56 protein-coding genes are annotated in these 57056 nt (G+C 69.7%); 18 read left to right on the top strand and 38 right to left on the bottom strand.

The window, feature by feature from the left end; translation table 11 throughout:
• From VGR06_RS09855 to VGR06_RS09835, 5 genes are all read left to right on the top strand, one after another.
• Window positions 1-423 (top strand): hypothetical protein (locus VGR06_RS09855; RefSeq protein WP_327558687.1); only part of this gene is annotated, 423 nt, incomplete at its 5' end.
• 292 nt (window positions 424-715) lie between these two features.
• Complete coding sequence (locus tag VGR06_RS09850) at window positions 716-1408, top strand: response regulator transcription factor (RefSeq protein ID WP_327558686.1); 693 nt, start codon at window positions 716-718, stop codon at window positions 1406-1408.
• Window positions 1405-4092 carry a hypothetical protein gene (locus VGR06_RS09845; RefSeq protein WP_327558685.1) on the top strand — a complete coding sequence of 896 codons (2688 nt, stop codon included), beginning with the start codon at window positions 1405-1407 and terminating at the stop codon, window positions 4090-4092. The genes VGR06_RS09850 and VGR06_RS09845 overlap by 4 nt, the downstream gene beginning before the upstream one ends.
• 162 nt (window positions 4093-4254) lie before the next feature.
• Window positions 4255-5130: a hypothetical protein gene (locus VGR06_RS09840; protein WP_327558684.1), complete on the top strand. Its 876-nt coding sequence runs from the start codon at window positions 4255-4257 to the stop codon at window positions 5128-5130.
• A 120-nt stretch (window positions 5131-5250) separates the two neighbouring features.
• Window positions 5251-6120, top strand: a complete 870-nt coding sequence (locus tag VGR06_RS09835; RefSeq protein ID WP_327558683.1) for a hypothetical protein — start codon at window positions 5251-5253, stop codon at window positions 6118-6120.
• Between the two features lie 217 nt (window positions 6121-6337).
• Here VGR06_RS09835 and VGR06_RS09830 read toward each other — a convergent pair whose 3' ends face one another.
• The 4 genes from VGR06_RS09830 to VGR06_RS09815 all read right to left on the bottom strand — a co-directional run bounded on the left by VGR06_RS09830 (window position 6338) and on the right by VGR06_RS09815 (window position 9385).
• A complete protein-coding gene (locus tag VGR06_RS09830; RefSeq protein WP_327558682.1) occupies window positions 6338-6787 on the bottom strand; it encodes a hypothetical protein in 450 nt (149 codons plus the stop codon).
• Between the two features lie 624 nt (window positions 6788-7411).
• Complete coding sequence (locus VGR06_RS09825) at window positions 7412-7975, bottom strand: GNAT family N-acetyltransferase (RefSeq protein ID WP_327558681.1); 564 nt, start codon at window positions 7973-7975, stop codon at window positions 7412-7414.
• Entirely contained in the window at window positions 7956-8162 is a 207-nt protein-coding gene (locus tag VGR06_RS09820) for a hypothetical protein (protein ID WP_327558680.1), read from the bottom strand. Before VGR06_RS09820 ends, VGR06_RS09825 begins: the two co-directional genes overlap by 20 nt.
• 23 nt (window positions 8163-8185) lie before the next feature.
• Window positions 8186-9385: a helix-turn-helix transcriptional regulator gene (locus VGR06_RS09815; protein WP_327558679.1), complete on the bottom strand. Its 1200-nt coding sequence runs from the start codon at window positions 9383-9385 to the stop codon at window positions 8186-8188.
• 374 nt (window positions 9386-9759) lie between these two features.
• Between VGR06_RS09815 and VGR06_RS09810 the strand changes: the two genes are divergently transcribed.
• A complete protein-coding gene (locus tag VGR06_RS09810; RefSeq protein ID WP_327558678.1) occupies window positions 9760-10143 on the top strand; it encodes a hypothetical protein in 384 nt (127 codons plus the stop codon).
• Window positions 10144-10259: 116 nt separating this feature from the next.
• Window positions 10260-11111 (top strand): helix-turn-helix transcriptional regulator, encoded by an 852-nt coding sequence (locus tag VGR06_RS09805; RefSeq protein WP_327558677.1) that lies wholly within the window; start codon window positions 10260-10262, stop codon window positions 11109-11111.
• Window positions 11112-11329: 218 nt separating this feature from the next.
• On the opposite strand, the gene VGR06_RS09800 is transcribed toward VGR06_RS09805, so the two are convergent.
• Window positions 11330-12034 carry a zf-HC2 domain-containing protein gene (locus VGR06_RS09800; protein ID WP_327558676.1) on the bottom strand — a complete coding sequence of 235 codons (705 nt, stop codon included), beginning with the start codon at window positions 12032-12034 and terminating at the stop codon, window positions 11330-11332.
• An 18-nt stretch (window positions 12035-12052) separates the two neighbouring features.
• Entirely contained in the window at window positions 12053-13240 is a 1188-nt protein-coding gene (locus VGR06_RS09795) for a DUF1996 domain-containing protein (protein ID WP_327558675.1), read from the bottom strand.
• Between VGR06_RS09795 and VGR06_RS09790 the strand changes: the two genes are divergently transcribed.
• The 4 genes from VGR06_RS09790 (at window position 13239) to VGR06_RS09775 (ending at window position 17616) form a co-directional block, all read left to right on the top strand.
• Window positions 13239-13628 (top strand): hypothetical protein, encoded by a 390-nt coding sequence (locus tag VGR06_RS09790; protein WP_327558674.1) that lies wholly within the window; start codon window positions 13239-13241, stop codon window positions 13626-13628. The two genes, VGR06_RS09795 and VGR06_RS09790, sit on opposite strands and share 2 nt — an antisense overlap.
• Window positions 13629-13766: 138 nt before the next feature.
• The gene (locus VGR06_RS09785) at window positions 13767-14471 is read left to right on the top strand and encodes a response regulator transcription factor (RefSeq protein ID WP_327558673.1); all 705 of its coding nucleotides are present in this window, start codon (window positions 13767-13769) and stop codon (window positions 14469-14471) included.
• A gap of 764 nt (window positions 14472-15235) precedes the next feature.
• Complete coding sequence (locus tag VGR06_RS09780; protein ID WP_327558672.1) at window positions 15236-16579, top strand: cytochrome P450; 1344 nt, start codon at window positions 15236-15238, stop codon at window positions 16577-16579.
• Between the two features lie 11 nt (window positions 16580-16590).
• Entirely contained in the window at window positions 16591-17616 is a 1026-nt protein-coding gene (locus VGR06_RS09775; protein WP_327558671.1) for a terpene synthase family protein, read from the top strand.
• 143 nt (window positions 17617-17759) lie between these two features.
• Here VGR06_RS09775 and VGR06_RS09770 read toward each other — a convergent pair whose 3' ends face one another.
• The 9 genes from VGR06_RS09770 to VGR06_RS09730 form a co-directional block, all read right to left on the bottom strand.
• Entirely contained in the window at window positions 17760-18119 is a 360-nt protein-coding gene (locus VGR06_RS09770) for a hypothetical protein (RefSeq protein ID WP_327558670.1), read from the bottom strand.
• Window positions 18120-18268: 149 nt separating this feature from the next.
• The gene (locus VGR06_RS09765) at window positions 18269-19258 is read right to left on the bottom strand and encodes an ABC transporter substrate-binding protein (RefSeq protein WP_327558669.1); all 990 of its coding nucleotides are present in this window, start codon (window positions 19256-19258) and stop codon (window positions 18269-18271) included.
• Window positions 19255-19737: a 3-isopropylmalate dehydratase gene (locus VGR06_RS09760; RefSeq protein WP_327558668.1), complete on the bottom strand. Its 483-nt coding sequence runs from the start codon at window positions 19735-19737 to the stop codon at window positions 19255-19257. Before VGR06_RS09760 ends, VGR06_RS09765 begins: the two co-directional genes overlap by 4 nt.
• Entirely contained in the window at window positions 19734-20978 is a 1245-nt protein-coding gene (locus VGR06_RS09755) for an aconitase/3-isopropylmalate dehydratase large subunit family protein (protein WP_327558667.1), read from the bottom strand. Before VGR06_RS09755 ends, VGR06_RS09760 begins: the two co-directional genes overlap by 4 nt.
• Window positions 20975-22222 (bottom strand): homocitrate synthase/isopropylmalate synthase family protein, encoded by a 1248-nt coding sequence (locus VGR06_RS09750; protein WP_327558666.1) that lies wholly within the window; start codon window positions 22220-22222, stop codon window positions 20975-20977. Before VGR06_RS09750 ends, VGR06_RS09755 begins: the two co-directional genes overlap by 4 nt.
• Entirely contained in the window at window positions 22137-23663 is a 1527-nt protein-coding gene (locus VGR06_RS09745) for an acyl-CoA reductase (RefSeq protein ID WP_327558665.1), read from the bottom strand. Before VGR06_RS09745 ends, VGR06_RS09750 begins: the two co-directional genes overlap by 86 nt.
• Window positions 23656-24738, bottom strand: a complete 1083-nt coding sequence (locus VGR06_RS09740; RefSeq protein ID WP_327558664.1) for an acyl-CoA reductase — start codon at window positions 24736-24738, stop codon at window positions 23656-23658. The genes VGR06_RS09745 and VGR06_RS09740 overlap by 8 nt, the downstream gene beginning before the upstream one ends.
• A gap of 1 nt (window position 24739) precedes the next feature.
• Window positions 24740-26098, bottom strand: a complete 1359-nt coding sequence (locus VGR06_RS09735; protein ID WP_327558663.1) for a cation:proton antiporter — start codon at window positions 26096-26098, stop codon at window positions 24740-24742.
• Window positions 26095-27879: an NAD(P)/FAD-dependent oxidoreductase gene (locus VGR06_RS09730; RefSeq protein ID WP_327558662.1), complete on the bottom strand. Its 1785-nt coding sequence runs from the start codon at window positions 27877-27879 to the stop codon at window positions 26095-26097. Before VGR06_RS09730 ends, VGR06_RS09735 begins: the two co-directional genes overlap by 4 nt.
• A gap of 247 nt (window positions 27880-28126) precedes the next feature.
• Here VGR06_RS09730 and VGR06_RS09725 point away from each other — a divergent pair, with 247 nt between their 5' ends.
• On the top strand, window positions 28127-28822 hold the full coding sequence (locus VGR06_RS09725; RefSeq protein ID WP_327558661.1) for a response regulator transcription factor: 696 nt from the start codon (window positions 28127-28129) through the stop codon (window positions 28820-28822).
• A gap of 58 nt (window positions 28823-28880) precedes the next feature.
• Here VGR06_RS09725 and VGR06_RS09720 read toward each other — a convergent pair whose 3' ends face one another.
• Window positions 28881-29498, bottom strand: coding sequence for a hypothetical protein (locus VGR06_RS09720; RefSeq protein ID WP_327558660.1), 618 nt, complete (start codon window positions 29496-29498; stop codon window positions 28881-28883).
• Window positions 29499-29649: 151 nt separating this feature from the next.
• A complete protein-coding gene (locus VGR06_RS09715; RefSeq protein WP_327558659.1) occupies window positions 29650-30015 on the bottom strand; it encodes a hypothetical protein in 366 nt (121 codons plus the stop codon).
• A 569-nt stretch (window positions 30016-30584) separates the two neighbouring features.
• Here VGR06_RS09715 and VGR06_RS09710 point away from each other — a divergent pair.
• Entirely contained in the window at window positions 30585-31112 is a 528-nt protein-coding gene (locus tag VGR06_RS09710; protein WP_327558658.1) for a sigma-70 family RNA polymerase sigma factor, read from the top strand.
• Window positions 31113-31127: 15 nt separating this feature from the next.
• Here VGR06_RS09710 and VGR06_RS09705 read toward each other — a convergent pair whose 3' ends face one another.
• Window positions 31128-32024: a hypothetical protein gene (locus tag VGR06_RS09705; RefSeq protein WP_327558657.1), complete on the bottom strand. Its 897-nt coding sequence runs from the start codon at window positions 32022-32024 to the stop codon at window positions 31128-31130.
• A gap of 37 nt (window positions 32025-32061) precedes the next feature.
• Window positions 32062-32337 carry a hypothetical protein gene (locus VGR06_RS09700; protein ID WP_327558656.1) on the bottom strand — a complete coding sequence of 92 codons (276 nt, stop codon included), beginning with the start codon at window positions 32335-32337 and terminating at the stop codon, window positions 32062-32064.
• Window positions 32338-32656: 319 nt separating this feature from the next.
• On the opposite strand from VGR06_RS09700, the gene VGR06_RS09695 reads away from it, so the two are divergent.
• Genes VGR06_RS09695 through VGR06_RS09685 form a run of 3 tightly spaced genes read left to right on the top strand, consistent with a single transcriptional unit; the run spans window position 32657 to window position 35762 of the window.
• Complete coding sequence (locus VGR06_RS09695; RefSeq protein WP_327558655.1) at window positions 32657-34201, top strand: aromatic amino acid ammonia-lyase; 1545 nt, start codon at window positions 32657-32659, stop codon at window positions 34199-34201.
• Window positions 34198-35094: an L-tyrosine 3-hydroxylase gene (locus VGR06_RS09690; RefSeq protein ID WP_327558654.1), complete on the top strand. Its 897-nt coding sequence runs from the start codon at window positions 34198-34200 to the stop codon at window positions 35092-35094. The genes VGR06_RS09695 and VGR06_RS09690 overlap by 4 nt, the downstream gene beginning before the upstream one ends.
• Entirely contained in the window at window positions 35091-35762 is a 672-nt protein-coding gene (locus VGR06_RS09685) for an O-methyltransferase (protein ID WP_327558653.1), read from the top strand. Before VGR06_RS09690 ends, VGR06_RS09685 begins: the two co-directional genes overlap by 4 nt.
• 383 nt (window positions 35763-36145) lie before the next feature.
• Here the strand turns inward: VGR06_RS09685 and VGR06_RS09680 are convergent, their stop codons facing one another.
• The 7 genes from VGR06_RS09680 to VGR06_RS09650 all read right to left on the bottom strand — a co-directional run bounded on the left by VGR06_RS09680 (window position 36146) and on the right by VGR06_RS09650 (window position 42338).
• A complete protein-coding gene (locus VGR06_RS09680) occupies window positions 36146-36583 on the bottom strand; it encodes a hypothetical protein (protein WP_327558652.1) in 438 nt (145 codons plus the stop codon).
• 51 nt (window positions 36584-36634) lie between these two features.
• On the bottom strand, window positions 36635-37441 hold the full coding sequence (locus VGR06_RS09675) for a hypothetical protein (protein WP_327558651.1): 807 nt from the start codon (window positions 37439-37441) through the stop codon (window positions 36635-36637).
• Complete coding sequence (locus VGR06_RS09670; RefSeq protein ID WP_327558650.1) at window positions 37441-37887, bottom strand: hypothetical protein; 447 nt, start codon at window positions 37885-37887, stop codon at window positions 37441-37443. The genes VGR06_RS09675 and VGR06_RS09670 overlap by 1 nt, the downstream gene beginning before the upstream one ends.
• Before the next feature lie 114 nt (window positions 37888-38001).
• Entirely contained in the window at window positions 38002-38913 is a 912-nt protein-coding gene (gene rarD / locus VGR06_RS09665; protein ID WP_327558649.1) for an EamA family transporter RarD, read from the bottom strand.
• A 31-nt stretch (window positions 38914-38944) separates the two neighbouring features.
• The gene (locus VGR06_RS09660; RefSeq protein ID WP_327558648.1) at window positions 38945-39880 is read right to left on the bottom strand and encodes an SDR family NAD(P)-dependent oxidoreductase; all 936 of its coding nucleotides are present in this window, start codon (window positions 39878-39880) and stop codon (window positions 38945-38947) included.
• A gap of 2 nt (window positions 39881-39882) precedes the next feature.
• A complete protein-coding gene (locus VGR06_RS09655; RefSeq protein WP_327558647.1) occupies window positions 39883-41094 on the bottom strand; it encodes a cytochrome P450 in 1212 nt (403 codons plus the stop codon).
• A gap of 23 nt (window positions 41095-41117) precedes the next feature.
• A complete protein-coding gene (locus VGR06_RS09650) occupies window positions 41118-42338 on the bottom strand; it encodes a cytochrome P450 (RefSeq protein ID WP_327558646.1) in 1221 nt (406 codons plus the stop codon).
• Between the two features lie 101 nt (window positions 42339-42439).
• Between VGR06_RS09650 and VGR06_RS09645 the strand changes: the two genes are divergently transcribed.
• A complete protein-coding gene (locus VGR06_RS09645; protein WP_327558645.1) occupies window positions 42440-43411 on the top strand; it encodes an aldo/keto reductase in 972 nt (323 codons plus the stop codon).
• On the opposite strand, the gene VGR06_RS09640 is transcribed toward VGR06_RS09645, so the two are convergent.
• From VGR06_RS09640 to VGR06_RS09630, 3 genes are all read right to left on the bottom strand, one after another.
• Entirely contained in the window at window positions 43337-43762 is a 426-nt protein-coding gene (locus VGR06_RS09640) for a hotdog fold thioesterase (protein WP_414637213.1), read from the bottom strand. The two genes, VGR06_RS09645 and VGR06_RS09640, sit on opposite strands and share 75 nt — an antisense overlap.
• Window positions 43763-43793: 31 nt before the next feature.
• On the bottom strand, window positions 43794-44465 hold the full coding sequence (locus VGR06_RS09635) for a helix-turn-helix domain-containing protein (protein WP_327558643.1): 672 nt from the start codon (window positions 44463-44465) through the stop codon (window positions 43794-43796).
• A gap of 85 nt (window positions 44466-44550) precedes the next feature.
• Entirely contained in the window at window positions 44551-45015 is a 465-nt protein-coding gene (locus VGR06_RS09630) for a hypothetical protein (RefSeq protein WP_327558642.1), read from the bottom strand.
• A 342-nt stretch (window positions 45016-45357) separates the two neighbouring features.
• On the opposite strand from VGR06_RS09630, the gene VGR06_RS09625 reads away from it, so the two are divergent.
• On the top strand, window positions 45358-46815 hold the full coding sequence (locus VGR06_RS09625) for an MFS transporter (protein WP_327558641.1): 1458 nt from the start codon (window positions 45358-45360) through the stop codon (window positions 46813-46815).
• Here the strand turns inward: VGR06_RS09625 and VGR06_RS09620 are convergent.
• From VGR06_RS09620 to VGR06_RS09580, 9 genes are all read right to left on the bottom strand, one after another.
• Window positions 46796-47065: a hypothetical protein gene (locus VGR06_RS09620; protein ID WP_327558640.1), complete on the bottom strand. Its 270-nt coding sequence runs from the start codon at window positions 47063-47065 to the stop codon at window positions 46796-46798. The genes VGR06_RS09625 and VGR06_RS09620 overlap by 20 nt on opposite strands.
• 13 nt (window positions 47066-47078) lie before the next feature.
• Window positions 47079-47765, bottom strand: coding sequence for a terpene synthase family protein (locus tag VGR06_RS09615; RefSeq protein ID WP_327558639.1), 687 nt, complete (start codon window positions 47763-47765; stop codon window positions 47079-47081).
• Window positions 47765-49093: a cytochrome P450 gene (locus tag VGR06_RS09610; RefSeq protein WP_327558638.1), complete on the bottom strand. Its 1329-nt coding sequence runs from the start codon at window positions 49091-49093 to the stop codon at window positions 47765-47767. Before VGR06_RS09610 ends, VGR06_RS09615 begins: the two co-directional genes overlap by 1 nt.
• On the bottom strand, window positions 49090-50427 hold the full coding sequence (locus VGR06_RS09605) for a cytochrome P450 (RefSeq protein ID WP_327558637.1): 1338 nt from the start codon (window positions 50425-50427) through the stop codon (window positions 49090-49092). Before VGR06_RS09605 ends, VGR06_RS09610 begins: the two co-directional genes overlap by 4 nt.
• 63 nt (window positions 50428-50490) lie before the next feature.
• Window positions 50491-51528: a terpene synthase family protein gene (locus VGR06_RS09600; protein WP_327558636.1), complete on the bottom strand. Its 1038-nt coding sequence runs from the start codon at window positions 51526-51528 to the stop codon at window positions 50491-50493.
• 36 nt (window positions 51529-51564) lie between these two features.
• Window positions 51565-52641, bottom strand: a complete 1077-nt coding sequence (locus tag VGR06_RS09595) for a polyprenyl synthetase family protein (protein ID WP_327558635.1) — start codon at window positions 52639-52641, stop codon at window positions 51565-51567.
• A complete protein-coding gene (locus tag VGR06_RS09590; protein WP_327558634.1) occupies window positions 52638-54449 on the bottom strand; it encodes a 1-deoxy-D-xylulose-5-phosphate synthase in 1812 nt (603 codons plus the stop codon). The genes VGR06_RS09595 and VGR06_RS09590 overlap by 4 nt, the downstream gene beginning before the upstream one ends.
• 20 nt (window positions 54450-54469) lie before the next feature.
• Window positions 54470-55633, bottom strand: a complete 1164-nt coding sequence (locus VGR06_RS09585) for a lipase (RefSeq protein WP_327558688.1) — start codon at window positions 55631-55633, stop codon at window positions 54470-54472.
• Between the two features lie 143 nt (window positions 55634-55776).
• Window positions 55777-57056: CHRD domain-containing protein (locus VGR06_RS09580; protein WP_327558633.1), on the bottom strand; the 1280-nt coding region annotated here is incomplete at its 5' end.

Genomic DNA, 57056 nt, shown 5'->3' with positions numbered 1-57056 from the left:
GGTTTCGTGCGATTGGTCGGTCGCGTGCCGCGGTTCGGGCGGGCGGTACTGCTGTCCGCCGCCGTCGCGGGTCTCGGGGTGGCCGCGTGGTCTGGTTCGGCTGCCGCCGAAGACGGCGGGAAGTTCATCGCCCTGAGGACTGAGTCCGGGGCGGCCAGCGCGCCCGTCCAGCAACCGATCAAAATCTGTGGCCTTAACTCGGAATTCGGCTATCAGTGCACGGACTGGTTCACATTCGGAAGCTATGTCTTCAGCCGGTTCGGCCCGGATCTCCGGTGGCAGGGGAGGATCACCATCTGTCGGGGTGAGGAGGCGTTGTTCGTGGATGTGCCTTCTCAGGACCAACTGGCCGGCGACGTGTTCAAGGTCGATATCACCGGCTTCTACTCGTGGCAGGAGGAGCCGTCGCCTGAATGCCTGTGACGATCGCCGGCGTGGACTGCAGTGCCTGCTGACCGGCGCCGGTCCCGTCGCCTGGGAGCCGGGTACGCAGGTTTGCCCCTGAGAACGCCCTAGCTCCGATCGCGTGGTCGGCGTCGCACCGCGACGCCGGCCACGTTTGCTTTCCCGGTGGGGAAGCAACGTCACGTTCACTCCCCGGCGAAGGTAACAACAACCTCAAGTCCGGCGTCTGGTGAGGGGCGGAGTGGGCGGTACCGGCCCTGGTTACGTGTGTACGGCGTCAATGGATAACCGGGTGGTCTGGACGGTGCTTGTGAAGGTACTTCTGGTTGACGACGACGAGCAGTTCGCCGCGGCGCTGGCCAAGGCACTGCGCAGGAGCGGGCATCAGGTGGTCGTCGCGCACACCGCGGCCGCCGCGCTCTCCGCCGGGCCGGCCGACCTGGTGCTGCTCGACCTCGGCCTGCCCGACCGGGACGGCCTCGCCATCTGCGAGACACTCCGCCGGCGCGGCGGTCCGGGCATCATCGTCCTCAGCGGACGAACCGGGGAGGCCGACCGGGTCGCGGGGCTGCGCTGCGGCGCCGACGACTACCTGTGCAAGCCGTTCGTCTTCGGGGAGTTGGCCGCCCGGATCGAGGCCGTCCTGCGCCGGGTCAGGCCACGCCCCGCGGGTGCGCGGTTGGTCGGTGAGCTGCACCTCGACCTGGACCGCCACGAGGTGCGTGCCGGGGGCCGGCTGATCCACCTCAACCGCAAGGAGTTCCAGATCCTCCGGCTGCTGAGCGACCGGCCGGGCGTGGTGCTGTCCCGCCAGCAGCTGGTGGCGGAGGTCTGGCAGACCCACTACCTGTCCAGCTTCCACACGCTGGACGTGCACATCGCGCGGCTGCGCGCCAAGCTCGGCGGCAGCGCGGTCGTGCAGGCCGTGCGCGGCGTCGGCTACCGGCTCACCGCGCCGGAGCGGTCCGGGCCCATGATCGACATGGCCGGGCGGACGCCGTGACCGCGCCGGAGCTCGAACCGGCCGCCCGGCTCGCCGCGGACAGGGTGCTGGTCCTGGGTTCCGGGCCGCCCGGCGACGTGGTCGACGGGCTCGCCGCCGCCCCGCCGTACCCGAACGTGGTGACCGTCATCGGCGACCTGCCGGAAGACTGGCCCGCCGCGCTGACCGCGATCGTGGCCGCCCTGCCCGAGTGCCGGGGCGTGCGGCTGGCGATCTCCACCGCGGCCACCGGCGAACCCTCCCCGGCGGCCGAGCTCGCGAAGATGATCTCCGCACCGGTCCAGGCCTCGCCTGGGCCGGTGCTCGCGCTGCCGGGTGGCCGGCTGTTCGCGCCGACCGGATGGTGCTGGAGCGCGCCCGGCCGCACGGCCATCACCGATCCGTCCGGCCACACCCTTCCGGCCCCGCCGTGGGAGCCGGAGCTCGACCGGTTCGTCGGGCCCGGCAGCCCGCCCGGGCTGCGGGTGCTGCCGACGCCGTCCGGCCTGTGGATCACCTCCGCCGACGCCCCCGCGCCCTACCTGGACGACCCCGTGGTCGCCCGCACGGAGGATGACGACGGCACCGCGCTCGTCGTCGTCGGCGACTCCGAGGGACCGCCGCCCGACCGGGACGCGGTGGCCGGCCTGGCCGCGGACATCGCGGACCTCGACGTGCCGGTGCGGTTCGTCGGCTACGACGGCCGGACGCTGGACCCGGCGGAACCCGAGGAGCACCCGGCCGGGGCCACGGGACCGGGCACGGTTTCCGAGGCGGTACCGGACACCGGACCAGACCTGGAACCCGACGCAGTATCCGACGCGGTGTCAGACACCGGACCAGACCTGGGACCGGACGCGGCACCAGACACCGGACCAGATCTGGAACCGGACCCGGTATCCGACGCGGCACCAGACACCGGACCAGACCTGGGACCGGACCCGGGACCCCCGTGGTGGGTCGGGAACGGGCTGGTGCACGAGATCGAGGTCGGCTACGACCACGGCAGCGGCTGCTTCGTCCTCGGCGGCACCACCCTGACGCCCGGAGCCCTCGGCGAGCGCGCCGCGGCGGACCCGGCCCGGCGGGGCAGGCCGGTCTTCCTGCACTGCGGCGCGGAACCGCCGGGCTGGGTCGTGCAGACCGTCGCGGACCAGATCCACGCCCCGGTGGTGGTTCGGATGACCACCCGACCCGGCTGGCGGGTGCACCGGTACCGGGAGATCGACCGGGGTTCGCCGCTCCCGCTCGAAACCGACGACGTCGCCACGATGGACGACATGATCCGCATGATGGTGGCCACGCCGCCGCGGTGGGTCCCCCGGCCCGCCCCGGAGGTGGAGATCCCGGTGCGGCCCGGCCCCGCGATCACCGTGGGGTGCACCGGCGGTCCGGTTCGCCCGTTCACCGCGGGCGGCGTCACCCTGTCCGCCTGGGAGCTGGCGGCCTGCGTGTGGCCCCGGCTGCGGGGCGCGACCGAGCTCGCCGTGCACACCGAAACCGGTGACCAGGCCACGGCCGGTGCCCTTGACCACGAGCTTCAGCTCCTGGCCACGTTTCTCGGAATGACCGTGACCACCCCCGCCGGCCGGCGCTTCACTCCGCGCGGAGCGCCGGCGGTGACTCCGGCGGTGGCACCAGCCGAGATACCGGCCGATGTCCCACCACTCCCCGATCCCCTCGCCGGGCACGCGCGACCGGCCGGTCAGGACACCGTTGCGGGCGTGGCACCGCCGCCCGCGCCGGCGGAGCCCCACACGGTCGGGCCGGTGGCGCTGACGGCACTTCCGCGCCCGCGCGGTGCCCGGCCGGCGGCGCCCGTTTCGGCGAAGCGCCCGCGGCTCCCCCCGGCACCGCCGGGGGAGATCGTCGCCAGGCCCGCGCCACGGCCCGCGGCCGCGCCGGTGGCCGCCGCGGCGCCCGTGCCGGTGGCCGCCGCGGCGCCCATCCCGGAGCACGTGCCGGTGCCCGGTGCCCCGGCCGCCGCCAGCACGGCCGAGCAGCACCAACTGCTCCGCCAGGCCCTCGACTGGCGCTACGACGTGTACCTGCGGCAGGTGACCCGGGCGCTCGCGCAGCGGCCCGGGCTGCGCGAGGACGCGTTGGCCCCGGACAGCGTCGTGCCCGACCTGGTGGCGGTCACCGCGCTGCTCAACGGCGGGGCGGAGACCTTCTTCCGGGCCCTGCGCGCGGACCCGCGCGACGAGACCGGTGCGGCACTGGTCGCGTGCCTGTGCGGCGGTCTGCGCCGGCTGCCGCGCCAACTGGGCGTGACCTACGCCGCCAGCGCGCCCCCGCCCGGTGGCACCGAGCAGTTCGAGCGGGGGAACGTGCTGGTGGACAACGGCATCCTCGCGGGCTCCACCGCCGCGCCGGAGCTCGCCGCGGACGACGTCGAGCTGGTGATCTGGTCGGCGACGGGCTGCCGGGTGGACGGGTTCGCCGGCGAGGACACCCGGGGCCTGGTGCTGTTCCCGCCCGGAACGCTGCTGGTGGTGCTGGGCAATGACGGCAGCGAGTCACCGGCCAGGTTGTTCCTCGCCGAGCGCCGTGCCGTGGCGGGCGACCCGGACGCCGACGACCGCGTGCTGTCCAAGCTGCGCGCCGCCCGTCCCGCAACCAGATCGAGCGCTTCCGGCCCGGTTCTGGAGGCCACCCGCTCGCTGACGCCGGCGCGGGCCGTGCGGCTGACCGGTCTGGCATGACACCGAGCCACGCCTCACGCGCCCCGGCCCGGCAGGGTGTCCACCCCCTGCCGGGCCGGCCAACCACGACGAGTCCCGCAGCCGACGTGTCGTGGTGACCTTTTCCGTAATCGGGTGAGGAGTCTGTCGATGCGGGTACGGCGAAGAATGACTGTCCTGGCGGTGCTGAGCGGACTTGTCGCCGCCGGCATCGGAGCCGGGTTCGGAGACGCCGCGGCGAAGGGCTCCGAAGCCCCGAGCCTGGCCGAGCTCGCGCTGTCCGCAGACAACCTGTCGCCGGAGGCCATGACCCACGTGCAGCGCACGACCGGCAAGCTGTACCTGACGTTCCCCGACCAGACCTTTGCGTGGGGCACCGCCACGGTGGTGACCAGCCAGAGCCTGGACATGCTGCTCACGGCGGCGCACCTGTTCGTCAGGACCGGCGAGGACGGCAGTGAGCTGCGCCCCGAGGCCGTCACGTTCGTGCCGGGCGAGGAGTACGGCCGCGCGCCTTACCAGAGGTGGTCCGCGCGGGACTGGGGGTTCCCGGACACCTTCACGGCCGGCTCCCCGGACTGGACGCAGGACGACCTGGCCGTGGTCCTGCTGAACAGCCACGGCAGCCTGCACATTCAGCAGGCCGTTGGCAGCCAGGGCATCTGCTTCAACTGTCCCCGTGAGGCCCTCGTCCACGTCTTCGGGTACCCGGGCGGCTGGGAAGAGGGAGCCTCGCTCTACACCGGCTGCCGGGTCGTCGCGGATTTCCGCGGGCTGGGGCTACCGGGCCAGGAGTACCAGCCGGGCGACCTGTTCGGCACCTGCAGGGAAGGAACGCCGGAGTTGACGCCGGGCTCCAGCGGGTCCGGACTGCTCACCGATCTGGATCCGACCACCGGCCTTGGCCGCATCATGGGCATCATGACCTGGGGTCCCGGCGACATCGACCGGAACAAGCGCGCCAACCGCAGCTTCGACCCGAGCACACCGCCCAACAACGGCGGAACGTACCTGAGCGACACCGCGAAAGCGCTGTACGACCGGTACCAGAACGCATAGGCGGCAATCAGAGCTGGCCAGCCTCACATCAATGTATCGCGGTGCCAGTGGTCCGAACCGGCGGAGGTGCCCGACCGTGACTGGAATGAACGGTCGAGCCAATCGTGCGGGAGCCCCGATATGAAAATCACCAGGCGGGCAATTGTGCTGGCGTTGAGCGGCCTGGTCGCCGCCGGCGTCGCCACCGGCCTCGGATTGACGACACAGCAAGTCTTCGCCCAGGACGCCCCGGATGCGCCCACCCTGAACGAGCTCTTCGTGCCTCAGCAGCACCTCTCCGACACAGCACTGGACTTCGTGCAGAGAACGACCGGCAAGCTGACCGCCACGTTCAGTGACGGCAACACCCAGTCGGCCACCGCCGTGGTCGTGGCCAGCGAGAGCCTGGACATGCTGCTCACCTCTGGGAAGGTGCTGTTCGACAACCGCGGCGAGGGCCCGGTCGAGGTCCGGTTCGTGCCAGCTCGACGCCTCTTCGAAAGCCTCATCAACGAGCCCGGGCCGTACGGCACGTGGACCGCCCGGCGCTGGGTGAGCGCGCCCCACTTCGACCAGAACACTCCCGTGACGGCAGAGAGCAACCTGGCCATGGTTCTGCTGAACACCCGCAACGGTCTACATATCCAGCAAGCGGTCGGCGGCGCCCAGGGACTCTGCTTCGCCAACTGTCCCCGCGCCGGACATTTCCACGTCTTCGCCTACCACACCGGCCACGACGACGGACGGACGCTGGACACGACCTGCCAGGTCAACGCGAAATTCACCAGACCCGAACTACCGTACGGCACCTGCATCGAGGGCAATCCCGCGCTCGGCGCAGGATCAAGCGGGGCCCCCGTGATCGCCAATCTCGACCCGAACACCGGCGTCGGCCTGGTCGTCGCGGTCAACACCTGGATAACAACCTTGAGTGATGGAAAGAAATCCAATGGTGGCACCTATCTCGGCCGCCTGGCTTCCGCAATGTACGAGGGATACCGACGCCAGTAGGCACCCCGGCTGCCTCAAGATCACCTCTCCGCGCCGTAATATGCAGCACCATCAGTGACCCCTTCAGTTGCGACGCGTTCAATTCCTGACACAGGCCGGCGCGCAAAGGCACCTGACCCACAAGAGCCAGAATGGCGGCGAGCCCCGGACGGTCCTTTGCCCGGGGCTCGCCTGCCGTGCGGGTGCGATCAGCTATCCCGCCGACCGATGACAAGCTTCACCACAGCACAACCCTGCCGGTGTAATCATCCCGGCAACCCTCTTCGGGGTCCACCGCCATCTGCGACCAGTGCTTGTCGAGCCACTCCCCGGAAGGATGCGGAACCCAGACCCAGCGAACTTCGTCGTGGGCCCCCCGACCGTCGGTCATGATCACAGTGACACGCAGGCAACTTCTATAGGACCAGCGCCAGCTCGCCCGCTCCCACGTATTGTTTCCGCGATAGTCGAGTGAGGTGAGCTCCGGCAGCCTATTCTCGTTCAGACCTTCGACCAGCACCGTGTGCACCGTGGCGTCGGTGTCCATGACAATGCGAATCTGTGGAGTGAGTGAGCCAGAACCCTCCGCTGAGGCAAACTGCGTCACCACCACCGCGCCGATGAGCGGCAACGCGGACGCCGCAAGCCCAAGACAGCGCCGCGCGAAGCCATGGCGGACAGAATTCACGACCGGAGGGTCACAACCATGAGACATAGTCAATCCTCTTCTTCAGGGCAACCCCTGAGAGTCGGTTTCGGTCCGCCCAGCATGAGTGCCCCGAGTTCCTGACCGGAACTATCCGGAACGCGGTTTGACGAAAATGTCAGAGCCGGTCTCCATGCGTGCCCTGAAGGTGGCCTTCAGGACGTTGAACGTCCCGAAGGTCACCTTCAGGACACTGCTTCCACAGGTATCGGCCGCGCTGGCGCGGTATCCGATCGCGGACGGTGCTGACCAGCCGGTTGATGTGCCGGGGCTATCTGGTCGGGTGAGGCAGACCTGGGAGTTGTGGCCCGGAGCACGGCGACATCGGACCGCTGTCGCCAGTCTCCTGCCTGGCTTGATCACCGAGACTCGGACCACGGTGCGCCGGGTCGATGGCGAGGACCGGCGCTCGGTTCTGCGCGCGTCGGCACAGACCTACCTTTTTGGCCCAGCTACTCGGCGGAGTGCTCCGCTACCAGACGCTGCCGCGGCAGATCGTCGCCGATCTCATTGAGCGCGAGCGTCGGGTAAGTCCGCGGCTACGTGACCTCGCGTTGCGCATCGGCGCCATGACTTGTCCTATCCGCATGTCCGTTGATCTTTAGCTCACAGATGGCCTTTCTCAACGATTTTCACCATCACCTCAAACACCGGCGACCCCGGCAAGGGGTTGCGCTTCTCGGCCACCTTCTGCCAGCCCCATTTGCGGTAGACCGCCCGCGCAGCCTCGGCTGCCGGCAGCACGGTTAACGTGGCGCGCTCCTCAATGCGGTCTTTAAGGAGAAGGTTATGGATAGTTTCGGCAACATGCTGCCGACGCCACGGTCGCCGGACCAGCAGCTCAACGAGGGCGAAGGTGCGGTTGGGGTACTCCTTGGTTAACGCCTCGTCGACCGGCGTGGTGAGATTTTGCCACCATGGCGCATTGGGCAGCAGTGTGATACCAAACCCAAACGCCACGAGCTGGCCTTGCTCGCGGGCCTCGATCAGGGTAAAGCCGTCTCGTTGGCGCTGGGCGGCAAACCGTTTCTTGAACAAGGCAAGGTGCTCGTCACCCCACTCGTAGGGCGGCTCGGCGTAGACCTCCGTGTAGAGGGCGGCTAGCTCGTCAAGGTGCTGTCCGGCTGTTTCGCCATCAACGAAGGTGAACTCAACGCTCGATAGCGGCACGAATCTCATCCTCTCTGGCTGGAGCAACGCGGCGAAGATAGTCACGCAGGTGGCCGGTAAATTCACTGACCGCCGACGAAAGGCCGTACCTGGCGGTCAGGTCGGCGTGAAAACGAATCAGCCGATCAAGGATCCGCGACGAACGCATTGCATTGGCCAGGTAAAGGGCACCGGTGGCGAGGGTCACGGCCTCAACTGGCTCACGCTGACTTAGTCGCACCTTGGCCAAGCGCATTTCGTCGAGGATTCTGCTGCGATCGTAGCCTTGGGTCTGGCCTGTCGAGCCTGTAGAGCGTGGCGTTCGGCTCGATCGGCATAGGCACGCCAGCGCTTCGGGTCGGTGTCCTCCAGTGCGAGCTGGGTGTATGTGCTGGCAACCAGGCTGTCTACTTCGGCTTGGTTCATATAGTGGTGCCAGTCGGGGGCCGGCTCATCGTCAGGAGCGTCGTGCCAGATCTCGACGCAGGCTTCGGCGGAGCGGGCGGCATCCCGCGCTTCCCGGTTGCCGAGTTGGGCGTAGGCCCGTGACTCCAGGCCAAGGAGTTCGGCGCGCACTAGGTCGCTGCTCGACCGCGGCAAGGCGTAGAGGCCGGTGCGGGCCAGGTGCAGGCTATCGTCGTAGTTGCCAAGAGCCGTGGAGAGCTGGGTCATGTCGCCGATGACCTTGACGCCGAGCGGCAAGGCGCTGGAGCCGGCTTCCCGGCAGGCGTGCAGGGCCAGCACGTAGTAGCGCTGGGCAGCACCGGGCAAGCCGTGGTCGTAAGCTATCCAGCCCGCCAGCTGCGCCAGTTCAGCCATGATCTGAAACAAGGTCCGGAGGGTTGCGGCATCGGTGGTCCCGTGCAGGCTTTCAGCCACGGCGTTGAGTTGGCCGACGACAGCCTTGCGCTTGAGGCCGCCCACACCCGAAGCATCCCAGCGCCGGAAGAGTTTGACCGCGGCGCGGAGTTCGTCCAGCTCGTCCGGCCCCAGCGTGTTGTCACTCACCGGCGGCACCGGCAACGAGGCCGCCCATTGCCGGATGGGCTTGAGCAGCGCGGCGCTGCTCAGAACGGACAGGCGTTCAAGCACCTGTCGCCGACTGGCCAGGTCATGGGCCGAGAAACCCTCCATGACCTGCACGGTGTGGCCGGAAACGAGGGAGAAGTCCAGCGGGACCGAGGACAGCAGCGTGTAGCCGTCGCTTCGGCCGGGAACCTCGGCAATCGCCTCCAGCAGCTCGCTCAGCTCGTCGGGCGTGACCCGGAGGTGGCTGGCCAACTTGCGCCGGAGCCAGGGCTGCGGCTCGGTCTCGGCACGCTCCCAGCGGATAACCGTGGAACGATCGACACCCACAAGCGCGGCCAGGTCGTCTTGACTGTGACCGAGTGCCTTCCGACGCTGGGCCAGACGCAGCCGCCTGAGCGCCACGGGTTGTTCTCCTTCCGTCACTCACAAGATAGCTGGCAAGCGCTCTACCTGCGCTGTTGGGCCGAACCGCTGCAACATTTCTGCCACGTTGGAGCGGCTTGCGCGCCCTGGTTCGGTCACTCTGCTGTCCCGTTGGCTGGGGGACATGAGCAACGGCGGGACTCCGAGCAGGCAACCTGGCAATGGCGACGAAGTTCGTCAGCTGGATGACGAGCACGGCCAGGTAGAAGGAATAGCACCAGTCGCGACTGTGAACAGTCATCTCCTGTCCAGTGATACCGACTGGCCCGAAGAAACCGGCTGATGTCCGATCCATCCGAGGCCCGTATGGTGCGGGCGTGCGGGCCCCCGCGGAAAGGTTGGGTATCCGCAGCGTGACCACCACCGAACTTGACGAACTCCTCGACCGTATGGGCCGTCAGCGTTTCCTGTCGTATGCTTTCCGGCCCGACCGCGATGGACCGGAGGTCGCCGCGTTCGTCCACTATTGGGCGGGTGGTACAGCGGATGTGGCGATCGTTTTTGACGAGGCGAGAGCGTCTGCTTTCCGCACGGCTGGTTCCGGTGCCGATGTGTTCGCGCCGGAATTGGTGTCGTGGTGGTACGCCTCGAAACCGGTGTGGACACTGCGTGCGCTGCTCGCGTTGCCGGAGCCCGGGCATCCTGATGAGCCGGTAGAACTCATGCACCCACCGCCTGAGTGCGTTCTTCCCGCAGGTCGTCGAATGCCGGTACTGGTGCGCGCGCGGCTGGTTTGAATGTCGAAGCCTCTTGTCCCCACTGGCATGCGATGTGCTGCCGAGGTTGGGAAGGTGAACGTGAAAGGGCACATTGGGTTCGGCACGGTGGACGGGATCACAGTGGGGGTGACCTGGTGAAGGACAGGACGACCATTGGCGTGCGGAACCGTCGGTTGTGCCTGGTGCTGCACCGGTTGCGGGCCCTGTCGGGGTTGAGCGGGCTGGAGATCGCGGCGAAGCTCGGGGTGTCGTCGAGCCTGATCTCACGGGCCGAGTCGGGCAAGCGCGGCATCAGCCGTGATGACCTGTCGGCGCTGCTCACCCTCTACGGGGTGGACCGCCCGGCTCGCAATGCGTTGCTGCATCTGCACGCCGACGCCACGAGCCCGGAGATGCTCGACCGCGGCGATCTCGACTTCCGCGACGATCTTGCCACCTGGTCTGGTCTTGACCAGGACGCGACGGTGATGCACCTCTACGAGGCGCTGATCGTTCCGGGTCTGTTGCAGACCTTTCCCTACGCCAGAGCGGCCATCATCGCTGCTGACCTGGGCTTGAGCGAAGAGGAGGTGGAGGAGCGGGTCAACGCGGATATCGCCCGGCAGTCGCTGCTGCGCGGCCCGAGCGCTCCGCACCTCGACATCATCCTGCATGAGGCTGCGCTTCATCAGCGGGTGGGCGGTGCCCCGGTCATGCGTGATCAGCTTGGCTACCTGCTGGAAGCGTCGTTTCGAGCCCGGATCGAGATCCGGATTGTTCCCGCCGAGGCCGGTGAACACGCCGGCATGGGTGGCCCGTTCGTGATCCTGGACTACGCCGAGTTGCCCAGCCTGGTCCGCCTGAGGAACAAGGTCGGCACCCTCTATCTGGAGGATCAAACCGACGTCGCGGCCTACCAGCGAGCCTTTGACAGCGTGCGCGCCATCGCGCTCGCGCCGGACCGGTCAGCGGACCTGATCAGCAAGATCGCGAGCAACATGACCTGACCGGCACAGCAGAGGTGTCCCGCCGACCCGACCTCGACAAGACCTTGGTCGGTTCGGCGGGCGGTGTCACCGCCACCCTCCATCGGCGCTAAGGGAGCCGATGGCCGGGCGCGGGGACACCAGGGGTCGGCGGGATCTGGAAACCCGCCGACCCCGCCGTCCACTGTGGATATCGGGGAAGCAACGTCACGTTGCTTCCCCCTCCACGGGCGGCGGGTTCAGACTTTTGCGGAGACGAACTCCTTGCCGTCCAGCGATTCGGCCACGATGCTGTCGACCTGCTCGGCCGGGATCAGCACGCCGCCGTCGAGGTTGGTGCCCGTCGCCTCGCCCTTGGGGGAGACCAGCCAGGTTACGGCGACCCGCCGCTCGCCGGTGCGCGACACCACGACGAGCTGGCAGCGTACCCCCGAGGGAATGCCGGACACCGCGGCGTTGATCCGCACCCAGCCCGGGGCCGGTTCCAACCGGACGGTCAGCCGGGCGCCTCCGGCGGTGGAGATCGACGCGTACCGCACACCCGACACCGACGGCGTTCCGACCGTCGTGGTCGGCACGGTCGTGGGCGCGGCGAGACCGGCACCGGTGCTGCGCTGTCCGATGAGGACTCCCCCGGCGACCGCGAGACCGAGAACGGCCGCGGCGGCGGCGACCAGGGCGGCGATCCTCGCTCCGGATCTGCGCGGGGCACGCATCGTCAGAATGGGCGCGGGCAGATCGGGCTCGGCCGGGGCGGCGTCGGCGAAGGCGGCGGGCGGTGCGAACGCCAGCATCTGGTGCACTCCGACAAGCTCGTCGAGCACCGTGCGGCACTCGGCGCAGGTGACGAGATGCTCGTCGATCGCCTGTGCCTCCTGGTCGTCGAGCAGACCGAGGGCGTAGACGCCGAGAACCTCGACATCGTGGTCCTCATCGGTAGCCATGGAGCCCCCTTTCCGCGCTCAGCATGACAATCCCTGGTTCACGCAACGCACGACCCTGGACATCAGCTCATCGGTCATGACATTGGTGAAGTCTCCGTGGTCGGTCGCCGAGCTGTTCCGTTGGTCGGGAAAGCTGTCGATCTGATATGAGGGTCCCGCCGGCACGTCGTACCCGACCCGGAGGACGAGATGGGGAACCGGGAACGTCGCGCGCGGGCACTCGCCGTTCGAGTTCGGAAAGACCACGTGGGAGCGGTGGTTCTCGCTGTCGGTGTTGCGGCCGTCCCAGCAGTTCGGGAAATCGAAGGTGCGCACCACCTGCTCCCGCGCCGGGCACAACGGATAGTTCGAGGTGAACCGGTCCGGATGCTGGCTGCAGGACCAGCGGGCGACACCGTTGGCGCCGCCGTTCGTGACGGCCCTGGCATCGCCGGTGACGATGCGCAGGAACCGCGGCATGGCCACGACATCGCTCGCCGGATTGCCGGAGAAGCGCAACTCGACGAACGCGGGCTCGACGATCGTGCCCGTGTTCCCGCCGTCGCCGGTATGCGCATGACCGCTCCCGTGCAGGCGCAGCACCGGCCAGAAGTAGGTCGACTGGTCGCCATTCACGCACGTCGTTTCCGCGGCGGCGAGACTGGCATCGGTCGACCTGGCGTCAGTCGACACATTTCCCACGTAGTCGTGCATGTGGTGCGCGCCGTCGGTCTCACCGGGCCGGGTGATGAAGTTGTCGGCGTTGCGATGCCCCCTCTCGTTGCGCCCGCAGTCGATGGTGACCGTGCCGGTGGAGGCGTCCGGCCAGCGCAGGTGGGGGGTGGGTGTCTCGGCGACAGCGCTGATCTCGACGAAGCCCGGCTCCGTTCCGGCACCGCCGCAGCCCGACGCCGCCGCGGTGATCGCGACGAGCACCGCGATGTGAGCACGCATCGATGACCACATGTCCGTGGCACGAACGCCGTGTCCCAGATGTTCACGGGTTCCGCAAGTTTCTTGATGGAGTCCTCCGTCATGGGCACGAGCACTGGGCCGACCGGGTTCACGGAATCGGCCGACCGCCGGCTGACCCGTGGTCGGGGCGCACGGGGACGTCAACGGAAGGTCAATTCGGGAGAAATGCCCGCCGCTTTCTCTCCGCTCGCCGTGTTGTCCAGTGAGCGGCGAAATCAGAGGAGGAGCGGTGAGCGAACAGGCTCGGGGCATGGCATCTCCCGAGGAGGTCGTCACGCGCCATCGGCAGGTCAAACGCTACCGGCGGGGCCGGGCGGTCCCGGTCCCGTCCCACGCGGGCGGCACCGACGCGCCGATCGCGGTCCACCCCGTTTCCGACGCCACGGAGGGCAGAACCCGCGCACCGTCCGGACGACCGTCGTTCCGGTCGATGCGGACCTGGGTCACGGTCGCCGGCGCCCTCGCCGTCCTCCTGGGCACCGCGATCACCACGGGCTACGTGGCCATGAAGAGCGATCCGGCATTCGGCAGCCCCGAGCAGCTGACCCCGGTACGGCCGGCGCCCCGCCCGGCGCCCGGCAGAATCGGCCCGCCGGTGTTCATCCCCAGCCGGGCGAGCGGGACCGCTCCGGCGCCGTGACCGCCGCCGCGCCCCGCGGAACTGCAAAATCCGCATCAATTCTCCCCGCCGTGGACGCCACGCCGGGGCCGGAACACCTCACCGGGTGCGATCATTCTCCGGGCGAGCGGAGAACCTGACGACCCATGAGGTGGCATCGTGAAGATCGTCATCGTGGAGGACGACCAGCGGTTCGCGACGATGCTCACCCGCGCCCTGAGCCGGTGTGGCTACGACGTGCTGCACGTCGGCACCGCCCGGGAGGCGCTCACCTGCGGTCCGGGGGACCTGGTGCTGCTGGACCTGAACCTGCCCGACGGGGACGGCCAGGATGTCTGCGTCAAACTGCGGGAGCGCAGCGGCGTGGGCATCATCGTGCTCAGCGGCCGGCTGTCCGAGCAGGACCGGGTCACCAGCCTGCGCGCCGGGGCCGACGACTACGTGGTCAAGCCGTTCGGGTTCGGTGAGCTGATCGCACGGGTCGAGGCCGTGCTGCGCCGGGTGAAACCGGAGCCGGTCGGCGAGCTGCAGGCGGGCCAGCTGCGCCTGGATCTCGACCGGCACGAGGCGACGGCGGCCGGGGAGGCGATCCCCCTCAACCGCAAGGAGTTCCACCTGCTCGCGTTGCTCGCCGCGCAACCCGACCACGTACAGTCCAGGGAGCGACTCCTGGCGGAGGTCTGGCACTCGACCTGGTCCGCCTCGTCCCGAACGCTCGACGTGCACATCGCCCGGCTGCGGTCCAAGCTCGGCGATCGCGCCCAGATCGAGACCATCCGCGGCGTCGGCTACCGACTCACCCTCGGAGTCCCCACAGTACACAGTGCCAGAGCGGTCGCCCCGATTCCGTGCACCACGGGCTGAATGCGGTCCACCGGAAGAGAAATGCCCAGGGCGGCCAGGGCTGGCAGGTGCGCGAAAAGACTTAGGGCCTGCCGGGAAAATAACTTGATCATTTCGGCTCGTTGGGTTTGTTGGTGTGGTAGGGGCATCGAGCGTGCTGGCGGCGGGTGGATATCTGGCGTCCGATTTCGTTCGGTTGTCTCAGCAAGATCGCTGTTTCGGGGCGTTCAAGCTCATCGGTGAGCGCCAACGCCCCAAGACGGCGATCTTGCCCGCGGAGCCGTCCCAACGAAGATCAACTCAGCGTGTTATCGATCTGCGGGCCCCAAGCCCGTTCCTCCCCTGTACGCGGCATCCCCGCCGCAGGCCCCATTGCCGGGCGCTCCGGCGGCGTCACATGGACGATCGGGTGTGGAGTCATGTGCCGCATCGGAGAAGTTGGCGCACTGCGCACCGGTGGATATCGGAGCGGATGACATATCGGCGGAGAGGGCAGCCCGTACCGTAGCGGTCGCCCCATTATTGGGTGTGCGAACGATCCGTACGTTTGCAACATTTACCCAAAATCCACGGCAGGTAGTGAACGTCGATATTGCGGAAGAGGGCGCCGAACGTATCCTGGGTGCAAGCCCAGCCCGGCGCCGGGTAAGCGAACGATCAAATATCAGCGTGGCGGCGTGATGACTGATTCTACTTTGCAGGGCAAAAGCTCGCAACGGTCGGCCTGGCCGTCCGGGGGGCGCGACACCCCGATGCCCACAGAGCCCGTCGAGCAGCGTGTCAGGGTGGGCTTCGCTCCCGGACGAAATCGCGTGCTGGGGCATTGCATTCCACTGATGCGCCGACGTCTCGATTTTTTCGAGTCGCTCCGCGCGCTCGGCGACATCGTCGAGATCGGCCTCGGCCCGCGGTCGGCCTACGTGCTGACCGAACCGAAACTGATCAGAAGGGTGCTCGTGGACGACGCCGCGGCTTTTCACCGCGGTGGGATGTTCAAGGAAGGGCGACGCCTGGTGCCGCAAAGCATTTCCGTGCTGGACGGCGAGGAGCACAGGTCGCGGCGCAGACTGCTGCAACCCGTGTTCCAGCGACTGCGCATGGCCGGGCACGTCGCCACCGTCCGACGGGTGGTCGAAGAGCGCATGTCGACCTGGCGACCGGGGCGGACCGTCGTGATGGAGCACGAGGTGAGCCGGATGGTCATCGCCTCGTTGACCGAGGTGATGTTCTCCGCGAGTCTGAGCGCCCAGGCGATGGCCGACGTCTGTCGTTACCTGCCCATACTCTCTGAAGGCGTCATCGTAAGATCCTTGCTGCCATCCGTGCTCACCGCGGCGCCGACGCCGGGCAACCTGCGGTACCGGACCGCGACGGCACGGGTGCACCGGCTGATCCAGCGTGAGATCAGCCTGCATCGATCCGGTGTCACCGGCGGCAACACCCTGCTGTCTCTGCTGCTGTCAGCCCATTCGGGGAACGCCGATCAGCCATTCACCGATCAGCAGGTCCGCGACGAACTGTTCAGCTTCCTGCTCGTTGCGTCGGAAACCACACCGGGTGTCTGCTCATGGATCTTCCACGAGCTTGCCACGCATCCTCACGTCGCGGCATCGGTCGAGGCCGAGCTCGACCGAACCGTGGGTGAAGCGCCGGTCGACTCCACCCACCTGCCGCTTCTCGAGTACACCGGCAATGTCGTGCATGAGACGTCGAGGCTGTACGCAGGCTCGGTGTTCATGCGCGAGGCGATCGACGAGGTGGACATGGGCGGATTTCTGCTGCGACCTGGCGATCAGGTCCTGTACTCGCCGTACGCTGTGCACCGCGACCCACGCGTGTACTCCGATCCCACGCGCTTCGACCCCGACCGCTGGTCGACCGCCCGGTCGGGAGCGATAACCCGTCACTCGTTCTTCCCATTCGGTGCCGGTGTGCACCGATGTATCGGCGAGCCGCTCGCCCTGATGACCATGACGACGGTCGTCGCAACGGTCTGTGCCAAGTGGCGTTTCACTCCGGTGTCCGACTACCACCCACACACCAGGGTCACCATCGGCGTCCGCCCCGAAGGCGTCGAACTCGTCTGCACCCCACGCAGCGTCCGATCCCTACCCACCCCGCCGAAATAGAGGGGCGACAAGTGGCAACCTTTGTTCCGCCAAAATTCAGAAAGTATTTCGAGCCGAACCTGAGCCCTCATGCCGAGGTCGCCGAACGTGCAGCCCTCCAGTGGGCACGCGACATGGGGCTCGTGTGTAGCGCTGACGCCGAGGAACGTTGGCGGAACGCGGAAAACGGCGTGCTGGCCGGCTATGTGGCTCCGCTCGCGTCGGCCGAGATGGTCACCATTCTCGCCCAATGGGGTGGCCTGCTGTTCGTGCTGGACGACCAGTACGCCGAGGGCCGCTACACGTCCGCCGAGGGGTGGCGTTCGGCGATCCTTCACCTGCATCGGGTAATGGAGACGGCGAAGGTCGACCCCGACGAGGACAGCCCGGCTGCCCGGGCACTGGCGGACCTGGTCGGACGACTCTACCCTCGCGTCCGCTCGGCATGGCGCCGTCGTTTCGCCAAGCACGCCTGGGAGTCGTTCGACGCCGCGACCGCCGAGAACGCGTACCGCAGCCTGAACCGACCACCCGGCATCAACGAGTTCGTCGCGTTGCGCCGCCCCGCCAGCGCCATGTTGCCGCATCTCGACGTCACCGAACTCGCGTCGGGCTCTGATCTCCCGCCCGAGATCTACGACCTGGAGGCGTTGCAGGAACTGATCCTGGCGACGACGGACATCGTCGCCTGGAGTAACGACGTCGCCTCACTGGAGAAAGAAGAAGCGTGCGGCGAGAAATGCAATTTCGTCCTCGTTCTGGAGCACGCCGAAGGACTCTCGCGCGAGGCTGCGATCGACGCGGTGCTGGGTAGAGTGTCCGAACGGGTGGAGCAGTACGTCGAAACCGAACGAGTCGTCAAGCACTTGATCCGCCGTGAGCCACGTGAGATCCGGGAGCAGGTCGACTACGTCATGCACGGATTCCGCTCGTGGATCGGTGGGCAGGAAGTCTGGCACGAAAAGGCTGAACGATTTCGATCTGCCGCCGCCGGCGGCACGGTGGAACACATCACGCCACTGGTGTTCGTGGCGGACCCCGGTGCCCTGGCCACCTGAGTGGTCGGTGGCGGGTCGGCGTCGGCGTCAGGTCGTTGAGAACGCCACGGACTGAACCAGGCTTCGTCGGCCCGAGTGAGCTCCCCGGGGGGAGAACCAAGGAATCTCCCCCGGGGTCGGGTTGACGGCTGTCAGCGAGGGCGTCACCACTCGGTGTTGCAGCCGAAGGGATCCGACGACCAGTACTGGTTCACGTAGCACCACTTGGTCTTGATATAGGTGCTTCCGTTGTAGAGGTCGACCCTGACGTAATCGATCCAGCGTACACCCCAGGTTGTCTGGTAGTAGCACGGTTGCGTGCCCTGGCATGGGTAAACGTAGCCGTTGACCCAGACCTGCTTCGGTCCGCTATTCGGGTCGAACCCCTGATAAAATGCCTTGGTGAAATAGATTCGGCCCCACATCATGAGCGGCTGCCCGGTGGGGGCGGCGCTCGCCGGCGCCACCAGGAGTCCGCACATCATCAGGGTCGCCACGAGCGACGCGGCCAACCTGGTCCACACACGACGGACTTTCACTGATCTCATCCGAATTGCCTCCTGTTTACCGTCGACTGTCCGGGTGCGTCCAGTGAACACCACACGCCAGGGCTGGGCTTATCAGTGAGCAGGACATTGCGAGCTTTTTAACGTGGTCGACTGCGATGAATGGGTCATTCATCGCACTGGACGACCTGGTTCCATGTTCGTCCCCAGTGCGGCTCGTGCGCGGCCTTGACGGCTTCAGGGATGAAGAGGATGCCGGAGCGGTCGTCGGCGTGCGCGGGCAGGGTCGTTCCCGAGAGGACATCCGGCCGGGGCACGTCGCGGTGCACCGGCAGCACACCTAGCCGGGTGCACCACGCGCGCTGAACGTCGGGGCGCAGGGCGAAGGCGATGTACCGGGCCGCCAGCTCGGCGGTGTCCTCGGGCACGCCCGCTGGAATCCACAGTGCGTCGAGGGTGTCGGTGGTGCCCTCCCGCGGCACCGTCCAGTCCACGTCGGCCCCGGCGGTCTGGAAGGCCAGAACGTTGGGCAGCGCGCGGAAGCAGAGGTCCAGCTCGGCGCGGCGCAGCCGGTGCTCCATGCCGACGCTGTAGTCCAGCGCGCCGATCTGGCCGCGCAGCCGGTGAAGCCACGACCAGCAGGGATCCATGCGCGCCGGGATCGCCGCCGGGTCTCCCCCGCCCATCACCTGAGCGATCGGGATGAACCCGTTGCCGCCCGGGTACAGCGCGATCCGGCCACGGTGCCGTGGCTCGGTGAGCACCTCCCACGATCGCGGCGGATGGTCGGGGTAGGCGGCCCGCCGGTAGCAGAGGACGTACTGGACGGCGTACGGGTGAACGCACGGAAAGCTGTCGTGCCCCTCCGGACGCGCGCGGTCGCGCAGCTCGCCGAGGACGGGGTGGCGGGCCGGGTCGAGCGGAACGCACCCACCCGCGGCCGCCGCGCGCAGCGCGGGCACCGAGTTGGACCAGACCACGTCGACCGGCGGGCGCCCGCCGCGGGCGAGGGCGCCGGACAGCGCGTCCGGCAACGCCAGGCCGACGTGGAACCGGTGGGTCACCCGGACCCCGGTCGCTCGCTCGAACGGGCCCGAGACGGCGGACGCCAGCGCCGTTCCCCAGCGCCCGCGCCAGGACAGCACCGTCAGGCTCACCGTGCGGGGAGCAGGCCGAGCAGCCCGCCGGCCGCCCAGATCCGCCGGACGAACCGGCCGGGCGGCTCCAGGGGAATATGCCTTCCGTCTATTGTGGACAGAAGTCCCTGGTCCGGCAGGACGCTCACCCGGCCGCCGTTCGGCACCCGGGCGAGGTCGGCGGGGTCGGCGAAGGTGAGACACGGCAGGCCGTTGTTGGTGGCGCTGCGGAAGAAGATCCGGGCGAAGTCGACCGCGATCACCGCGCCGACGCCGTTGAGCAGCAGGGAGCGAATCGAGGTCTCCCGGCTGGAGCCGCAGCCGAAGTTCCGGCCCGCGACGAGCACGTCGCCCTTGCGCAGCCGGGACACCATCGTCGAGTCGTACTTCGCGAACAGTCCCTGCCGCACCCGCTCCGGATCCAGGCTGAAGTACTCGGGCGGGTGGATCACGTCGGTGTTGAGGTCGTCGCCGAAGACCCAGGCGACCCCGCTGATCATTCCTCACCGCCCAGATATCCCAGGGTCGCCGCCCTGGCGACGCTGCGTGCGCTGGCCAGATAGGTCCGGCTGTCCCAGTGCCCCATGCGTCCCCGGAAGTTCCGGTTCGACGTCGACACGCACACGTCGTCCGCGCCGAGCACGCCCTTGTCGATTCCGCCGCACGGCCCGCAGCTGGGATGGTTGATGATCGCGCCCGCGTCCATCAGGGTCGCGATGTGCCCGGCCCGCAACGCCTCCTGGAACTGCGGCATGGACGCCGGGATCACCACGAACCGCACGTCGGGATGAACCCGCTTGCCGCGCAGCACTTCCGCGGCCGCGGCGAGGTCGGACAGCCGCGCGCTCGAGCAGGAGCCGAGGAAGGCGACCGACAGCTCGACGCGCTCGAGGTCCTTCAGCGCCACGACGTTGGCCGGGGACCACGGTTTCGCCACCCTCGGGGTGAGCCCGGTGAGGTCCATCCGCACCGTGCGCTCGTAGGCAGCGTCCATATCGGACTCGACGAGGCCGGCCGGGGTGACGCCGTCGCGGCGCCGGCAGTACTCGACGGTGACCTCGTCCGGGCGGAACACCCCGAACTTGGCGCCGATCTCGACGGCCATGTTGGCGATGGCGAACCGGTCGTCCTGGCAGATCCGCCCGGTGGACTCGTCGACGAGCTCCAGCGACCGGTACCGCGCGCCGGACTCACCGAAGCGCCGCAGCAACTCCAGCACGATGTCGCGGCCCGAACAGTCGTCCGGCAGCGTTCCCTCGAACACCACCCGGATCGTGGGCGGAACCCGAAGCCAGGTCGTGCCCGTGGCCAGCGTGAACAGCACGTCGGTCGAGCCCATTCCGGTCGCGCACGCCCCGAGCCCGCCGCCCATCACGGTGTGGCTGTCCGCGCCGACGATCAGCGCACCCGGCACGCACAGCGGGTGCTCGACCAGCAGCTGGTGGCAGATGCCCCGGTCGACCAGCAGGTTGGTGATCTTCCGGGTGCGCGCGAACCGCAGGAACCGGTTCGAGATGTCCGCACGCTCCACAGTGGACGGTGGGGAGAAGTGGTCGTTGGTCAGGATCACCCGGTCCGGGTCCCAGATCTCCAGCCCCCGGACGTCGAACTCGTCGGCGAGCAGGGCGATCGTGGCGTCGTGGCCCAGCACCGCGTCCACCCGGACCAGCCGGTGGACCTCGTCGGCGCCTTCCACCGTGTGCGCATCGATGATCTTGTCGCTGATCGTGCGGCCGCTCATACCCGCTCCCACGATGCCGGCGGCGCGTCCCGGAGGTGGGCGTCCACCACCGCGCCGGGATCCTGCCCGGCCAGCGCCGAGCGCAGGAACGACCGCCGGGCCGCGTACGCCGCGTGGAACTCCGACTTGTCCCGCCGCTCCGTCCGCAGCTTGATGTCCCGCAGGTCCTCCCGGACGCTCGCGTCGTCACACGGGATGCCGGCGCGCCGCAGCAGGTGCCGCACGAGCGCGGCCCCGCTGTGCTTGCCGAGCACGTACTCGATGGACCGGCCCACCCATTCGGCGGGCAGGAACTCGTAGCTGCGCCGCTGTTTGAGCAGCGCGTCCACGTGCACCCCCGACTCGTGCCGGTAGACGTTGAACCCGGTGACCGGCTTGGTGGGGCTGGTGTGCACGCCGCTGAGCTCCTCGGCGGTTTCGGCGAGCCCGACCAGCGCGAGCGGGTCGACGGCGTGCTTGACCCCGTACAGGTGGGTCAGCGCGGCGACGCACTCGGCGAGGTCAGCGTTGCCCGCGCGCTCGCCGATCCCGTTGACGGTGCAGCTGATCGCCTTCGCGCCCGCGCCGACGGCGGCCAGGGTGGACGCCGTCGCCAGGCCGAAGTCGTTGTGGCAGTGGGTGCACAGGACCACGTCGTGGTCGAGCGCATCGTCCACTTCGGACACCAGCCGGCCCATGCTCACGGGTTCGGCACAGCCGACGCTGTCGGCCAGGACCAGCCGGGCGATCGGCACGTGGCCGCGCAGCCGGGCGGCGATGTCGATCAGGTAGCCGGGATCCGCCCGGGTGGCGTCCTCGAACACGACGTTGAGCGTCATCCCGGCCTCGGCGACCAGCTCGGCACCCGCCCGGATCGTGTCGAAGGCGTGCTCCCTGGTGATGCCCATGACCTCGCGCAGCCGCAGGTCGCTGGTCGGCATGAACAGGAAGACCTCGTCGGCCCGTGCCCGCGCCGCCGCGCGGACGTCGCCCGCGAGGGGGCGGGCGGTGGCGCCGATGCGGGCGGCCAGCCCGAGCTCGCGCATGGCGAGCAGGGCGTCCACCTCACCGGGCGCGGAGGCCGGGAACCCGGCGTCGAGCACGTCCACCCCGGACGCCGACAGCAGCGTCGCCAGCCGGAGCTTCTCCTCCAGGCTGAACCAGACGCCCGGGGCCTGCTCACCGTCGCGCAGCGTGCAGTCGATCACTTCGACGGTGGCGGGAAGCCTCGGATACTCGTGCCGAATCCGGCCTGTCGGGTCCATCGTCATCCTCCTCGCTCGCCCGGGACTCCTGGTGCATCTCGATGTCGCACCACCGCACGAGGCCGGCCACGCACGGCATCCCGTCGTGGCGCCACATCATGCTCGGCTCGGCCATCCGCCCGGGCTCGCAGATCCGGCTCGCCCCCGCCGCGGCGAACCGCTCCGCGAGCTCCCGGAACTGCGCGCCGGTGGCGCCCAGCCCGATGTTCTGCAACCTCGCGCCGACCGGGCGCAGCAGGTCCACCGCGGCGCCGGCGGTGCGCACCGGAACGACGCGGATCACCCGGTTGCCGCCGCCGGACTCGGGCAGATCCGGTGCCAGCACGACGGTCCAGTCGAAACCGGCGGAGGTCCAGGTGCTCCAGCTCGACTCGTCCGTGGCGGCCCGCCAGACGTCGGCCGTGCGCTGCAGCGCCGCCGCCGCGGCGGCCCGGTCGCTGAGCTCCCCGAGCGGGTGACCCTCGGCATCCGCGGCCATCGCCGCGGCGAGCACCTCGGCGAACCGGCGAGGGCTGTGCTCGCCCTCCTCCACCAGGTAGGCCTGCGGCGCGATGCAGGCGTGCTGGTTGAAGGTGGCCACGTCGCGCGCCACCGCGGCCGCGGTCCCGGCCAGGCCCCGCTCGGCGAGGTACCGCTGGGTGAGCACCCCGGCGGAGAACGTGTGCGGGTGCTCCACGTACCGGTGCTCCGGCCGCAGCCGGGCCCGGATCGCGCGGCAGGCCTCCGCTCCCCCGTAGGCGATGACCGCGTCCGCCACGCCGAGCACGGCGTCGAGGGACCCGTGGTCGTCCCGCCTCCAGTAGGTGACCACGACGGCGTCCGCCAGCGCGGGCGCCACCTCGGCGAGCGAGGCGACGAAGGCGGCGGCGAACGCCGGCTCGCCGCTGGCCACCTTCGCGATCACGGCCGACTTCACCAGCAGCGCCCTGATGATCGGCAGGGCGGGCAGGCCGGGCACGTTGCCGGTGAGGATCACCCCGGTGATCTCCGGGCCGTGTGCCCGGGTGCGGCCGGCGAGCTCCGGATCCGGCCGGAACCGGTCGAGCACGGCGGGATCGCCAAGCTCCCGGCGCAGCGTCGCGTACAGCGTGGCCCGCCGGTAGTTGGCGAGCTCGACGTCGAGGCTGCGGTCGACCGCCTCCGGCGAGAAGCCGGTCGCCGCGACGATGCGCCGGCGCGCCGCCAGCCGGTGCGGGAACTCCCGATCCGTCCACTGTGTACATACCCGGTCGATCACGTCGATGATCGCCGCGACCGGCAGCCCGGCCAGCCGCGACCGCGCGGCGCGCAGCCCCTCGGCGACGGCCGGCCACCGGGCCGGCTCCGGCCGCTCACCGCGGTGCGCCAGGTCCGGCCGGTCCGGTGCGAACAGGTCGAACGAGCGGAGGTGGGCCCGGTCCACCCAGGACGGGAACCAGGTGACGGCGGACGGATCAGGCATCGATCCGGCCTCCTCCGGTGATCCCGTCCAGGACCAGGGAGCACCCGCGGGCGCTGGTCCGGTCGACCCGGCCGGTGACCGCGACCCCGTGCTCGCCGGCGACCGCCCAGTCCCCGGTGAGCACGGCGTACGGCCGGTCGATGACGCACAGGTCGGCCACGTCGAGCAGGCCGGCTCCGCACTCCCGCGGCGACAGGTCGTCCGGGTGGCGCACCCGGGCCCGGACCATCGCGTGCCCGGCCTTCGGCCGCTCGCCGCGGGGCCCGAGCGCGACGTCGGCGCTGTCGTAGAGCTGGCTGGCCAGCTCCGTCATGCCGAACAGGTTGAGGTGCGTGCCGCCGCCCAGGCCGAACGCCTGGTCCAGCAGGGCCCGGAGCTCGTCGGTGGCGACCGCGCCGGACCGGCTCTTCGCCCCGCCGGCGTCGACCGCGCGCGATCCGGCGGGCAGCTGCCGGACCTCGCCGTTCTCGATCAGGGCGCGGCAGAGGTTCGCCATGGCCGACGTGCCGCCCATGAGGACCACCGGCCGCTCCTCGGCGATCGCGCTGTCCAGGCTCAGCCGCAGCGCCGGCCAGACGAACCCGTCCGGCCCCAGCGCACACGTGCTGAGCACCGGGTCCCCGAACGTGCGCGCGATCAGCTCCATGCCGTAGGCCATGACCATGTGCGGTGCGGCGGCCGCGGACGGGACCAGGCGGACCACCACCGGGCGGTCCAGGCCGGCGAACACGGCGTGCCGGGCGCCGGCCACGATGGACACGTCCATCAGGCGCAGGCCGCGTTCGCTGTAGGTCACCTCACCGGCGACCCGCCCGGTCGTGCTGCTGGTCCGGAACGTGCGTGCGCGGTGCGCGTCGTCGAACAGGAACGGCGGCGCGGTCTTGTAGACGACGTCCGGAACTCCCGTCCCCGGTCTGGTCCGCCGCCAGAATCCGGTGATCGCCGGGAAGTTCGCCGCGGCCAGCTCGATCAGCCGGGCCTCGACGTCGCCGGCGTCGCCCGGGTCACCGCTGGCGAGCGCGGCGATGTCGGCGCACAGCCGGTCGACGGCCGGGTCCACATAGGACAGTGCCACGTCAGTCCCCTCCGGTCAGGGTCAGCAGCGGGCCGGTGGCCGCGGTCGTGACCAGTGCCATGACGACGAAACAGGTGAACAGCTCGGTGGGGAGAACGCCGATGGACAGGCCGACCTGCAGCACGATGATCTCGGTCAGCCCGCGGCAGCTCATCAGCACGCCGAGCGCCAGGGCCGGGCGCGGGGCCATGCCGGTCACCAGCCCCGGCACCGCCACGCCCAGCACCTTGCCGCCGACCGCCACCGCGATCACCGGCGGAAGCAGCCACGCGGTCGCGGACAGGGCGCCGATGTCGGTGCGCAACCCGACCATCGCGAAGAACACCGGCAGCAGCCACCACGTCGCGGGCCGCAGGACCCGCTCGACGAGCTCGGCGACGGCGGGCGAGTCCCGCGGCACGATCACGCCCGCCAGGAACGCCCCGAAGATCGGCTGGACACCGATCGCGTCGGTCGCGGCCGCCGAGGCGAGCAGCGTCGCCAGGACGACCACGGCCACCGCGCCGGTCCGCGCCGCGGCCACCGCGGCCGCCCACCTGAGCGCCGGCCGGACCAGCAGCCACATGACCGCGCAGAACCCCAGCGCCAGCACCAGGGTCCCGGCCGGACCGCCCGGCGACGTCCCGGCCGTGGCGACCACGACCGCGAGCAGGCACCATGCGGTCAGGTCGCTGACCCCCGCGGTGGCCAGGCTCAGCGTCCCCATCCGGGTGCCGTCCATTCCCCGCTCCGCCAGGATCCTCGCCAGCACCGGAAATGCCGTGACGCTCAGCGCGATCCCGCAGAACATCGCGTAGGGCAGTGCGGCCGCCCCCGCCGGCCGCACCGCGGCGAGCGGGCCCACCGCCAGCAGGACGCCGCCGAGAAACGGGACGGCGATGCCGGTGTGCCCGAGCACGACCGCCCGGGAGCCGCAGGCCCGCAGCAGCGGCAGGCGCAGCTCCGCGCCGACGGTGAACATGAAGAAGACCACGCCGAGCTGAGCCAGCACGCCCAGGGCGAGCAGCGCGCCCGGGCCGAAGAGCTCCTCCCGCAGGCCGGGCGTCACCGAGCCGAACGCGGACGGGCCCAGCAGCACGCCGGCGGCGATCTCCCCGATCACCGCGGGCTGGCCGAGCCGCTCCGCGAGCCCGCCGGCCACCCGGGCCGCGACCACCACCAGCACCACGGCCAGCAGCAGGTGCGCGGCGTCGAGCTGGACGCCGGGCGCCGGCGCGAGGCCCGGGCGCACGACACCGCCCGGCGGTTCGCCGCGCAGCACCCAGGCGGCGACGGCGGCGGGGAGCACGGCGAACCCGGCATACGCGAGGCCGTGCCGCACCGCTCCCCGCCCGGTGGTCGCCGGGCGGGTGCTCGTCACGGCCGCGCTCCGCCGCTTCCCGCCGGCAGCGGCGTGACCAGTCCGGCCCGGAGCAGCCGCTTGACCAACTGCCGCTGGGGGAAACCCAGCGGCCCGCCGAACGAGCCCAGCGTCACGGGGCCGGCGCGCAGCGCCGCCCAGACGCCCTCCGCGCCGTCGCGGTCCAGACCGCGCACCGCGGGCCGGCCCTCGACCTGGAACCGGTGGCAGGCAAGCGGAGCGTCGAGCGGTGCGGGCAGCGCGCCCCCGTCCGAGAGCGGATCCTTCCAGTACTGGGCGAACGCGGCCTTCACCTCCGGCGGGACCTGGTAAGGCGCCGGCGGCATGAATGCCTTGAACCCCGGCACGTCGACCCCGGGTCCGCGCCGGGCGGTCACCCCGCCGACCAGTCGCAGCGGCGTGCCGTCGTCCACTTCGGCCGGCTCGGCGAGCCCGGCCGCGCGCATGTAGGGACCGTCGCGGTCGAGGTCCTCGATCCGGCCGGTGCCGCCGGAGAGGACCTGGAGCAGGTCCGGGATCAGCGCGGTGTTGAGCAGCGCGTCGAAGGTGCGGTCCTGGATGTCCAGGTCGGCCACGGCGCCCCGGCTGCGCCAGTACACGCTTTCCGGATCGTTCTTGCCGATCGCGTGGTACCACTGGTCGATCGACAGGGCGAACGTCTCGGCGAGCCCGTGCCAGCCCTCGTCGTAGTCCTGCCACAGGTCCCGCTTGTCCTGTTCGGACAGTGCACTCGAGAAGGTCTGCTCCAGCAGCAGCGCGGTGGCCGCGCCCATGGTCATGCCGAAGGCGACCCCGGAGGAGAACAGCGGATCGACGAAGAACGCCGCGTCACCGGCGAGGATCCAGCGCTCGTCGAAGTCGGTGAACCTGTCGTTGATCATCGAGTAGTTCGTGGCGGTGTGCACGCCCTCGGCGATCGGCTCGACGCCGCCGATCAGGTCCCGCACGTGCGGGACGGACCGGACGGCCCGCATGAAGGTCTCCGGGTCGGTGAAGTCCTTGCCCGGCTCGCGCAGCACCTCCGGCAGGGTGACGATGCCGATCGAGTGGGTCATCGTCCGCCGGCCGCCGACCATCTTCGGGACCGGGATGTACCAGCACCATCCGTCCTTGAACGCGCTGCACAGGATCGGCGAGAGCGAGTCATCGTGGAACACGTTCCACTCCCCCGGCAGGTCCTGCGCCGGGAGCCCGCCCGTGAAGTGCTGCCAGATCGCGATGTTGCGGTACTCGGAGAGCCACTGCCGCTTCGCCTTGGCGGCGATGCTCGTGCGCCGGCCGGCCGCGTCGACGAAGTAGGCGGCCCGCACGCTCCTGCCGTCCGCCAGCCGCACCGCGCAACCGGACGGTCCGGACTCGAACCCCTTGACCGCCACCCCCTGGAACACCTCGACGCCATGATCGGCGGCGTTGTCCAGCAGGATGTGGTCGAACTCGGAGCGGTTGACGTGCAGCGCCCACCGGTACACACCGTCCTCGACCACACTGGGATGGTCGAAGTAGGTCACCTTCGGACTGGTCTCGTCCCAGCTGTAGATCCCGCCGAACTTCTGCACCCAGCATTCGCTGGCGAGCACCTTCGCCAGCGCGCCGCTGGCCTCCAGCGCCGGAACCACCGGGTGGGCGAACGACTCGCCGATGTGCTCGCGGGGGAAGATCTCCTTGTCGAACAGGGCGATCCGGAGGTTGGTCCGCCGGGCCAGCACCGCCCCGAGCGTGGCACCGGCCGGGCCACCGCCCATGATCACCACGTCGTACTCGTCGCGAATCTCGTGCACCATCAGGCAAACTCCTCACCTGCAGCACACCGCGGTCCGGACAGTCCTTTACCGACTGTTCCGTCACCGGCCGGCGGGCGGATGGCCTGTCTGCCTGGCAATCTTTGCGCCGAACAGAGCAGGGCAGACCCTCCCGCACAGCGCCTTTTGATGGTCTTTTAACAATTTTCCGCCTTACCTCGCTGGCTGCGTCCTCACAGTTACGTAAAGCATCGTCGCAAGTTTCCACTCGCCCGTTTACCCTGCGATGATGCGCAAGGTTCTGGTGGTCGAGAAGGACCCGACATCGCGGGCGGCGCTGACGGATGCCATGACCGCTTTGGGATACGAGGTCAAGCAGGCCGCCACCGCACTGGACGCGCTGCGCGGAGTGATCACCGAGCCGGAGCTGAACCTCGCCCTCTTCGACCTCCACGTGTCCGATCTGGACGGACTGACCGCGCTGCGGATGCTGCGCGACGCGAGCGACGTGCCGGTCATCGCCACCGGCAACCGCAGCAGCGAGAAGGCGCTCGTGAAGGCGCTGAACGGTGGCGCGGACGACTACCTGATCAAGCCGTTCTCCACGGAGCACCTGATCGCGCGGATCAACGCGCTGCTCCGCCGCACCACCGGGAGACCCGCGCCGTCCGAGGAGCTTCTCGTGGTCGGCGAGCTGCGGATCGACCCCGTCCGCCGGGGCGCCTGGATGGGCGACCGGCCGCTCACGCTGACCCGCCGGGAGTTCGACCTCCTGACCTACCTCGCGCAGCGGATCGGCCAGGTGATCAGCAAGAGCGAGCTCAGCCGGTCGGTATGGTCCCGCCCGCACCCCGGCACCGGCCGCACCATCGACGTGCACGCGTCCTGGCTGCGCCGCAAGCTCGGCGAAACCGCCGCGAAACCACGCTACCTGCACACCGTCCGCGGCGTGGGTTTCCGCATGGTCGTCCCCGAAATGCCCTGAAGGCGGCCTTCACGACGTTCAGCGTCGTGAAGGCCGCCTTCAGGGCATTTCGGTCGGGTTACTCGCCCGACACCGGGTCGTTGTCGCCGTTCCACAGTTCCGACAGGAGGGGCGCCTCCACCGGCTGCGTCTCCGCGGGGATCGCCGGCACCCCCTCGTCCTGCCGGAGCTGCGTTCCCGACCCCGGCTCGAGGGGAACACCGGGACGCACCTCGAGGGGAACACCGGGAAGCAGAGGTGTGAGCCCCTCGGCCTGGCATGCCGCCAGCGGGTCCCACCACATCAGGCTGGCCCAGTCACCCTTCTGCGACTCGCAGATCGTGAAGGTCTTCGAGAACCACGTCCGGCCGCTGTACGGCTCGGCCTTGATCACGACCTGGCCATGGAACCACTCGTCCGCCTTGTAGAAGACAGATTCACCGTGCCTGGCCAGGTAGGTGCAGGCCTGGTCGTCATCCCGGTCCGGCGGGCACACCTTGACCGAACGGTAGATGTCCTGCCCGCGCGGATCCATCGTGATCGAGATCTGCTTGTCGCCGTTGCCGGCCGACGCCGTCCCCGAGAGGACGAGCGCGCTCACGCCGGCGCCCAGCACCGCGGCGACCACCAGCCCGGCGCGCCACAGCCGGCCACCCCGGAATCCGGGGAGAATACGAGAGATAATCTGCCGTGCCATAAACAACCCTTCTGATCATGCCGCCCGGGTTTCCGGGAGCCGCCGTTTCGTCCTCACTGGAGAACACGGGGAACGCGGGGGCTCCGGAACGGTTCCCACCAGGACTTGATGCCAATGTCAGTGTCGTGCCAGCCGGACGGCCGGTGTCGCCCTAGCAATCAACCCGCTTGAATTCGGCAGCGAAGAACGGACCGTCGAACCGCACGCACAATCTGCGTTCACGAGCTGAATATGGCAAGCTGTGGTATCCACCGAACCTGGCTCCACCCGAGATCACGAATGGACCGTCGCCGATCGGGCAGGTCATTTCGATCTCATCGTCGAGCCAGAGACGTTCATGGGAGCACACCACATTGTCGGCGTGGTCGTAGACCGTCACCCACGCCTCGAACCATCCCTTCTGGATCACTTTCAGCTGCAGCGTGGAAGGCGTGATCGGCACCGGCACGCCCTGGGCGCAGGCAAGGTCCCGGACACTCGACACCGGAGCCGCTGCCGTGCAGGTCTCGTCGGGCATGGCGTTCCTCAGCCGTACCAGGAGATCCCGACGAGCCGCCACGCCGCCGTGAGAGTTTCCGGCGGCGACCCATCCGTGGAGGACCCCGGCGAGCCGCCACGAGCCGTCCGCCGCCCGTGCCGTCGCCGTTCATCCCGAGGCGGACCACCATGGTGGCCGGATCACGCCCTGTGAAGCAGTGTCCCGCGGTGATGATGACCGTCGGACTGATCAGCTCCGAGCCGACCTCGGAATTGTTCCGGACGCGGTCGGCAGCGTCGCGCCGCACCACGACGGCGGTCGCGACGCCCAGAAGCGTTACCAAGGCCAGCACGCCCAACACCAACGTGCGCTTCGTGACCATCATTCTCCTCGTTCCCGCGCCCACTCCACCCGTAAATTAACGGGACGCACCGCGAGCCGCACCGGAACGGCCACCCATTTTAGCCGGATGTGAGCCGGAACACGCCGAGCCCTTTACGGAAATGTGCACATTTCCGGCTTCCGGCGGTGAACTTCTCCTGAACGTTCATCCGTGCCATTGACTGCCGGAAAGAAATTTCATCGCCCATTTTCGGGAGGAGCGACGCGTGAGGCTTCCGGGTGGACGCCGGGCTGACCGATCGGCCAGCGACGATGCCCTCGTCGCGTCGCTGTACGAGCACCATGGAAAGCGGATGCTCGCGGACGCCACCAGGATGACCGGAGACGAGCACCTGGCCGAGGACGTGGTCCAGGAGGCCTGGATACGGGCCTGGCTGCACCTCGACGCCCTGCTGAACAAGCCAGGCTCGATCCGCGGCTGGTTCCGCACCGTCGTGCAGCGCATCGTCATCGACCAGGCCCGGGCGTGTGCGGCCCGGCCGGTCGAGGTCGCGCCGGGCCACGCCCCGGACGAGACCCCGGACGATCCCACCGAGCTCGTCGAGGACGCCGTTCTCGTCGCACAGGCCCTGAAATCGTTGTCGCCCGAGCATCGTGAGGTGCTGGTCGAGGTGTACTACCACGGCCGGACGGTCAACGAGGTGGCGGCCTTTCTGGCGATACCGCCGGGAACCGTGAAGTCGCGCGTCTTCTACGCGTTGCGATCCCTGCGGACGGTCATCGGTGACGAATGAGACCTGTCCCCCGGATCATTGAGCCGCCTTCTGCCCTGTGGGGGACACCGCGAACCAGGTGCCACCGACACCGTTCCCCTTGACGTCGCCGGCGGCCTTGTCCTGGCTGTAGCCGTAGACCGGCCACCCGCCGATGGTGAGCTGTTTGGTGCCGTCGGGCCGGACGATGGTGTCGACCAGCGACCGGTCGATCCCGTCCACGGGGGTGTCGTCGGACGTGACGACCGCCGGCGGCCACATCTTGGCACAGGCACCCACACAGTTGCTGCGGGGCGGGTTCGCGGTGTCGCGGTCGAACCGGTACAGGGTGTATCCGTCCGCGTCGACCACGATGGTGCCCAGCTGGTCCGATCTGGTCGCGGCGAGCACGGCGCCCTCCACGGCCGCCTTGTCGGCCTTCTGCCCGGTCGGGGTCACCGCGAACCAGGTGCTGCTGTTGCCGTTCCCCGTGGCCTTGCCGGGGGCCTTGTCCTTGCTGTACCGGTACAACGGCCTCCCCCCGAGGGTGAGCTGCTCCCGCCCGTCCGCGCGCTTGACGGTGTTGACCAGCTCGTTGGCGACGCCGCGCAGCTCGACCGGGGTGGACCCGACGAGCGCGGGCGGCCACTTGACGGCGCACTGGCCCGAGCAGGTGGCCTTCGGCGGATCGGTCTCATCCCGCTCGAAGCGGTAGAGGACGCGGCCGTCCTGGTCGGTGACGACGTTGCCCAGGTCCTCGGTCCTGGTGACGGCGAGCACCGTGGTGGCACCCTGGCCGCCGCCGTCCGCCGCGGGCGGCGACTTCTGGGCGGACCCGCCCGTGGCGGCCGGCGGGGGCGGCTGGGTGGGCAGCGACTCGGAGCTGCAGGCCGCGAGCAGTCCCGCCAGCGCGAAAGCGCACACCGCCACCGTCAACCGTGAACGTCTCATCATGGTGCTGGCTCCGATACTGTGCCGGTGGATTCCGGGCTCAGGCGGCGGCGGGCGGGGAGGCGATCAGGTCGTTGCCCGCTCTGGTGATCCGGGCAGGCACCCGCTGACCGATCGATCCGGCCCGCGCCGGACGGACGAGGCCCTCGTGGGCCAGGGCACGGGACACCGCCTGGTCGCAGCAGGGGAACCCGTCGATGAACAGGTCGGGCTCGCAGCTCAGCGAGATCTCGGCGCGACCTGCCGCGACTGCCCGGAGCACGGCGAGCGCGCGGCGGTTCCAGCTCACCAGTGCCCTGTCTGACTGACGAACCATGGGGTCCTCCTCCACACGCGGACGGATTCGCCTCGTGCGACCGTCCGGCACGCTTCATCCGTGGCACGGTCCGGCACGGCGAGAAGTTCATCCGGCATGTTGCTTTCCTTGCGGGAGTGAACGTGACGTTGCTTGCCCGCTATGGCATGAACGTGACGTTGCTTCCTCATCACCGGCAAGGGCGAAGTGCAAAGCCTCCATCAAATTCACGGTTTCCTTGCGCCAGCAATGGTTCCACTCGTATCGGCGGGTGCCATCATCGGCTGGGCCAGAGCTCAGCCCGACGGGGGGCCACCCTTCACAGCAAAGGGAAATGCCCATGACGGCAACATCGGTCATCAACTCCCTGAATTCCGGCGACGTGCTGACCCCGGCCTCGCTCGAGCACGCGGCGAAGCCGTTGGCGATCAGAACGACGGACGACACGGCCCGCGCGGTGGAGCGCGGTCGGGCCTTCGTGGACAGATGCCTCCGCGAGGACCGGCAGGTTTACGGGTCCACCACGGGGTTCGGCCCGCTCGTCGTCCACAGTGGCCGGGACGACCCCGAGGACCAGTGCGACAACGTGTTGCAGCACCTGACCGCCGGCCAGGGCCCGGACCTGCCGCCCGAGGTCGTGCGCGCGACCGTGCTCGTGCGCCTGTGGTCGCTGTCGCGCGGCGTGTCGGGCATCTCCCCGGCGGCGCTGGCGAGCCTGCGCGACATGCTGGCCACCTCGTTCGCCCCGGCGGTACCCGAGCTCGGTTCGGTGGGTGCCAGCGGTGACCTGGTGCCGCTGGCCCATGTCGTGCAGAGCCTGCGGGGCGTCGGGCACGCCTATGTCGACGGTGCGCGGATGCCCGCCGGCGAGGCCCTGGCGCGGGCCGGGCTCGCCCCGCTCGAGCTCGGTGGGCGGGATGCGCTGTCCCTGGTGAACGGCACCTCGCTGACCACCGCCGCGGCGGGCCTGGCGGTCGCGTCGATGCGCCGCTCGCACGAGATCGCGCTGGCGTTGAGCGCGCTGCTCACCGACGTGCTCGGCGCGGCTCCGGCGTTCATATCGCCCCCGCTGCTGCGCGCGTTCGGCCATCCCGAGGCGGTGTGGGCCGGTGAGCGGCTCGGCTACTGGCTTTCCGGCACGCGGCCGTCGGGGGCGCGTGCACTCCAGGAGCCGTACAGCGTGCGGTGCACTCCGCAGTTGCTGGGCGCGGCGAGGTCCGCGGTGGACTGGGCCGAGCGGGTCGTGCGGCAGGATCTGGCCGGCGTCAGCGACAACCCACTGTTCTTCGCCGACGAGGACCAGGTCGCCCACGGGGGCAACTTCTTCGGCCAGCCCTGCGCGTTCGCCGCGGACCTGCTCTCCATGGTCGCCACCCAGATCGGCAATCTCGCCGAACGCCAGATCGACCTCCTGGTCGACCCGCACCGCAACGGCGGCCTGCCCGCGATGCTCGCGCCGCACGGCGGGAAGCAGCACGCCGTGCAGGGGGTTCAGGTCGTGGCCACCTCGGTGGTCGTCGCCATGCGGCGCGCGTGCACGCCCGCGAGCATGCAGAGCGTCCCGACCAACCTGCACAACCAGGACGTCGTGCCGTTCGGCACGCAGGCCGCGCTCACCGCGCTGAACCAGGCCCGGTCCCTGCGCCTGCTGCACGGCTGCCTCGGCGTGGTGCTGCGGCAGGCCGCGCACCTGTGCCCCGGCGGGCCGACCGCGCAGCGCTGCGCGGAGCTGGTCGGCGCGCTGGCCGAGGTCGTCGCGCCCCTCGAGCGGGACCGCCCACTCCACGGGGAGATCCGCGCCGCCGCGGACGTGCTCGACCGGTTCGTGCCGCGGCACGTCCCGGAGCTGGCCGACCCCGCGACGTGCGCGCTGGAGGAACGATGACCACGGCACCCGTCGGCTACGCGCCGCGGCCGGACCTGCGGCACACCGCCGTCCAGACTGTCGAGTCCACTGTGGACTCCGAGTTTCCGTTGCTGCACCTGCCGATGCCCGGCCACCGCTTCCGGCCCGACAGCCGGTGTGCCACGTGCCGCCGGGACCGGGTCCCGGCGCAGGTGCGCCGCCCGCCGCGACCGTCGTGGCGCTCCGGGCCCGACGAGGAATCCCTGGCCTGGTTCCGCTGGCTGCTCGGTCACCATCTCGCGACCGGCGTCTGGCGCGTGCAGCGGGAGCTGCTGACCGCGGCGCTCGACCCGGGCACCCGGCGCCCGGACGCGATCGAGGCCGTGCACACCACGGCGGCCCTGTACCGCACGTACTCGACGCTGTTGCTCTACTCGGGCAGCTGCACTCCGGCGGTCTACGCCAGGGTGATCCGGACCAGGATGATGGCGTGGCATCCGGCGTTCAGCGGCACCTGGGCACGGGACCACGAGCATGTCTCGGCCCTGCTTCGCCAGCTGAAACCGCTCACCGACGACACGGTCGCCCGCTCGCTGCGGGCAAATCGTCTCGTGCACATGGCCGTCGCCAAGCGGCTCGTGCCCGTCGGCAGGTCGCTGCTGCGCCAGTCCGGCGGCGATCCCCGCGACACGACCGACGGCGATCGCGACTGCTTCGACGAGTTCTTCCGGATCAGCCGCGACGACGTGTGCCGGCACTCGTTCGCCACGCAGCTCACCGACCGGATCCTCCTGGCGCGCGCGGACATCGCGAAAAGCCCGCTCGCCGTCGACCACGGCGACGACGAGCTGCACCGCCTGCAGGCCGATCTCCCGGCACAGCTGGCCCAGCTGGCCTCGATGGTGTCCGAATGGAAGGAAACCCGGTCGTGACGAACTCCACGCAGGACCTGACGAAGAACGTCGCGCTGACGCCCGAGGTCTACCGCTACGTGCTGGACCAGCTTCCCCCGCTCTCGGCCCCGCAGCGGGATCTGATCGAGCGGACGCGGGCCCTCGGCGGCATCAGCGAGATGCAGATCCCGCCCGAGCAGGGAGCGTTCCTCACCCTGCTGACGAAGATCGTCCGGCCGCGCACGGTGGTCGAGGTCGGGACGTTCACCGGGTACTCGACACTCGCGTTCGCGAGCGGCCTGGGACCGGGCGGCCTGGTGATCACCTGCGACACGTCGGCCGAGTGGACCGCCATCGCCGCCGAGACGTGGACGGCGGCCGGAGTCGCCGACCGGATCCAGGTCGAACTGGGCCCGGCGGCGCGGACGCTGCGGCACATGCGCCCGGATCCGTTCGTGGACCTGGCTTTCCTCGACGCGGACAAGACCGGGTACGTCGAGTACTGGGAGCTGCTGGTGCCCCGGCTGCGGCCGGGTGGGCTGCTGCTGGCCGACAACGTGCTCTACGCCGGCGAGGCGGCCGCACCCGGCGCCACCGGAAACGCCCGGGCGATCCGCGAGTTCAACGCGCACGTCCTGGCCGACGACCGGATGGAGTCCGTGCTGCTGCCCATCGCCGACGGTCTGACGATCGCCCGCAAGAGGTGAGTGAGGAAGAAGGCCGGTGAGAGCCGCGATCCTGCGTGCGCCGCTTCGGGTTCTCGTGACCGGGGGAGGCCGTGGGCTCGGTCGGAGTTCACGGCGGCCGTGGTCGCCGCCGGCCGCGACCGCGCGGCACTCGAGCTGACCGCGGAGATGACGCGGAACCTCCCCGGCCGGATCGAGTGCATTCCGGTGGACCTGACCGCACCTTCGACGTCAACCTCGTCACCGCGCACCGGACCATTCACGCGCTGCTGCCTTCGATGATCGACCGCGGCTTCGCCACCGTCACCGACGCCGTCCGCGCCTTCGACCGCATCGTCGCCGGCGGCGCCGACAATCGCTCCGGTGCATACGTCACGGTCGACGACATCCGGAACCCCAGACCGTCACAGACATTCCAGCGACGGCGTATCTCCGCGCTCCACGGTTGCGAGATCGACCAGGAACGAGTCGTCCTCCACATCTTCCCGGGTCGGCACCCGCACGGACACGGCCTGGCCACCCTTGCAGACGGTGACGATCCCCTGCCACAGCAGTCCCGGGAACGGGGTCGTGAAGACGTAACTCCCGACCTGCGTCCAGCCGGTGCACAGATAGTGGGAATCCTCGTTGAGACCACAGGCCTTGATCCAGACCATACCGGGCGGGCCGCCATCCACCTCTGTCGCGGTCCTCACCCTCATCATCTTCGGACCGGTCCCGGCGGCGGCCGGCCCCGTCCACACCGCCACGACAAGACCCGCAACGGCGGCCAGCACGAGCAGCGCCCGACCGAGCCGCGGCACCCGGCCGGCCAATCGCACGAAGGAGTTCTTCTCAGACATGTGGCTACATTCCAGTCATGTTGGCAACTGATTCGGCAGAGATTTCCGGTCCTATTTGGCGGGTGCGGCCGGTGCCGCGCCGCCCCGGCAGTATGACGGGGCCCACCACTTCAGCCCGGCCCAGCGGTCCTCGCTCGACCTCGGGATGCAGAACTTCCTCATGAACTGCTTCTTGTCGTTTCCGGCCGTCACGATGACACTCACCTCACCGACGTACCAGTGGTTCGGCGCGGTGAAGACGGTGCCGCGTACCTTCTGGAGATCGGTACAGGCATCCGACACCTTTTCCTGACTCGTACCGCACACCCGCACAGCGGCGACGTCCCCGCCGAAGGCGGCACTCCCGTCGGTTTCCTTCAGATCGATATCGATCTGTTGACCGTTGGTGGCCGGATGGCATTCCTCCGCCCATACCTCATTGTCGCGCAGGATGCCGCTCAGGTAGCGGTCCACCTCGTTGTCAAACGCCTGGAAGGCGGGTATCTCCATTTGCACCGACTCATGATCCACGCAGACGGTGACCAGGCCCTGCCACCGCCAGCCGGGCAACACGTCCACCATGCCGTAACTCTGCACCGTCATCCACTGGCTGCACACCGGCACGTTCTCCTGGTCCGGGCCGCAGATCTTGACGCGGTGCGCCGGCGGGTCGACGCCGGCCACCTTTTCGTCGAACTCCAGCCTCAGTACCTGCCCGGGGCCGCCGGCGGAGGCCGACCCCGACCACACCGCCACGAAGAGGCCCGCCGTGGCGGCCAGCACGAGCGCCACCCGACCGAACCGCGGCGTGCGCCTGACCAGCCGCACAAACCAGTTGTTCCTGATCACGGAAAACTCTCCTTCACGGTTGCGGGTCATCACAGGCATTCCAGCGACGGTGCCTCCTGCCGCACCGGAATGTCGCTGACATCGACCTCGACCCACGGGTTATCTGTATCGGACGCAAATTGCAGGTGCATGGCCTGGCCACCGAGGCAGAGGGTGACCCGCCCCCACAGCCACGCATATCCCGCGAACGGATTGGCGGGGTGGGTGTCGTATCCGGAGCTGCTGTACGTTGCCCAGGGAGTGCAGACCGTGCCGCCGAACATCTGGATCTCCCCGCAAATCCTGATCGGAAGCAGATAGACCTGCCCAGGCGCGCTCGTGGTCTTCAACGCGATCCGCTTGGGGACCTCGGCTGCGGAGGCCGGCCCCGTCCACAGCACCGCGAAAAGACCACCGATGGCGGCCAGCAGGACCAATACCCGACCCAATCGCGGCAGGCGCCCGACCAACCGCACAAAACAATTGTTCCTGGTCACTTGGCAAAACCTTCCCAGCCAGCCTGTCCACAGCGGAATTCAAGGCAATGTCCCAGGACTCGAAGGTAGTGGGCTCCGCGATCGGGCCAGCCCACCGGCTTGACAAGTTTGCGGTCATGTGAGGCGGCGCGCCGGCTGACGGTCACGGCTGTTGCGGACCGCGTCGACGGTGAAAACCAGCAGCGACAGCCACACCAGGGCGAATCCGATCCAGCGGCTCGCGGGCATCGGCTCGTGCGCGACGAACACGCCCCACCCGAACTGCAGGACCGGCGCCAGGTACTGGAGCATGCCCAGGGTCACCAGCCGCACACGCCGCGCCCCGGCGCCGAAGAGCAGCAACGGCACCGCCGTGACCACACCGGACCCCATCAGCAGCAGGGCGTGGCCGGGGCCATGGCTGCCGAACGTCGGCGCGGGCAACCCGAACAGGTACCCGAGCGCGGCCGGCCCGATGATCATCGTCTCCGCGGTGAGGCTCGCGGCGGAGTCCAGCGGAACCGTCTTCTTGACCAGCCCGTACCCGCCGAAGGACAGGGCCAGCACGAGTGAGATCCAGGGCAGCCGCCCGTAGTCGAGGGTGAGCACGACCACGGCCAGCACGGCGATCGTGACCGCGGCGGTTCGCGCCCCGCGCAGCCGCTCGCCCAGGACGACAACCCCGAGCAGGACGCTGACCAGCGGGGTGATGAAGTAGCCGAGCGCGGACTCGACGACGTGCCGGGTGTTGACCGCGTAGATGAGGGTGCCCCAGTTGACCGTGATGAGGACGGCTGCGCTGGCCACCATCAGCCAGCCGCGCCGCGACAGGCCGATGAGCGGCTGCCAGCGCCGCAGCACCATGGTCACGATCAGCATCACCGCGAGCGACCAGGCGATGCGGTGCGCGAGGATCTCGGTCGCCCTGGTGGGCAGCAGGAGCGGCCAGTAGGCGGGGAACAGCCCCCAGATGAGCTGGGCGCCCACGCCGTAGGCCATGCCCGTGTGCTCGCCGACGGCCGTCGGTGGGGCACGGTGCTTGGCCATCGCTAGCCCGGATCCTCGCCCGTCACGCTGGTCAGAGGCCCAGGGTCGCTGCCGAGACCTGCCACAGCAGGGCGGCTGCCTCCGGATCCACCGCGTAGGGAGTGACGCCGGTCCGGGTGCCGGGCACGTGTGGTCCGGCTTCGTTGCAGTTCTCGAAGTAGCGGCCGGAAACGCCGTCCAGCAGCGGGGACGCGGCCACGAGCACCGTCGTGGCCGCACCTTGCTCCGCGGTCTTGCCGCGCATACCCTCCGCCTTCGCCTCCTCGATCATGGCTTCGAGCACCTCGGGTGGGATGTGGCGGTGCAGGCGCGTCCGGATCCCGCCCGGCATCACGGCGTTCATCGTGATCCCGTCCGCACCCCAGCGTCTGCTCCCCTCGACGCCGAACAGCGCGTTCGCCGTCTTGGACTGGCCGTAGGCGCGCAGCGCGTCGTACGGGCGTCGCTCGAAGTGGATGTCCTCGAACACCACGGGGCTGCGGATGTGCGCGATCGAGCTGACGTTGACCACCCGCGCCCCCTCCGCCTTGAGCGCGGAGTGCAGGCCGACCGTCAGCGCGAAGTGGCCGAGATGGTTGATCGCGAACTGCAACTCCCACCCGTGCGGGGTATGGGTCCGGGGCGGAACCATGACCCCGGCGTTGTTGACCAGAATGTGCAGCGGACCGTCCCATTCGGACACGAACCACCGCACCGACTCCTGGTCGGCGAGGTCGAGCGGCGCGACGTGAACCTGCTTGTTCCCGGTGGCCGCGGTGATCTCGTCGGCGACCTCGAACCCGGCGTCGACATCGCGGGCCGCGATGGTCACCTCGGCACCCGCCACGGCGAGCGCACGCACCGTCTCGACGCCGAGGCCCGACGTCGCACCCGTGACGACGGCGCGCTGGCCGGACAGGTCGACCCCGGCCACCACCTCGAACGCCGTGGTCCCGAAGCCGAAGGGCGTGGTGATCCGCTCGCTCATGCTCACCCCTGCCAGGTGACCGGCAGGTGGTGCGCCCCGCGGATGACCTGCTTCTTCCACGTCACCTCGCCGGCCAGGTGCAGCCGGGGGAACCGGGCCAGCAGCCCGGCCAGCGCCTCCTGCAGCTCGATCGTGCCGATCGGCCGGCCGATGCAGTTGTGCACCCCGTGCCCCCACGCCAGGTGGGACGCCCCCCGGTCGAGCCGGAACTCCCCCGCGGCGGCGAACTGGCGCTCGTCGCGGTTGCTGCCGCCGATCGCCACGAGCACCGGCTCACCCTCCCGCACCAGCGTGCCGCCGATCTCGACATCGGTCGTCGGATAGCGCGGCATGGTGCCCGCGCCGCGGAACAGCGGGATGAACCGGAGCATCTCGTCGATCGCCTCGGGCAGCCGGCTCGGCTCGGCCCGCAGCTCGTCCCACAGCTCCGGGCGTTCCACGAGGAAGTAGGCGAACTTGGCGATCTGGTTCACGGGCCCCTCGTAGCCGGCGACCATCAGCGCCATGCAGAGGTCGACGAGCTCCTGCTCGGTCAGCTCGCCGGAGTCCCGCGCCGCGACCAGGGTGGTGAGCAGGTCGCCGGCCGGCTCCGCGCGTCTGGCCTCGACGAGCTTCAACACGCTGGTGCGCAACTGTTCGGACTTCGCGAGGATCTCCTCCGCCGGCCGCCCGGCCGCGGACATCCGCGCGTCGCTCCACTCGCGAATCTGCGCGCGGTACCCGTCCGGGACACCGATCATGCCGGCGATGACCCCGAGCGAGATCGGCGCCGCGAAGTCCTCGACGAGGTCGGCCGGCGGCCCGAGCCGCTCCATCCGGTCCACAAGCGACTCGACCATGGCACGCACCCACGGCCGCAACCGTTCGACCTCGTGCACGCTGAACGGTTTGGCGACCAGACCGCGCACCCTGGTGTGCTCCGGCGGGTCCAGGCCGATCAGGCTGGCACCGTTCGGCGCGAGGTCGGCCTGGCTCGGCATCGCCCGCCCGGCACCCGCCGCGCGGCTGAAGCGCGGGTCGCCGAGCACGAAGCGGGCGTCCTCGTAGCGGGTCACCAGCCAGGCCGGTTCGCCGTTCAGCAACTGCACCTTGGGCAGCCGCGCGAGGTCGCGGACGAGGTCATAGGTCTCCGAGACGTCGATGCCCTCGTTGCCGTTGAACGGGTAGGGAAACGGCGCGAGGACCGCGGGATCTCCGGTTGCCCGCTCGTCCATGGGAACACCACCTCCGATCGTGGTCAGTTGAGGATCACGGGCAGGGTGTCGAGGCGACGCATGAACTTTCCCGGTCGCCAGACGGCATCGTCGGGTGGCACGGTGAGCCGGGTGCGCGGAAAGCGCTCGAACAGCGCCCGCAGCGCGGTGGCCGTCTCGATGCGACCGAGCTCGGCCCCCAGGCACCGGTGGACCCCGTAGCCGAAACCCAGGTGTCCCTTGGTGTCCCGGTCGGGGTCGAACGAGTCCGGCTCGGGGAACCGCGCGGGATCGCGGTTCGCCGCGGCCAGGGAGATGAGCAGCAGCTCGCCGGCCGGGATGGTGACGCCGTCCAGCTCGATGGGGGCGGTGGTGTAACGGGGTGGTACGAAGCGGAAGGGTGACTCGTACCGGACGATCTCGTCGACGCAGCCGGCGAACAAGCTGGGGTCGGCGAGCAACCTGGCTGTCTGATCGGGATTGGTGAGCAGCGTGAACACCCCGTTGCCGATGGCGCTGGCCGGCTCCATGCCGCCGACGAGCAGCAGGACGTAGGTGGACGTGAGCTCGTCCAGACTCATCCGGCCCTCGTCGTGGCGGTGCAGCAGCGCGGTGAACAGGTCGTCACGGGGCCGCTCGCGTTTGAGCGCGACCAGCTCGACGGAGAAGTCGTGCAGCCGCTGGGCGGCCTCCTCGATCTCGGTGATCACCGGTGATGTGATCATCTCGGTTTCGAGCACCGCCAGCATGTTCCGCTCGTCGACCGGAACACCGACGAGATCGCAGATCACCGTGCCGGCCAGGGGACGGGCGAACCGGTCGAGCAGATCGACGGGTTCGCCCACGGGCAGCTTGTCGAGCAGCTCGGCGGTGATCCGTTCGGTGTCGGCGCGCAGCGCGACGAGCCTGCCGGGGCTGAAGATGCTGCCGACCAGGCCGCGCAGCCGGCGGTGCTCGTCGCCGTCCCGGTCGAAGAAGCTGCGGCGCGAGCCGTGCGGCAGGTGGGCACGTTGCTGGACGCGGACCAGGCAGTGTGAGTTGATCTCCTTGCGGTGCGCGACCAGGTCCCGGCGCACCGAGGGATCGGACAGCACCTGGCGCACGTCCTCGTAGCGGGTGATCACCCACATCCGGTAGCCGTTGTTCTCCACGGCGAACGCCGGGGTCGACTCACGGATCGCGGCGAGCGTGGGGTACGGCGCGGTCATCAGGTCCCGCATCGGCACGCGCCCCAGTACCGGCGGAATCGCCTGCGTGGTGGTCATGACGACATCGAAGCCGGCGGCGTCCCTTCCGGACAATGCGGCGTTCCAGCGGACGGAATGCAGGATTGCCGCCGGCACCGGGCACAAAGGACGGTGGCGCCGTGCGGAAACGGCGACTCCCCCACAGTGACATCGAGGTGTCCCGGCTCGGGCTCGGCACGGCGACGTGGGGCTTCGGCGACACCGAGGACGACTCGGTGGCACAGTTGCGCCTCTTCGCCGACGCCGGGGGCACGCTGATCGAAACCGCCAACGTCTACGGAAACGGCGAGAGCGAGTGCGTCATCGGCCGGGCGCTGGCAAAGGAGCTGCGCCGGGACGACTTCACGCTCGCCACGAAGGCCGGCCTGGTGCCGGGAAAGCCGCCGCTGCGCACCGACGCGTCCAGGGCGCGGATGCTGTCCGAGCTCGAGGGTTCGCTGCGGCGGCTGCGGGTCGACCACGTCGACCTCTGGCTCGTGCACACCTGGGACCGGCGGGTGCCCGTCGAGGAGACGCTGGAAGCGATCGACACGGCCATGCAGGACGGCAAGGTCCGCGCCGCCGGGCTGTGCAACTACAGCGGCTGGCAGACCGCGCTGGCGGCGACCGTCCAGCAGCTTCGCGGTGCGGCGCCGCTGTCCGTCGTCGAGGTCGAGTACTCGCTCGTCCAGCGCGGGATCGACCGCGAGGTCCGGCCGGCGGCGCGGGAGCTGGGACTCGGCGTGCTGCCGTGGGCGCCGCTCGGCCGGGGTGTGCTCACCGGGAAGTACCTCGACGGCGTGCCGGAAGCCAAGCGCGGCAGCCGGTTCTTCCAGTGGTACGTGCGCGACTACACCGCGGATCCGGCCCGGGTCGGCATCGTCCGCGAGGTCGTGGCCTGCGCGCGGGAGCTCGGGCTCACACCGGTCGCGGTGGCGCTGGCCTGGGTGCGGGACCGGCCGGGCGTCTGCGCGCCCCTGGTCGGCGCGCGGACGGCCGAGCAGCTGTCCGCCTCCCTGTCCGCGGAGTCCGTGGAGCTACCGGAGTCGATCCGGAAACGCCTCGACGCCGTCTCCGCCATCCCCCTCGGCTACCCCGAGCGGAGCCTGTGACGGAGGCTTGTCACGCAGGACGCAGGTGAGCCGGGCCGTGCACGTGCGCCGGCCCGCCTCGTCGGTGACCACGATCTCCAGGGTCGCGGTCGTCCGTCCCAAGTGGATCGGCCGGCACACGCCGGTGACCACACCGCCCGTCACCGCACGATGGTGCGTGCAGGACAGCTCGAGCCCGACGGCCATTCGGCCCAGGGTCTCGGCGTGCAGCGCGGCCGACAGGGATCCCAGTGACTCGGCGAGGACGGCGTTGGCGCCGCCGTGCAGCAGGCCGTAGGGCTGCCGGTTGCCCTCGACCGGCATCGTGCCGGTCATCTCCTGGAGGTCCCACCGGGTGATCTGGATGCCCATGCGGACCGTCAGCAGCTCGTGCCCGGACATGCTACGAGGCGACCATCGTCGTGGACGTGAACCGCTTGAGCGTTCGGGTGAGCTCGTAGGCACACCGCCGGAGCTCCCGCGAAGCGCCGGCCGGGTCGAACCCACCGAGCCGGCCGACGATCGACAGCGCCGCCGCGGCCTGGAACGCGGTGCCGTTGCCACACAAGGGAACCGCCAGGCTGACCACACCCCGCCGGGCCGTAGTCAGGGAGGCGATCCCGGCGCGCCGGATCTCGAGAAGGTCCCGTGCGGTGGGTGGGGTGGGATCCGGGTCGTAGGCCTGCAGGACCAGGTCCGCCGCCGTGGCGGTGGTGACCCGTATTCCCCGGTGGCCGTAGACCTGGTTGAGATGCTGGACGTTCCCGTTGACCAGGGCGCTGACGGTCGCGGTCGCACCGGTGGTGTTGTGCAGCTCCACCAGATACGGCGTCGACTCGCTTTTGAGCAGCGCCAGGAAGGTGTCGTCGCCGCCGCGGACGGAGAGGTACCTGACGCCGGACCGGGTGATCATGTTGTGCGCGCACAGCGTGGCCAGCAGCCGGTGCGCGGTCGGCTTGGGCAGCCCGCAGCGGCGGCTCACCTCGGCCAGCGGCAGCGGTTCCGCGCTCGTCGTCAATACGGTGAGAATAACCAGCGCCTTGTCCACGGCGCTGAGCGTCAAAGGAGCATTCATGCCACCGCACCTACGCCGAAAGGGTCGACGGACTCCAGTACGGTATGCTCACTCCTCCCCCGCCGGCAATTCAATTGATGTGGTTTTAAGGTTCCCGGCCGGCGGGGTAGTTCAGATCCGCGACACAGATCAGATCGTCGACAACGCTTTCCAGCCAAGTCGTCACCATCGACAAAGACCATTCAGTACCGGAACCGGATGCCGTCGAGATCTGCGCCGGTCTCCTGGCGGGCCCGACTCGAAACGCCAGATGAATCTGGCACTCGGACAACGTCCAGATCCACGCCCAGGCCTGATGGCGCTCCGGCAGTACGACAACACCTCCGGTCTCCGGCAGCGTGTCCAGCACCACGGCGGTGTCGGCCCGGGTGCGTCGAACGGCGTCGAAGCCGACCTCGGCCATGGCGGCCAGCCACGCCGGCACTCCGAGGAGCGGCACCACGTCCTGGGCGGCGGCATGCAGGACGCCGACGTGCCGACGAATCCATCGAATCTGGCGCGGCGTGAAAATACCGACGATCCGCCCGTCCATGCGGTCCCAGCAGATCATCGGTCAACTCCGTTCGGCCTCGGTCCGCCGAGAAGGAAACACCGGAGGCGGAACACACCGGAACGGTGCGGGGCAGGACTTGATGCCGATGTCAGCTTCGCCCGGCCGCATGCCATATGCAAGGTGCACTCGGACATCACGGCCCGGGAAGCAACGTGACGTTGCTTGCCATAGAGGGAAAGCAACGTCACGTTGCTTCCCTTCTACGGCATTTACAGACCGGTAAACGATCACTAAAGTGAAGGGCCGCTTCGCCGATGTCGTCCGAAGTGCTCCGACACAGTGGGGGGCCACACACCGGCCCAGCTCAGGGGGCCTGATCCGACACTTCTGGGACATCACGTGCTTGAGACGAACCAGTCCACAGTGGCCGACCGATCGGTCCGGCTCCCGCTGCTCGTGCTGGCGGCCCTGGTCGCCGCCATCGGGGCCCTGGAGAGCATGCCCTTTCCCGCGCTCCCCCTCATCCAGCGGGAGCTGGGGCTCGACCCGGCCCAGGCCGGGTTGCTGTCCACCACGCTGATCCTCACCGGTGCGGTGGCGATGCCGATCGTCGGCAAGCTCGCCGACAACCACGACCCGCGCCGGGTCCTGCTCGGCGTCACCTGGTGCCTCGTCGCGGGCGGCACCCTCGCGGCGTTCGCCGGCTCCTTCGGTCTGATGCTCGCGGCACAGTTCCTGCAGGGCATCGGCACGGGCATCGTGCCGGTCACCTTCGCCCTGGTCCGCGGGTTCCTTCCGGCCGGGCGGATGCCGCCGGCGGTCGGCCTGGTCGCCGGCGTGTTCGTCCTCGGCGGCGGTCTCGGCATCCTGAGCGCCGGGCCGCTGGCGGACGCCCTGTCCCGGCGGTGGATGTTCCTGACGCCCACGCTGGTCGTGGCCGCCCTGGCCCTGGTCGCCCCGCTCCTGCTGCCGCGCACGGGCGACCGGCGGGAGCGCGCCGGGCGGCTGGACTGGCTGGGCGCCCTCCTGCTGGCGGCCGCCCTGGTCACCCTCATGATGGGCCTGTCCCTGGTGTCCAAAACCGGGTGGCCGGCATCCCTGGGCCTGCTGGCCCTGGCCGGCCTGCTCACCGCCGGCTGGACCCTGGTCGAGCGGCGGGCCCGCAACCCGCTCATCGATCTGCGCCTGCTGCAGCGGCGCGGAGTGTGGAGCTCCTGCCTGGCCGCCGCCGTCATGGGCGCCGGCTACGCGGTGTCCTTCTTCCTCATCCCGCAACTGCTGGCCCTGCCGCCCCGGACCGCGGGCTTCGGGTTCGGCGCGTCCCCCAGCACCATCAGCCTGTACCTGTTCCCTCCCGTGGTGGCCGCGGTCATCGTCGGACCGCTGGCCGGCTTTCTCGTGCGGCGCTTGGGTTCCCGGGCGGTGGTCGGCACCGGGCTGGCCCTCACCGCCACCGGCGCCCTGGTGGCCCTGGGGTGGCACAGCTCGCCCTGGCAGATCGTGCTGAGCGCGGTGCTGACGGCCGGTCTGGGCGCCTGCGCCGCCTCCACCGCCCTGTACACCGCCGTGATCGAATCGGTCCCCGCCTCCGACACCGGCGTCGCCACCGCGCTCAGCGGCATCCTCCGCGGTGTCGGCGCGGCCGTCGGCGTCCAGGTCGCCGCGGCCGTGCTGACCGCTTCCAGCGATCCGGCCACCGCCCTGCCCCGGGAATGGGGCTTCCAGCTCGGCTTCGCGCTGTCGGCCGGCATCGCCCTGCTTCCCCTGCTGACCGCCTTCGCCCTTCCCGGGCGCGCCCGCCAGGACACGCAGGTCCCGCTGCCCGCCGGTGCAGCCGTCACACCGGTCGCACGGTGACCTCCGGGGGCTCCCAGCAACTGGCCGCTCCCGTGTAGTACGAGGTGCCGCTCGTCCACGCGATCACGCCCGCGTTGAAGTCGTTGAGCGCCTGGGCATAGGCGCGAATCCGGGGAAAGGTGTCGCCCAGGGCCGCGAGCAGCTCGGCGTTGGCGGCATCGTAGGCATCCATCAGATCCTCGTACATCGCGGCGGCCGCCGCCTCGGCATCGGACAGCGAGCCGCGCCGGCTCCCGGCGATGACCAGCACGATGTTCTCGGCCTCACCGTCCGCCAGCTCCTTTTCTCAGCGAAAGAACGTCCTGGAGCAGGACGGTGCGATCGACATCGATATCCAGCAGGCGGGTGAGCAGCGGGTGCGTGAGCCATTCCTTCGGGAGCTCGATACCGAGGCTGATCTCCGTGAGGACATGGTCGACGCGCTGTGCGACGGTCCCCCGCCGGTGGGTGAGATAGGCCGGCACATCAACGGCGTCGTTCCGCCGGCAGGAAGCGAGGCACGCGCTCAGGTAGCCGACGATGGCATCCGCCAACCGCGCCATGAGCGCCGGGGAGCAGTGACGCGCGAGGCTGGACCACACGGACGCGATCGGCGGGGCCCACCGTGGCTCGTGGAAGGCCATCGGCTCGTAGTGGGCCCGGGTGTCGGTGATCGACGCCGCGATCGACGCCCGCACCGCCGCGGGATCCCCGGCGCGGCCCGCGTCCCACTCGCTGTCGCGCCGGGTCAGGCAGATCGCCAGCCGGGCCAGATCGAACAGGGTCCGGCGGTCACCCGCGGGCCAGCACAGCGCCGCCAGATAGGTGAAGTTGGTCTCCCGGAGCGCGACCAGGTCCGCCGCCTCGGGCAGCAGGTTCCAGGACAGAAACCAGCGGTCGACGCGGTCGGCCAACTCCGGCCCGTAGTGACCACTGCACCGCAGCGGGTACCGGCGGCGGATCGACGGCACTAGACCCGGCTCTTCGCGATCATCGGCAACGCGCCGGGCCGCGTCGTGCCCCGCATCCTCTCCTTGACCTGCCGCCCCGGCACCAGCGCAAGCCGCCACCGGGCGGCGACGGCGGCCACGATGACGGCCATGTCGACCATGGCGTAGGTGTCACCGATGCACCGGTGGACCCCGGCGCCGAACGGCCCGAAGGTACGGCGATCGGCGCCACTCGTTCGTGCGGGCAGCCAGCGGTCCGGATCGAACCGCGCCGGATCGGTGAAGAGGGACTGGTCGCGGTGCATGGCATACGGACTGATGAAGAACTGGGTGCCGGCAGGATGACGCCGGCCCGCGACGTCGACGTCGACCAGCGCCCGGCGGGGAATCAACGCCAGCGAATACATCCGCAATGCCTCGTTCAGCACGCGTCGCGTGTACGGAAGCCGGTCGACGTCGCCGAACGACACCGGACATCCGCCGAGCACGGAGTCGAGCTCGGCGTGCACGCCCTCCTCGATCGACGGGTTCGCGGCCAGCTGGTAGAAGATCCAACCCACCATCGCCGCGGTGGTCTCGGATCCACCGGCCAGCAACGTGACGGCCTCGTCGTGGACCTGCTCGTCGGTCATTCCCGCACCCGTGTCGGGATGACGTGCGAGCAGCAGCAGCGACAGGAGATCTCCGTGATCGGCGCCGGCCTTCCGGTAGTCGTCGATGATGCCGTGGATCAGCCCGCGCATCCGGCCGATCGCTCCGTGGAAGCGGCGGTTGGCCGGGGTGGGGAGCTTCTCGAGGAAGGGGAACGGGGCGAAGGTGTGCCTGGGAAGTTGCCTGAGAAACTCCGGAAAGAGCCGGTTGAGCTCGTCCACCGCCGGCGCCGCGAGGTCGGTGGAGAACAGCGTCCTGGCCGTGGTCCGGAAGGTCACGTCATGCAGCTCGTGGGGCAGGTCCAGAATTTGGCCGGGCCGCCAGGACGCTGCCTTCGTTCGGGCCACCTCGTTCATGATTTCGACGTAGCGCGGGAAGTTTCGGGCGTGAAACGCGGGCTGCATGAGCCTTCGCTGCCGGAGGTGGAAATCGCCTGAGGAGTTGGCCAGACCGTTGCCGATGAATGGCTTCGACTTCTCGAACAGTGATCCCTTGTCGAAGTTCCTCGCCTCCACCACCATGATCTGGTGGACCAGGTCGGGGGCGTTCACCACCTGAATCCGCTTCGGGCCGAGCCGGATCTCGACCACGTCACCCAGGCACCGCACGCGGCGCAGGAAACCCAGCGGGTCGCGGAGCAGGCGGAGCGAGTGCCCGAGCACGGGAACGGCTTTCCCCGCCCGCACATGGCGGCTCACGCCCGCACCGCCGGACATCGGGCCTCGATCCGCATGAGCCGCTGCCGTGGCACCAGTACGGCGCTGAGCATCGGCACCACGGGACCGTCCGCGACCGGACGCAACCGGAACCGCCCGGCGATGGTGGCGAGAACCAGGACGGCTTCGGTGAGAGCGAACCTGTCCCCGATGCATTTTCGGGCCCCGACGCCGAAGGGTATGTAGCCGGGGTCGGGGCGCGTCGGATCGCGGTCGATCCACCTGTCCGGGTCGAAACGCCGGGGATCGGGGTAGAGATCGGCCCGGTGGTGAATGGTGCAGGGGCTGTAGAAAATGGTCGTGCCGGCGGGCACGCGGTGGCGTCCCACATCGATATCGGCTTCGGCGGTTCGGGAGGAGATCCAGGCAGGGGGGCGGATACGCAGGGTTTCGGCCATCACCCGGCGGGTCACCTCGAGCCGTGGAATGTCGTCGAGACCGGCCGGACCTCCGCCGAGCACCCGGTCCACCTCGGCGTGCAACTGCCCCTCGACGTCGGGATGCTGCGCCAGGAGGAACAGCGCCCAGGCAACCGATGCGGCCGTGGTCTCGATCCCGGCGGAGAAGAACATCACGAACTGGTCGCTGACCTCGTCTTCGGACAGGCCGGACCCCGCGTGCCTGGCCAGCATGATCGACAGCAGGTCGCCGTGCCCGGCCCCGCCGGCCTGCCGTGCGCGGATCAGCGCGATCCCGGCCTGGCGCAACCGGGCCAACGCACGTGCGTAGCGGACGTTGGCGGTGACCGCCAGCCAGCGCAACGGCCCCAACTGCACCCGCCAGCGAAAGCCCCGGAAGACGGCCTTCAGGTCCTCGAGCATCCCCTTCATGGCCCGCGGCTGCGGTACGGAGCCGAACATGGTCGAGAGCACGACCTGCCCGGCCAGGGCGTTCAGCGCGTCGACGACGTCGATCACCTCGCCGTCGTGCCAGTCACCGGTGAGCCGGACCGCCTGCTCGCGCATGGCGTCCGCATACCCGGTCATGGCGGTGTTGTTGAACGCGGGTTGGCACGCCCGGCGTAGCCGGCGGTGCTTCTCGAAGGTGGCCATGACCAGCCCGTGGGGAATCACCTCCCGGCCCCTGGTGTAGAGAACTCCGCCTTTGTCGAACGTTCGCTGGTCCAGCAGGACCTGCGAGGTCAGGTCGGGATCGGTGAGCACCACCCCGGCGAACGGACCGACCTTGACCTGGACGAGCTCCGTGTCCGACGGCAGTGAGCAGAGAAATCCGAAGGGATCGCGAATCAGGCTCGGCGCATGTCCGAGCAGCGGCACCGCGCCCGGGGCCGTGGGGATAGTGTTGGATGTCCTCATGAGGATTCCTCCTCGTATTGCGTCAGATTTCCAGATGAGCCGGCGGCAGCTTTTGTGCCGCTTTCAGACGTTCCAGTACCACGCCACCGCCGGATAGGGTGGCGGGGCGTCCGGCGCCGGTGGCGCCTCGTCCACGATGCGGGCCTGGGACAGTTGCGGGGCGGCGTAGCGCAGTGTGGTCAGGCCCATCCGCACATTCCCCGCGATGGTCAGGTCGACGGCCGCGACCAGTAATTTCTCCTGCTCGGTGCCGCTGGCCAGGATCCTTTCCCGCAACTGCAGGTAGCGGCCGAGCAGCGCGTCTCTCAGGCTGACCCCGGCCGCCAGGGAATCGCGGACGGTCAGCGTGGGGTCGTCGACGCGGAAGCATTCGAAAAGGCTGTAGCTGGTTCCGGGCTTGAGTTGAGATTCCTTGAAGTAGGAGTAGCGGTCATTGTCCAGCCCTGCGACCAGGATTCCGCACTCGCTCGCCGCTCTGGCCAGCGGCGCGGACCACAGCCATGGTTGGGCCCGCTCAAAACACCCGTGGTAGGCATATGTCCCGTACACGCCCACCGCGGCGATCCGCACCGGCAGGAAATCGGCCACGCCGAGTACCTCACCACCCGCCAGCAACGTGGACTCCCACAGCAGACCCTTGATCCAGGAGGCTTCCCACTGGGTGAACCACCGGTAGGCGTAGTCGGTCACGGTCGGGCGCAGGCGCATCAGGCAGTCACGCAGTGCCTCCTCCAGGTTGTCCCCGGCCGGTGCGCACCAGTCCGGATTGTTCAGGATGCCGTAATAGCGGCACGCCATCCGGGTCACGTCCAGCGCCCCGATACCCGGTTGCATGGCGTCCTCGGCGGCGTACGCCCAGGCACTGAAATCCGCCAGCGGCTGCACGGCCGCCTCGGCCAGACCGATCGGAAAGAAATGACATTGCAGCACCGCGGCGGTGCTGCCGTATTTCGCCGTCCGCTCCGCGTCCCCGGCGCCCAGGTCGAACCTCTCGGCGAAGGCGAGGCTTCCCGCCACGACCTCCCGCATCGCGGGATGCTCCTTCGCCTCCAAGGGACAACGGAACGTCAGGAAGTCTTCGGGTAGTTCGGCGTCCGGCATCTGGTTTCGCCCTCCGTCGGTCGTGGTGAGTTGCCCTCAGTGGCCTCGGCATACGACCAGCTCGGCGATGGCGGTCAGGTCCTTTTCGGCACCGGGGAGCGGGCGCGCGACGTGCAGGTAGTGGAGCGCGCGTTGCAGTTCGCGGAAGGCGCGGGCCTGTGCCCAGGCTCGGCCACCAGCCTGTTCCACGAGATCGAGGACCCGTTCGGAGGTGGCGGTGTCGAGGGGTGCGCCGGTGTTCTCGTACAGCACGGTGAGCTCCGCCGCGGCGGGTGTGCCGGAGTTCAGTGCGGCCACCACCGGCAGCGTCTTCTTCCGGGCCCGCACGTCCGAACCGGTCGGTTTGCCGGTGAGCGCCGGATCTCCCCACAGTCCGAGCAGGTCGTCGGCCAGTTGGAAGGCCAGGCCGAGGTGGGCGCCGAACCGGCCGTAGGCGCGGACGCCCGCACCGTCGGCTCCGGCGGCCTGGGCTCCGAGTGCGCAAGCGCACTCCAGCAGCGCACCGGTCTTACCGGCGGCCATGGCCAGGCACTCGGCCGTCGTCAGGGTCGTGCGGGATTCGAAGTCGAGGTCGGCCTGTTCGCCGTCGATGAGGATCTGGATCGTGTCGGTGAGCCGCACGACCGCCGGCTCGACCATCGGTGCCGGCAGCCGGGTCGCGGCCCGCACGGCGAGGATGAACAGTGCGTCTCCGGCGAGGATCGCCTTCGGGGTGCCGAACGCCGACCACACCGCGGGACGTCCTCGCCGGGTGGCGTCCCCGTCCACGATGTCGTCGTGGATCAGCGAGGCGTTGTGTACCAACTCCACCGCCACCGCCGCCGGGACCGCCACCGCCGCCGCGGGGTCCCCGCCCGCGGCCACGGCGCATCCCAGCACCAGCGCGGGCCGCACCAGCTTCCCCGGGGTGCCTGACACCGGCTCTCCGCGCTCGTCGACCCAACCGTGGTGGAAGGCACCGACCTGCCGGATGCGCGGCGGCAGCGTCGCCACCGTCGCCCGCAACGCCGGCTCCAGCAACTCCCGCGTCCAGGCCAGGACCGCGTCGCTCCGCTCGCCCACCGCCGCGGCCGCGCCTGCGACATCACCATCACCCGATACGACGGAAGTCATGCTGTCCCCAAGGTTTCCTTGACCCACGGCGAGCTGTCGGCAGGTCGAGCCCGGATGACGCCGGCGGCGATGCCGTGCGGGGTGAGGCCGTACCTGCGCAGCAACGCGGCTCGGTCTCCGGCGGGAATGAAGGTGGGTGGGAGGCCGAGCGTGCGGACCGGTGTGCGAAGGTCCGCGTCGGCGCAGGCCTGGGTGAGGGCGGCGCCGATACCGCCGGCGCGGACTCCGTCCTCGACGCACACGGCGAGTGCGTGCCAGGCCGCGAAGCGGACGAGCGCGGGTGAGATCGGGTAGGCCCAGCGGGGGTCGGCGATGGTCACTCCGATTCCGTGGTTCTCGAGCTCCGCCACGGCATCCAGGCACGGTGCGGCCATGGCGCCGATGCCGACGAGCAGGACGTCCAGGGGCGATCCCGGGGTGCGGTGGAGGATGTCCAGACCGTCCACTGTGGCCACGGCGGGGATCGGTGGGGTCGCGGGTTGTTTCGGGAAGCGCAGCACGGTCGGGCCAGGCGTGGCCACGGCTTCGTGGAGCAGCTCGCCGAGTCGCGCGGTGTCCCGCGGTGCCGCGATGCGGATGCCGGGAACCGAGGTCAGCATGGCGAGGTCCCAGACGCCGTGGTGGGACGGACCATCCGGGCCGGTGATCCCGGCGCGGTCGAGCACGAACGTGACGGGCAGGTCGTGCAGGGCGACGTCCATGAGCACCTGGTCGAACGCCCGGTTGAGAAAGGTGGCGTAGAGGCACACGACCGGGTGCAGCCCACCCATCGCCAGGCCCGCGGCGGAGCAGACCGCGTGCTGCTCGCCCAGCCCGACATCGAACACGCGCTCGGGGAAGCGCCGGGCGAACACGCCGAGCCCCACCGGTTCCAGCATCGCCGCGGTCAGGCACACCACCTCGTCCCGCTCCTCGCCGAGCCGGGCCAGTGCCGCGCCGAACTCGTCGGTCCACGACCGCTGCGCCTCCGAGACGGGTAGTCCGGTGGCCGGATCGAGAACTCCGATCCCGTGCAGGTGATCGGCCTCGTCGGCCTCCGCCGGGCCGTAGCCCCGGCCCTTGCCGGTGAGCACGTGCACCACGACCGGCCGGCCGAGCGCCGCGGCCTGGCGCAGCACGGTTTCCGTGGCGGCGGTGTCATGTCCGTCGACCGGGCCGAGGTAGGCCAAGCCGATCTGCTCGAACCAGTTGGTCGCGGGCCGGTCGCGCAACGTCGTGAGGTGCCGCGCGAGACCGCCGACCGTGGGGGCGTAGGAGCGGCCGTTGTCGTTGAGCACCACGATGACCGGCAGCTCGCGATCGGTGCCGAGATTGTTCAGCCCCTCCCAGGCAAGCCCTCCGGTCAGCGCCCCGTCCCCGACGACGGCCACGATCCGGCGATCACGGTGCCGCCCGGACAGCCGCAGCGCCCTGGCCAGTCCGTCCGCATAGGACACGGCCGTGGAGGCGTGGGAGTTCTCGACCCAGTCGTGCGGCGACTCCGCCCGCGCGGGATATCCGGACAGGCCGTTCTCCTTGCGCAGCCTGGAGAAGCCGCCCTGCCGGCCGGTCAGCAGCTTGTGCACGTACGACTGGTGCCCGGTGTCGAACAGGATCACGTCCCGCGGTGAGTCGAAGACCCGGTGCAGCGCGATGGTCAGCTCCACCACACCCAGGTTCACCCCCAGATGACCGCCGGTCGCGCACACATGCTCGACGAGGAACCGCCGGATCTCCCCGGCCAGCGCGGGAAGCTCGGCCACGGGCAGCCGGCGCAGAGCCGCCGGGCCGGTGACACCGGCGAGAAGGCGCGTACCCGCGTCAGGCATGACAGCCTCCAATCCGACTCCTAGGGGATGAAACGCGCCTCCGGGAAGCAGGACGTCTCGAACAGCGGCGTCCACCGGCCTTGCAGGTGCAGGCCGAAGAACGCCGGGTAGTAGGTGTGCTGCACCAGCAGCGACCGGGTCGGGTCGATGGCGCCGATGATCAAGGCGCGGCGTTGCGGGGTGGCGGGTAGCTGCGGCAGGAGCCACTGGAAGTCGCTGAAGCTGTGGTGAGCGCCGTTGTCCAGGTGCAGGTCGCGCTTCCAGCCCCGGAGGTTCGGCCAGATCTCCGCCCACGAGCGGGTCACCGTTGTGTCCACATGCGACTGTTCGGCCGCGCCGAAGTCACCGCCGAACAGCAGGAGCGGCCGGTCCAGGCCCTGCTGCACGACATCACCGGGCAGGTAGGTGGCGCCGACGGTGAGCTCCAGCGGGCCGTCGACGTCGATGCCCGCGCGAATCCGCGGATCGTGCAGCATCGCCTCGGCCGCGGTGAAGCCGCCATAGGAGTGTCCCATCGCGCCGACCCGCGTGAAGTCGAGCCAGGGCAGCCTGCCGGGCAACGTGTCGAGCACGAACCTCAGATCCGCGACGCGCGTGTCGAGCGCGGTCCGCATCGTGGCGGGCTCCTGGTTCGTGATCAGCGACGGCGCGAGCCGTCCGCCGGGGAACTCCACCAGCATCGACTCGTAGGTGTGGGAGACCGACACGACTGCGTATCCATGGGAGGCCAGGTCGTCGACCACGTTGGCGTGCATCTCGCGGGTGCTCTGGAAACCCGGCGAGAACAGCACGACCGGCCACCTGCCCGGGCGCACGGGCGCGCCGGCGAACGCGTGACGCCGGATGTCGCCCCACGCGACCGGGGGCTCCGGTGGCAGATCGAAGAACGCCGGGCTCGACAGGATGGCGCCACCGGCGGCCGCCGCCGCGGGCGTGGCCCACGGAGCCGTCTGTCCTGAATGGACGGTCGCCGGGTAGCTGACGGTCACCATCAGCTCACGGGACTGGTCCGGGCGCCACGGGTCCGGGCGGGAGGTGTCGACGAGGTGGAAGTCGGTGGTGCCCACGGGGTAGTAACCGGACAGTGCCGGCATCTGGGGAACGACGGGCAGGGAGCTCTCCGAAACCGGGGCGGGAGCGACTGCGCTGACGAGCACCAGGGTTGCGGCGGCGAGCAGGTGCATCCGGTCCACCTCCTTGACAGGCGAATGCAGGTTAACAAGCGCGGCCCGGCGGCCTTGGTTAAATGTTGATCAAGTCGGAGCCGGGCACGCAAAAAGGGCGCCGGGTGACGGAAATGTCACCCAGCGCCCTCGCCGGCCCGGGATCAGGCGAAGAACTGGCCGCGAACGGCGCCGCCCGGGAACTCCTCGGTGTGCAGGTTGGCGTAGAACCCGTGCGGGTCACGGCGAATCTCGTCGGCCAGCGCGGGATCGACCGCCGCCGTGCCGGACACCGCCACGATGTTCTGCGGAACCGTGACGTCGAACAGGTCGATCTTCACCGGACCGTTCTTGCCGAACCGCTCCTGGTGGATGTGTCCCTTGGTGGGTGGGCCGATGTTCACCCACGCCATCGAGTAGTCCACGGTGGACTTCCTGGGCTGCAGGAAGGCGACCGCGAAACCGTCCGGGTCCCCGAACTTCTTCCCGTCGGCCAGCTCGACCTCCTGGTCACCGTCGGCGAGCGCGTGGAGCTTGCCGCCGCGGAGGATACTGGTCACGTTGATCCGCTTCTTCGCCGGCGCCAGCTGACCACGCACCGCGCCGCCGGGAAACTCCGTGCTGTGCAGGTTCACGTAGAAACCTGCCGGGTTCGTCCGCAACCGCTCGGCGAGCGCGGCGTCCTCAATGGACACCTGACCGGCGGCCGCGTTCACGGTGGTGGGCATCGGAGTCTTGAATAGCGCGACCCGCACGTCGCCGTTGACCCCGGCGGCACCCTCGTGAATGTGCCCGACCTTCAGCTGGGACAGGCCCTGCCACCGCAGTGCGAACGTGACCCGGTCGCCCCTGATCTCGACCTGCGCGGTGGCCCGGCCGTCCGGGTCGCCCACGGCCCCGCCCGTCCCCGGGATCTCCTGCGCACCGGTCAGCTCGGCGGTCAGGGAGACCGGCTTGCCCCTGGCCGGCTTCGGCGCGGCCGGCTTGTCCGTCCCGGGTGCGGTGCTCGACGCGGGAGCGCCGTGCTCGTGTCCGTCCGCGCAGGTGATCGCCCTGATCTCCGGCCGGTTCACGGCCCCGCCGGTCTCCACGCACAGCCGCGGTCCGTTCGGGGCCAGCAGCTCGATGTCCGACCCGCCCGATGCGAACACCCGCACCTCGATCTTCGATCCCTGCGCCGGATTGACCCGGAACTCGTTCGACTGGCCTTTTCGGACAGTCGACGTGCACGTGCCCGTGGTCGTGTCCGAGACGCAGACCGAGTCCGCCACGTAGTCACCGGCGTGGACGACCGTGACGGTGACCTCCCCCTGGGCCTGGGCCAGCGCCTGGCCGGGAGCCGAGACCAGCGCCCCCAACACGAGCGCCGCCGCGATGCCCGGCACCGCGGCGGCCGTGGCGAGCCGCCGGCCCCGGGTCTGTTTCCAGAGCTTGCTTTGCTGCA

Origin of the sequence: Actinophytocola sp. (genome assembly GCF_036002505.1) — a bacterium.
GTDB lineage: Bacteria > Actinomycetota > Actinomycetes > Mycobacteriales > Pseudonocardiaceae > DASYTH01.
Note: the sequence above shows the minus strand (reverse complement) of the source record. Positions and strands in the feature narration are given on the sequence as shown.

Bases quoted from the DNA above. Each gene is read 5' to 3' on its own strand.
- VGR06_RS09835 (WP_327558683.1), top strand. From the start codon at position 5,251: ATGAAAATCACCAGGCGGGCAATTGTGCTGGCGTTGAGCGGCCTGGTC.
- VGR06_RS09800 (WP_327558676.1), bottom strand. From the start codon at position 12,034: ATGGCTACCGATGAGGACCACGATGTCGAGGTTCTCGGCGTCTACGCC.
- VGR06_RS09790 (WP_327558674.1), top strand. From the start codon at position 13,239: ATGGCATCTCCCGAGGAGGTCGTCACGCGCCATCGGCAGGTCAAACGC.
- VGR06_RS09795 (WP_327558675.1), bottom strand. From the start codon at position 13,240: ATGCCCCGAGCCTGTTCGCTCACCGCTCCTCCTCTGATTTCGCCGCTC.
- VGR06_RS09760 (WP_327558668.1), bottom strand. From the start codon at position 19,737: ATGATCAGCGGGGTCGCCTGGGTCTTCGGCGACGACCTCAACACCGAC.
- VGR06_RS09755 (WP_327558667.1), bottom strand. From the start codon at position 20,978: ATGAGCGGCCGCACGATCAGCGACAAGATCATCGATGCGCACACGGTG.
- VGR06_RS09750 (WP_327558666.1), bottom strand. From the start codon at position 22,222: ATGGACCCGACAGGCCGGATTCGGCACGAGTATCCGAGGCTTCCCGCC.
- VGR06_RS09745 (WP_327558665.1), bottom strand. From the start codon at position 23,663: ATGCCTGATCCGTCCGCCGTCACCTGGTTCCCGTCCTGGGTGGACCGG.
- VGR06_RS09730 (WP_327558662.1), bottom strand. From the start codon at position 27,879: ATGGTGCACGAGATTCGCGACGAGTACGACGTGGTGATCATGGGCGGT.
- VGR06_RS09725 (WP_327558661.1), top strand. From the start codon at position 28,127: ATGCGCAAGGTTCTGGTGGTCGAGAAGGACCCGACATCGCGGGCGGCG.
- VGR06_RS09720 (WP_327558660.1), bottom strand. From the start codon at position 29,498: ATGGCACGGCAGATTATCTCTCGTATTCTCCCCGGATTCCGGGGTGGC.
- VGR06_RS09715 (WP_327558659.1), bottom strand. From the start codon at position 30,015: ATGCCCGACGAGACCTGCACGGCAGCGGCTCCGGTGTCGAGTGTCCGG.
- VGR06_RS09705 (WP_327558657.1), bottom strand. From the start codon at position 32,024: ATGATGAGACGTTCACGGTTGACGGTGGCGGTGTGCGCTTTCGCGCTG.
- VGR06_RS09700 (WP_327558656.1), bottom strand. From the start codon at position 32,337: ATGGTTCGTCAGTCAGACAGGGCACTGGTGAGCTGGAACCGCCGCGCG.
- VGR06_RS09695 (WP_327558655.1), top strand. From the start codon at position 32,657: ATGACGGCAACATCGGTCATCAACTCCCTGAATTCCGGCGACGTGCTG.
- VGR06_RS09690 (WP_327558654.1), top strand. From the start codon at position 34,198: ATGACCACGGCACCCGTCGGCTACGCGCCGCGGCCGGACCTGCGGCAC.
- VGR06_RS09680 (WP_327558652.1), bottom strand. From the start codon at position 36,583: ATGTCTGAGAAGAACTCCTTCGTGCGATTGGCCGGCCGGGTGCCGCGG.
- VGR06_RS09675 (WP_327558651.1), bottom strand. From the start codon at position 37,441: ATGACCCGCAACCGTGAAGGAGAGTTTTCCGTGATCAGGAACAACTGG.
- rarD (WP_327558649.1), bottom strand. From the start codon at position 38,913: ATGGCCAAGCACCGTGCCCCACCGACGGCCGTCGGCGAGCACACGGGC.
- VGR06_RS09660 (WP_327558648.1), bottom strand. From the start codon at position 39,880: ATGAGCGAGCGGATCACCACGCCCTTCGGCTTCGGGACCACGGCGTTC.
- VGR06_RS09655 (WP_327558647.1), bottom strand. From the start codon at position 41,094: ATGGACGAGCGGGCAACCGGAGATCCCGCGGTCCTCGCGCCGTTTCCC.
- VGR06_RS09650 (WP_327558646.1), bottom strand. From the start codon at position 42,338: ATGACCACCACGCAGGCGATTCCGCCGGTACTGGGGCGCGTGCCGATG.
- VGR06_RS09640 (WP_414637213.1), bottom strand. From the start codon at position 43,762: ATGGGCATCCAGATCACCCGGTGGGACCTCCAGGAGATGACCGGCACG.
- VGR06_RS09635 (WP_327558643.1), bottom strand. From the start codon at position 44,465: ATGAATGCTCCTTTGACGCTCAGCGCCGTGGACAAGGCGCTGGTTATT.
- VGR06_RS09630 (WP_327558642.1), bottom strand. From the start codon at position 45,015: ATGATCTGCTGGGACCGCATGGACGGGCGGATCGTCGGTATTTTCACG.
- VGR06_RS09605 (WP_327558637.1), bottom strand. From the start codon at position 50,427: ATGAGGACATCCAACACTATCCCCACGGCCCCGGGCGCGGTGCCGCTG.
- VGR06_RS09600 (WP_327558636.1), bottom strand. From the start codon at position 51,528: ATGCCGGACGCCGAACTACCCGAAGACTTCCTGACGTTCCGTTGTCCC.
- VGR06_RS09595 (WP_327558635.1), bottom strand. From the start codon at position 52,641: ATGACTTCCGTCGTATCGGGTGATGGTGATGTCGCAGGCGCGGCCGCG.
- VGR06_RS09590 (WP_327558634.1), bottom strand. From the start codon at position 54,449: ATGCCTGACGCGGGTACGCGCCTTCTCGCCGGTGTCACCGGCCCGGCG.
- VGR06_RS09585 (WP_327558688.1), bottom strand. From the start codon at position 55,633: ATGCACCTGCTCGCCGCCGCAACCCTGGTGCTCGTCAGCGCAGTCGCT.